Source organism: Actinocatenispora rupis (assembly GCF_016861975.1).
GTDB lineage: Bacteria > Actinomycetota > Actinomycetes > Mycobacteriales > Micromonosporaceae > Actinocatenispora > Actinocatenispora rupis.
The window spans coordinates 1-57,302 of record NZ_BOMB01000009.1 but is presented as its reverse complement, the minus strand read 5'-3'; the positions used below and the strand labels follow the sequence as shown (position 1 = coordinate 57,302).

49 protein-coding genes and 1 tRNA gene (1 of these 50 running past the window's edge) are annotated in these 57,302 nt (G+C 73.3%); 25 read left to right on the top strand and 25 right to left on the bottom strand.

All coding sequences use genetic code 11. The features are described 5' to 3' along the window. The 10 genes from Aru02nite_RS07975 to Aru02nite_RS07935 form a co-directional block, all read right to left on the bottom strand. Positions 1–626, bottom strand: partial view of an MFS transporter gene (locus tag Aru02nite_RS07975; protein ID WP_203656187.1) — the beginning only. 772 nt of this gene lie to the left of the window's left edge; the window shows 626 of its 1,398 coding nt (coding positions 1–626); its start codon is at positions 624–626; its stop codon lies beyond the left edge, outside the window. Further along, positions 623–1,321 carry a GntR family transcriptional regulator gene (locus tag Aru02nite_RS07970; RefSeq protein ID WP_203656185.1) on the bottom strand — a complete coding sequence of 233 codons (699 nt, stop codon included), beginning with the start codon at positions 1,319–1,321 and terminating at the stop codon, positions 623–625. The genes Aru02nite_RS07975 and Aru02nite_RS07970 overlap by 4 nt, the downstream gene beginning before the upstream one ends. An 88-nt stretch (positions 1,322–1,409) precedes the next feature. Continuing rightward, the gene (locus tag Aru02nite_RS07965) at positions 1,410–4,904 is read right to left on the bottom strand and encodes an alpha-N-acetylglucosaminidase TIM-barrel domain-containing protein (RefSeq protein WP_203656183.1); all 3,495 of its coding nucleotides are present in this window, start codon (positions 4,902–4,904) and stop codon (positions 1,410–1,412) included. Between the two features lie 141 nt (positions 4,905–5,045). Next, a complete protein-coding gene (locus tag Aru02nite_RS07960; protein ID WP_203656179.1) occupies positions 5,046–5,786 on the bottom strand; it encodes an ATP-grasp domain-containing protein in 741 nt (246 codons plus the stop codon). A gap of 73 nt (positions 5,787–5,859) precedes the next feature. After that, positions 5,860–6,168, bottom strand: a complete 309-nt coding sequence (locus Aru02nite_RS36530; RefSeq protein WP_239076507.1) for a respiratory nitrate reductase subunit gamma — start codon at positions 6,166–6,168, stop codon at positions 5,860–5,862. A 5-nt stretch (positions 6,169–6,173) separates the two neighbouring features. Next, a complete protein-coding gene (locus Aru02nite_RS36525) occupies positions 6,174–6,365 on the bottom strand; it encodes a hypothetical protein (protein WP_239076505.1) in 192 nt (63 codons plus the stop codon). A gap of 107 nt (positions 6,366–6,472) precedes the next feature. Next, positions 6,473–7,456 carry an extracellular catalytic domain type 1 short-chain-length polyhydroxyalkanoate depolymerase gene (locus tag Aru02nite_RS07950; protein WP_203656177.1) on the bottom strand — a complete coding sequence of 328 codons (984 nt, stop codon included), beginning with the start codon at positions 7,454–7,456 and terminating at the stop codon, positions 6,473–6,475. Positions 7,457–7,497: 41 nt separating this feature from the next. Then, positions 7,498–8,748: a tannase/feruloyl esterase family alpha/beta hydrolase gene (locus Aru02nite_RS07945; RefSeq protein WP_203656176.1), complete on the bottom strand. Its 1,251-nt coding sequence runs from the start codon at positions 8,746–8,748 to the stop codon at positions 7,498–7,500. 188 nt (positions 8,749–8,936) lie between these two features. Next, complete coding sequence (locus tag Aru02nite_RS07940) at positions 8,937–10,259, bottom strand: MFS transporter (protein ID WP_203656173.1); 1,323 nt, start codon at positions 10,257–10,259, stop codon at positions 8,937–8,939. Between the two features lie 15 nt (positions 10,260–10,274). Further along, positions 10,275–11,027 (bottom strand): 3-hydroxybutyrate dehydrogenase, encoded by a 753-nt coding sequence (locus tag Aru02nite_RS07935; protein ID WP_203656172.1) that lies wholly within the window; start codon positions 11,025–11,027, stop codon positions 10,275–10,277. A gap of 110 nt (positions 11,028–11,137) precedes the next feature. Between Aru02nite_RS07935 and Aru02nite_RS07930 the strand changes: the two genes are divergently transcribed. Continuing rightward, complete coding sequence (locus Aru02nite_RS07930) at positions 11,138–13,033, top strand: helix-turn-helix domain-containing protein (protein WP_203656170.1); 1,896 nt, start codon at positions 11,138–11,140, stop codon at positions 13,031–13,033. Positions 13,034–13,097: 64 nt separating this feature from the next. Further along, positions 13,098–13,919 (top strand): MOSC domain-containing protein, encoded by an 822-nt coding sequence (locus Aru02nite_RS07925; RefSeq protein ID WP_203656163.1) that lies wholly within the window; start codon positions 13,098–13,100, stop codon positions 13,917–13,919. A gap of 6 nt (positions 13,920–13,925) precedes the next feature. Here the strand turns inward: Aru02nite_RS07925 and Aru02nite_RS07920 are convergent, their stop codons facing one another. Next, positions 13,926–16,643, bottom strand: a complete 2,718-nt coding sequence (locus Aru02nite_RS07920; protein WP_203656153.1) for an AfsR/SARP family transcriptional regulator — start codon at positions 16,641–16,643, stop codon at positions 13,926–13,928. Positions 16,644–16,764: 121 nt separating this feature from the next. Here Aru02nite_RS07920 and Aru02nite_RS07915 point away from each other — a divergent pair, with 121 nt between their 5' ends. The 4 genes from Aru02nite_RS07915 to Aru02nite_RS07900 all read left to right on the top strand — a co-directional run bounded on the left by Aru02nite_RS07915 (position 16,765) and on the right by Aru02nite_RS07900 (position 19,893). Beyond that, on the top strand, positions 16,765–17,436 hold the full coding sequence (locus tag Aru02nite_RS07915) for a 4'-phosphopantetheinyl transferase family protein (protein ID WP_203656150.1): 672 nt from the start codon (positions 16,765–16,767) through the stop codon (positions 17,434–17,436). A 100-nt stretch (positions 17,437–17,536) separates the two neighbouring features. Further along, a complete protein-coding gene (locus Aru02nite_RS07910; RefSeq protein ID WP_203656146.1) occupies positions 17,537–17,932 on the top strand; it encodes a hypothetical protein in 396 nt (131 codons plus the stop codon). 155 nt (positions 17,933–18,087) lie between these two features. Next, the gene (locus tag Aru02nite_RS07905; RefSeq protein ID WP_203656145.1) at positions 18,088–18,546 is read left to right on the top strand and encodes a hypothetical protein; all 459 of its coding nucleotides are present in this window, start codon (positions 18,088–18,090) and stop codon (positions 18,544–18,546) included. 240 nt (positions 18,547–18,786) lie between these two features. Next, complete coding sequence (locus Aru02nite_RS07900) at positions 18,787–19,893, top strand: FAD-dependent monooxygenase (RefSeq protein ID WP_203656144.1); 1,107 nt, start codon at positions 18,787–18,789, stop codon at positions 19,891–19,893. Between the two features lie 159 nt (positions 19,894–20,052). On the opposite strand, the gene Aru02nite_RS07895 is transcribed toward Aru02nite_RS07900, so the two are convergent. Beyond that, positions 20,053–22,089: an amylo-alpha-1,6-glucosidase gene (locus tag Aru02nite_RS07895; RefSeq protein ID WP_203656143.1), complete on the bottom strand. Its 2,037-nt coding sequence runs from the start codon at positions 22,087–22,089 to the stop codon at positions 20,053–20,055. A 158-nt stretch (positions 22,090–22,247) separates the two neighbouring features. Here Aru02nite_RS07895 and Aru02nite_RS07890 point away from each other — a divergent pair, with 158 nt between their 5' ends. Genes Aru02nite_RS07890 through Aru02nite_RS07875 form a run of 4 tightly spaced genes read left to right on the top strand, consistent with a single transcriptional unit; the run spans position 22,248 to position 26,488 of the window. Further along, complete coding sequence (locus Aru02nite_RS07890) at positions 22,248–23,333, top strand: LacI family DNA-binding transcriptional regulator (protein ID WP_203656142.1); 1,086 nt, start codon at positions 22,248–22,250, stop codon at positions 23,331–23,333. Positions 23,334–23,343: 10 nt separating this feature from the next. Continuing rightward, positions 23,344–24,576 carry a sugar ABC transporter substrate-binding protein gene (locus tag Aru02nite_RS07885; protein ID WP_203656140.1) on the top strand — a complete coding sequence of 411 codons (1,233 nt, stop codon included), beginning with the start codon at positions 23,344–23,346 and terminating at the stop codon, positions 24,574–24,576. Beyond that, the gene (locus Aru02nite_RS07880; RefSeq protein ID WP_239076504.1) at positions 24,576–25,643 is read left to right on the top strand and encodes a carbohydrate ABC transporter permease; all 1,068 of its coding nucleotides are present in this window, start codon (positions 24,576–24,578) and stop codon (positions 25,641–25,643) included. Before Aru02nite_RS07885 ends, Aru02nite_RS07880 begins: the two co-directional genes overlap by 1 nt. Then, positions 25,640–26,488, top strand: coding sequence for a carbohydrate ABC transporter permease (locus Aru02nite_RS07875; RefSeq protein WP_203656138.1), 849 nt, complete (start codon positions 25,640–25,642; stop codon positions 26,486–26,488). The genes Aru02nite_RS07880 and Aru02nite_RS07875 overlap by 4 nt, the downstream gene beginning before the upstream one ends. A 46-nt stretch (positions 26,489–26,534) precedes the next feature. Here Aru02nite_RS07875 and Aru02nite_RS07870 read toward each other — a convergent pair whose 3' ends face one another. Further along, positions 26,535–27,188 carry a nucleoside/nucleotide kinase family protein gene (locus Aru02nite_RS07870; RefSeq protein ID WP_373324856.1) on the bottom strand — a complete coding sequence of 218 codons (654 nt, stop codon included), beginning with the start codon at positions 27,186–27,188 and terminating at the stop codon, positions 26,535–26,537. Positions 27,189–27,197: 9 nt separating this feature from the next. Beyond that, entirely contained in the window at positions 27,198–27,902 is a 705-nt protein-coding gene (locus tag Aru02nite_RS07865; protein ID WP_203656134.1) for a TetR/AcrR family transcriptional regulator, read from the bottom strand. Between the two features lie 83 nt (positions 27,903–27,985). Between Aru02nite_RS07865 and Aru02nite_RS07860 the strand changes: the two genes are divergently transcribed. Beyond that, positions 27,986–29,176 carry an FAD-dependent monooxygenase gene (locus Aru02nite_RS07860; RefSeq protein ID WP_203656132.1) on the top strand — a complete coding sequence of 397 codons (1,191 nt, stop codon included), beginning with the start codon at positions 27,986–27,988 and terminating at the stop codon, positions 29,174–29,176. 4 nt (positions 29,177–29,180) lie between these two features. Here Aru02nite_RS07860 and Aru02nite_RS07855 read toward each other — a convergent pair whose 3' ends face one another. The 4 genes from Aru02nite_RS07855 to Aru02nite_RS07840 form a co-directional block, all read right to left on the bottom strand. Continuing rightward, positions 29,181–29,633: a hypothetical protein gene (locus Aru02nite_RS07855; protein ID WP_203656130.1), complete on the bottom strand. Its 453-nt coding sequence runs from the start codon at positions 29,631–29,633 to the stop codon at positions 29,181–29,183. Between the two features lie 121 nt (positions 29,634–29,754). Further along, complete coding sequence (locus Aru02nite_RS07850; protein ID WP_203656128.1) at positions 29,755–31,020, bottom strand: hypothetical protein; 1,266 nt, start codon at positions 31,018–31,020, stop codon at positions 29,755–29,757. Between the two features lie 182 nt (positions 31,021–31,202). Beyond that, positions 31,203–33,005: a hypothetical protein gene (locus Aru02nite_RS07845; RefSeq protein ID WP_203656125.1), complete on the bottom strand. Its 1,803-nt coding sequence runs from the start codon at positions 33,003–33,005 to the stop codon at positions 31,203–31,205. A gap of 141 nt (positions 33,006–33,146) precedes the next feature. Then, positions 33,147–34,487, bottom strand: a complete 1,341-nt coding sequence (locus Aru02nite_RS07840) for an aminotransferase class I/II-fold pyridoxal phosphate-dependent enzyme (RefSeq protein ID WP_239076503.1) — start codon at positions 34,485–34,487, stop codon at positions 33,147–33,149. Positions 34,488–34,548: 61 nt separating this feature from the next. Between Aru02nite_RS07840 and Aru02nite_RS07835 the strand changes: the two genes are divergently transcribed. Next, complete coding sequence (locus tag Aru02nite_RS07835; protein WP_203656123.1) at positions 34,549–36,039, top strand: CoA-acylating methylmalonate-semialdehyde dehydrogenase; 1,491 nt, start codon at positions 34,549–34,551, stop codon at positions 36,037–36,039. Between the two features lie 11 nt (positions 36,040–36,050). After that, the gene (locus Aru02nite_RS07830) at positions 36,051–37,394 is read left to right on the top strand and encodes an aspartate aminotransferase family protein (protein ID WP_203656121.1); all 1,344 of its coding nucleotides are present in this window, start codon (positions 36,051–36,053) and stop codon (positions 37,392–37,394) included. Positions 37,395–37,521: 127 nt separating this feature from the next. On the opposite strand, the gene Aru02nite_RS07825 is transcribed toward Aru02nite_RS07830, so the two are convergent. The 3 genes from Aru02nite_RS07825 to Aru02nite_RS07815 form a co-directional block, all read right to left on the bottom strand. After that, entirely contained in the window at positions 37,522–38,079 is a 558-nt protein-coding gene (locus tag Aru02nite_RS07825; RefSeq protein WP_239076502.1) for a dihydrofolate reductase family protein, read from the bottom strand. After that, positions 38,076–38,645, bottom strand: a complete 570-nt coding sequence (locus tag Aru02nite_RS07820; RefSeq protein WP_203656119.1) for a TIGR03086 family metal-binding protein — start codon at positions 38,643–38,645, stop codon at positions 38,076–38,078. Before Aru02nite_RS07820 ends, Aru02nite_RS07825 begins: the two co-directional genes overlap by 4 nt. Before the next feature lie 83 nt (positions 38,646–38,728). Continuing rightward, positions 38,729–40,216: an MFS transporter gene (locus tag Aru02nite_RS07815; protein ID WP_203656118.1), complete on the bottom strand. Its 1,488-nt coding sequence runs from the start codon at positions 40,214–40,216 to the stop codon at positions 38,729–38,731. A gap of 182 nt (positions 40,217–40,398) precedes the next feature. On the opposite strand from Aru02nite_RS07815, the gene Aru02nite_RS07810 reads away from it, so the two are divergent. The 5 genes from Aru02nite_RS07810 to Aru02nite_RS07790 all read left to right on the top strand — a co-directional run bounded on the left by Aru02nite_RS07810 (position 40,399) and on the right by Aru02nite_RS07790 (position 44,917). Further along, complete coding sequence (locus tag Aru02nite_RS07810) at positions 40,399–40,770, top strand: YciI family protein (protein ID WP_203656117.1); 372 nt, start codon at positions 40,399–40,401, stop codon at positions 40,768–40,770. Further along, positions 40,767–41,984 (top strand): RNA polymerase sigma factor, encoded by a 1,218-nt coding sequence (locus Aru02nite_RS07805; RefSeq protein WP_203656116.1) that lies wholly within the window; start codon positions 40,767–40,769, stop codon positions 41,982–41,984. Before Aru02nite_RS07810 ends, Aru02nite_RS07805 begins: the two co-directional genes overlap by 4 nt. 255 nt (positions 41,985–42,239) lie before the next feature. Further along, positions 42,240–42,980 carry a 3-hydroxybutyrate dehydrogenase gene (locus Aru02nite_RS07800; RefSeq protein ID WP_203656115.1) on the top strand — a complete coding sequence of 247 codons (741 nt, stop codon included), beginning with the start codon at positions 42,240–42,242 and terminating at the stop codon, positions 42,978–42,980. Continuing rightward, positions 42,977–43,798 (top strand): alpha/beta fold hydrolase, encoded by an 822-nt coding sequence (locus tag Aru02nite_RS07795; protein ID WP_203656114.1) that lies wholly within the window; start codon positions 42,977–42,979, stop codon positions 43,796–43,798. The genes Aru02nite_RS07800 and Aru02nite_RS07795 overlap by 4 nt, the downstream gene beginning before the upstream one ends. 78 nt (positions 43,799–43,876) lie before the next feature. Further along, positions 43,877–44,917, top strand: a complete 1,041-nt coding sequence (locus Aru02nite_RS07790; RefSeq protein WP_203656113.1) for an alpha/beta fold hydrolase — start codon at positions 43,877–43,879, stop codon at positions 44,915–44,917. A gap of 55 nt (positions 44,918–44,972) precedes the next feature. Here the strand turns inward: Aru02nite_RS07790 and Aru02nite_RS07785 are convergent, their stop codons facing one another. After that, a complete protein-coding gene (locus Aru02nite_RS07785; RefSeq protein ID WP_203656111.1) occupies positions 44,973–46,196 on the bottom strand; it encodes an MFS transporter in 1,224 nt (407 codons plus the stop codon). A gap of 224 nt (positions 46,197–46,420) precedes the next feature. Here Aru02nite_RS07785 and Aru02nite_RS07780 point away from each other — a divergent pair, with 224 nt between their 5' ends. Next, the gene (locus Aru02nite_RS07780; protein WP_203656109.1) at positions 46,421–49,156 is read left to right on the top strand and encodes an AfsR/SARP family transcriptional regulator; all 2,736 of its coding nucleotides are present in this window, start codon (positions 46,421–46,423) and stop codon (positions 49,154–49,156) included. A gap of 853 nt (positions 49,157–50,009) precedes the next feature. On the opposite strand, the gene Aru02nite_RS07775 is transcribed toward Aru02nite_RS07780, so the two are convergent. Both Aru02nite_RS07775 and Aru02nite_RS07770 read right to left on the bottom strand, forming a co-directional pair. Continuing rightward, positions 50,010–50,082, bottom strand: a tRNA-Ala gene (locus Aru02nite_RS07775). 75 nt (positions 50,083–50,157) lie between these two features. After that, on the bottom strand, positions 50,158–50,721 hold the full coding sequence (locus Aru02nite_RS07770; protein ID WP_203656108.1) for a YqgE/AlgH family protein: 564 nt from the start codon (positions 50,719–50,721) through the stop codon (positions 50,158–50,160). Between the two features lie 500 nt (positions 50,722–51,221). Between Aru02nite_RS07770 and Aru02nite_RS07765 the strand changes: the two genes are divergently transcribed. The 4 genes from Aru02nite_RS07765 (at position 51,222) to Aru02nite_RS07750 (ending at position 54,785) form a co-directional block, all read left to right on the top strand. After that, positions 51,222–52,235: a methionine ABC transporter ATP-binding protein gene (locus tag Aru02nite_RS07765; RefSeq protein ID WP_203656107.1), complete on the top strand. Its 1,014-nt coding sequence runs from the start codon at positions 51,222–51,224 to the stop codon at positions 52,233–52,235. Continuing rightward, positions 52,232–52,873: a methionine ABC transporter permease gene (locus Aru02nite_RS07760; protein ID WP_275408604.1), complete on the top strand. Its 642-nt coding sequence runs from the start codon at positions 52,232–52,234 to the stop codon at positions 52,871–52,873. Before Aru02nite_RS07765 ends, Aru02nite_RS07760 begins: the two co-directional genes overlap by 4 nt. 47 nt (positions 52,874–52,920) lie before the next feature. Beyond that, entirely contained in the window at positions 52,921–53,745 is an 825-nt protein-coding gene (locus Aru02nite_RS07755) for a MetQ/NlpA family ABC transporter substrate-binding protein (protein ID WP_203656103.1), read from the top strand. 233 nt (positions 53,746–53,978) lie between these two features. Further along, entirely contained in the window at positions 53,979–54,785 is an 807-nt protein-coding gene (locus tag Aru02nite_RS07750; RefSeq protein ID WP_203656101.1) for an S-methyl-5'-thioadenosine phosphorylase, read from the top strand. 601 nt (positions 54,786–55,386) lie between these two features. Here Aru02nite_RS07750 and Aru02nite_RS37170 read toward each other — a convergent pair. Beyond that, the gene (locus Aru02nite_RS37170) at positions 55,387–56,031 is read right to left on the bottom strand and encodes a TetR/AcrR family transcriptional regulator (protein ID WP_203656098.1); all 645 of its coding nucleotides are present in this window, start codon (positions 56,029–56,031) and stop codon (positions 55,387–55,389) included. A gap of 42 nt (positions 56,032–56,073) precedes the next feature. Between Aru02nite_RS37170 and Aru02nite_RS07740 the strand changes: the two genes are divergently transcribed. Together Aru02nite_RS07740 and Aru02nite_RS07735 are read left to right on the top strand one after the other, a co-directional pair. Further along, positions 56,074–56,400: a rhodanese-like domain-containing protein gene (locus Aru02nite_RS07740; protein WP_203656096.1), complete on the top strand. Its 327-nt coding sequence runs from the start codon at positions 56,074–56,076 to the stop codon at positions 56,398–56,400. A gap of 185 nt (positions 56,401–56,585) precedes the next feature. After that, on the top strand, positions 56,586–57,272 hold the full coding sequence (locus tag Aru02nite_RS07735) for a DedA family protein (protein ID WP_203656095.1): 687 nt from the start codon (positions 56,586–56,588) through the stop codon (positions 57,270–57,272). Positions 57,273–57,302: the final 30 nt, after the last annotated feature.

Sequence of the window (57,302 nt, the reverse complement as noted above, 5' to 3'; positions counted from 1 at the left end):
GGCGCCGAGATCACCGCGTACAGCAGGGCGAGGACGGCGGCGGTGAGCAGCGCCGCGCCGGGCACGTCCACCGCACCGGGATGCCGCGGTACGACCGGGGCGACGGCGGCGACGAGGACGACGGCCAGCGCGGTCAGCGGTACGGCGGCGAGGAACGGGGCGCGCCAGGAGCCGGTCGACAGCGCCGCGCCGCCACCGACGTTGCCGAGTACGGCGGCGAGTCCGGTCATCGACGCCCACGCGGCGATGCGGCGCGGGCGCCGGTCCGGTGGCGCGCCGGCGAGCAGCAGCGCCAGCGTGGTCGGCAGGACCGCCGCCGCGCCGGCACCGGACAGCATCCGGCCGGCGACGAGCACCGGTACCGCCGGCGCCGCCGCGCACAGCGCCGAGCCGGCTCCGAACACGGCGAGCCCGCCGAGCAGGGTTCCCTTGCGCCCCAACCGGTCCGCGAGCGCACCGGCCGGTACGAGCAGGCACGCGAAGACCGCGACGTACCCGTCGATCACCCACAGCACCGCCTCCGCGGACGGCCGCAGGTCGCCACCGGACAGCACCGGTACGCCCAGATTCAGCGCGGAGACCATGCCGACGACGAGCGCCACGCACAGCCCCATCACCGCGGTCACCGGCGGTCCAGTACGGCGTGCAGCGTGAGCCGGTCCCCCCGCACCAGCAGGTACTCCAGGTCGACCGGGCGCCCGTCGGCGAGCCGGCTCAACCGTTCCACCGCGAACAACCCCGCCCCCTCCGGTACGCCGAGGAGGGTGGCGGTGTGCGCGTCGGCGGTGGTTACCCGCACGGTGACATCGGCGGTGCCGAGCGGCCTGCCGGTGGTCTCCTCGATCAGCGCGAACACGTCCCGGCCGGCCAGGTCCGCGGCCAGCAGCGGGCGCCCGACGTCACCCGCCAGGTACGTGCGGTCCAGCGACAGCGGCTCGTCGTCCAGGTACCGCAGGCGTTCCAGGTGGATCGTGTCGTCGGTACCGAGGCGGGCGGCGACGGCGGCGGGCGCGCGTTCCGGCCGCGCCAGGCGTACCTCGTTGCGGACGGTGCCGCCGAGGGTCTCGGCGAGACCGGCCAGCCGGGACAGCGGGTGCCGGTGCCGCTCCCCCACCACGACCGTGCCGACGCCGCGGCGCCGTTCGAGGAGGCCCTCGGCGACGAGGACGGCGAGGGCGTCGCGCACCGCGTTCCGGGAGGCGCCGAAGTCCGCGGCGAGCGCCCTCTCGTCCGGCAGCGTCTCGTACGCACCGGCGAGGATCTGCGGGCGCAGCACGTCGGCGATGCGCCGGGCCCGGTCGGCCCGCGGCGTGGTCTCCATGCCACCGACGCTAACCCGGCCGGCGTTTCCGGCGAGTTACGCCACCCCCGCTGACCTGCGCGTACGCCTGACCAGCGGGGGTGGGCGGTCAGCCGGCGGTTCCGCCACCCACCGGCGTGCCGGACACGGTGACCTCGGTGAGGTGGAAGGTGGCGTTCGCCGAGTTGCTGAGCCCGACGATCCGGACGTACCGCGCGGTCGCCTCGGTACGGAACGTCTCGCCCGCGTCGGTCACCGGGCTCGTCCCCATCCGCCCGCCGAGCGTGAACCAGTGCTCCCCGTCCGTACTCCCGAGCACCCGGTACGTGTACCAGCGGGTGCCGTCGACGTAGTTGCGGACGTTGATGCTCGACACGGCGGTGTCGGCGCCCAGGTCGACCTGCCACCAGGTGCCGTCCCCGGTCAGCGGCCCACCCCAGTACGGCGAGTTGGCGCGGCTGCCGTCGTTGGCGGCGGTGGCCGGGTGGCCGGCCTCCGCGTTCAGCGCGGTCACCGGCTGCCGCACGCTGCGTACGGTGTCGCCGGACGCGTCGCGCGGCGTCCAGCCCGCGACGCCGAAGCCGGTGAACAGCGCCAGCCCGTCGGTACCGGTGTGCGCGTTGACGGCGCTGAAGACCATGCCGACGTCCTCGGCCGCGGTGGCGCCGGGCAGCGCCGAACTGCCCACCGCCGTCCAGTTCTCGCCGTCCGACGAGCACTCACCGGTGAACGTGGATCCGTTGCGCCCCAAGCGAACCCACACCGGCCCGGCGAACCCGTCGACCTCCGAGTAGTGGTCCAGCCGGCCGTCGCCGTCCGAGTCGTACGTGAACATGCAGCCGTGCGCGGGCGTCACCGCGATCGTCGCGTACCCGCCGGTGGTGGCGGTGAGGTCGGCGCGGGCGACGAGCCCGGCCCGGGCGTACGGTCCGGTCGCGTCGACGCGCGTCACCCGTACCGTCGCCGCCTGCCCGTCCGGCAGCGCGCCCTTCCGGTACGCCGCGCCGAACTCGTCCGTGCCCTTGTACATGTCGGCGCCGCCGCCCGCGATCCCCACCGTGTCACCGTTCCCGGCGAACGACGCGTCGCTGCGGTTCACCGTCTCGTACCCGGTGAGGCCGCCGGAGACGAGCATGCTGGTGGCCGCCGACGCCTGGTCCGCCGTGCCGCCGGACGTCCACCGCGCGGACGCGGACAGCGCGGGCACCGTACCGGGGGCGGCGGAGTCCGGGACGGTGACCGTCCACGACGCGGTGAGCGTGCCGGCCGCCGCGACGGAGTCCGCCGTCGTCGGCGTCTCCGCGTGCACCTGGTACCCGTCGGGTGCGCGCAGGGTCAGGGTGATCGGGTCGGTGGCGTGGATCAGGTTGGCGTTGCGGAACGTCGCGTCGATCCGCACCGAGCCACCTGCCGGCGCCGCGTTGTGCGTACTGCCCACGGTCAGGTCACCGTCCGGCACCGCGGCCACCTCCGACGCCAGCGCGTACGCGTCGCCGTGCGCGGTGGCCGGGTAGTCGGTGCCGGCGTGCGCCCAGCGGTCCGCGAACGCCTGCCAGTCGATCGCCGCCGGCGGCTGCCCCGTCCTCAGTGCCGTCGCCAGCGACCCGAGGTACTCCCGCCAGCGGGCACCGTAGTAGTCGCCGACCAGGCCGTTGAACTCGCGACGCGCGTAGTCCTGGAGGGTGGTGCCGGGCGCCCACTGGGTGACCAGCACCCGCAGGTCGTACCGGAGGGTCGCGGCCTCGGCGGGCGTGGCGGCCTGCCGGTCCGCGTCCTGTTGCCAGGCACCGAGCAGGAAGTGGTCGTCGGTGCCGAGCAGCCTGTCCAGCAACGAGATCTGCCCCAGCCACCGCCCGGACAGCCGGTCGAACTCGGCCGCGTCCTTCGCGTCGTACGCGGCCTTGAGGTCGGGCAGCAGCGTACGGCTGTGGTTGGCGAGCACCTGCCGCGCCACGTCGACCAGGTCGTACCGGTAGGCGGTGGTGTCGCGCAGCGCCGGGGACACCGCGAGCAGGTCGGCGAGCGCCTGGTCGAACGCGGCCGGATCGTACGGCAGCGCGGACGACGACGTGGACAGGCTCGGCTGGTTCTCGTACAGGCTGGTGGGGTGGCGGCTGTCCACGTTCGCCGGCCAGGAGTACACGGTGTCGGCGAGGACGCGCCAGGCGGCGAGCGCGTGCGGGTCGGCCGCACCGTACCGCGCGGTGGCGTACTCGTCGAACCACTGGTGCAGGTCGACCGGGCCGGAGCGCCACGGCAGCTCGGTGAAGAACTCGACCGCGGCCGGGTTGTTGTCGATCGCCTCCGGCATCAGCGCGATGCCGTCCAGCGCGGAGCCCGACTTCCGTTGCCACGCAAAGAACTTCTGGTTCCACTCGGCGAGCTGCGCGCCCAGGTTCGTGTGCCCGCCGAAGTTCCAGATCGTACCGAACGCGTACGGCGTGCCCTGGAAGTCTCTGTCCCGGTCGGTGACGCTCGGCTGGTCGGAGATGCCGTCCAGCACCACCATCTTCGACCGGTCGACGGCCGACAGGGTCGCCGGCAGCGGGTTCTTCTCCCAGCCGAGGATCGCCCACAGCGCGTCCGGGTGCGCCGCTGCGAGCGCCTTCTGCACCGCCTTCGACGCGTCCGGCACGCTCACGTTCCCGGCCGTGCCGCCCTCGTGCAACAGATCCATCTTGTACATCGTGGACGCGCCGAACAGCTCGTCCTGCGCCTGGTAGAACGCCGCCGCGACCTTCGCGAAGTACGGGTCGGTCGGGTCCAGCCAGTCCGGCCGCGGCAGCCCGTCCCACGTACCCTGCGGGACCGTGTGCGCGCCGGCGTTGCGGTCCGCGAACCCGGGCGGCACGGTGCCGTAGTAGCCGGGGAGTACCGGGGTCATTCCCAGCTGCCGCAGGCGGTCCGCGATCTGCCGGCCGAGGCGCGCGTGCCGGTCGACGAGTTGCTGCGAGATCGGCGAGGCGGTGCAGCAGATGTTCTGCAGCAGCCACCACGACTGGTGCCCCGGCTGCGGGATCCAGCCGCGCATCTCCGCCGCGCTGTACCCGAACCGCTGGAACGCCTTCTCGTACACGGCCTCCTGGCCCTCGTACACGAGGACCTCGTTGATGCCGCGCAGCGCGAGCACGTCGATCCGGTGCTGCCACTCCGACCAGCTCAGGTACGGCCCGGCGTACCCCTCGTTGGTGTCGTTGAGGGCGAAGCGGTGGGTGACCGACGCGGTGTGCCCGATCGGCGCGGACGGCAGCGGCAGTTGCGCCGGCAGCCGCAGGTTCTCGCCCTCCAGCGCGATGTTCGCGTGCGCCACTTCCTTGAGGTACCAACCGAACCCGGTGAGCAGGACGGCGGGGCTGGTGCCCGACACGACCAGGTGCCCGCCCTCGGCGGCGACGGTGAACCGGTCCTTGCCGGCGCCCCTGTCGACCGCGCGCAGCACGACCTGGCCGGCCTTCCCGCCGATCAGCCGGCGCAGCGCGTCCGCCGCGGGCGTCGGGTCGAACGCCCCGCCGGACGCGGGTGGCGCCGCCGTCGCCGGCACCGCCGTACCCACGACGACCAGGGCGACGACGGCCGTCAGTACGGCACGCAGGGTCCGGAACACGGGCTCACCTCGTTCTCGTGCGGGGATCACGAACGCAGTGGCGATTCTCGACGTACACGACAGGTTGCCAAGAAGAATCTTGCCGAAGAATGGCCCGCCGGCACCGCGCCGTCAACCCTTTCCCACCGGTAGGTCCGGCGGTCAGAAGCAGCGCGCCAGCGCCGTCCGGTACGTGCCGGCGGCGAGCCGGTCGTGGTCCGGGCCGTACGCCGAGAACCGTTCGAGCGTGACCGCGCTGTTGACCTCCAGGACGAGCAGGTCGCCGCCGACGTCGACCAGGTCGACCGAGGCGAACCGCAACCCGAGCGCGCGCATCGCGTCCGCCGCCAGTACCGCGCGGTCCCCGGCGGCCGGCACCAGCCGCGGCCGCGCCCCGTGCGTCAGGTTGTGCTGCCAGCCGTCCCCCGCCCGGTCCTTCCGGTACGCCAGCAGCGCGTCACCGTCCAGCACCACCACCCGGTACTCCGCGGTGATGTCCAGCCACGGCGCGACGGCGACCGTCTCCGGATGGTCCGCGTACCCGGCGAGGGCGGCCGGTACGTCGGCGGCGCCGGCGACCCGGACCAGGCCGCGCCCGCCGTACCCCTGGCAGGGTTTGAGCACGGCCGGGAAGCCGTGGCGCAGCACGGTGTCCGGCGAGTCGACCACGTGGTGCGGCACGCTCGGCACGCCGGCGGCGTCGAGTACCGCGTGGGTCGCGGCCTTGTCGCGGGCGAGGTGCGCGGCGGCCGACGAGTTCAGCGGGAACGTGTAGCCGCAGACGTGCCGGGTCGCGTCGGCCGCGTCGAGCTGCGCGATCCAGTACCCGGAGAGCCAGCGCAGGCCGAGGCCTAGGTCCCGCGCCGCGTCCGTCACCTGCCGCACGAACCGCCGGCCCGCCATCTGTGCAACCATTCCGCTACGCACAGCAACATGATCGCAGCAGCGCGCGGGCCCACCCACCACCGGGTACGGCTCAGCGACGGTCCGGCGTACCGACCGGCGACCAGCCCCGCGCAGCGGTACGACGGACGTCCCGCGACCGGTACGCCAGGTACGGCCGGAAGAGGTACCCGGCCGGCGCCGTGAACGCGTGTACCAGGCGGGTGAACGGCCACGGCATGAACAGCAGCATCCCGATCACCGTGTGCACCTGGTAGTCGACCGGGGCGGCGGCCATCCGCGCGGTGTCCGGCTGGAACACGAACAGCGACCGGAACCACGGCCCGACCGTCGCGCGGTAGTCGTACCGGCCGACGCCCGCCCGCTCGATCGCGCTGAACACCGGCGTCACCCACAGCCCGGCCAGCGGTACCCGGTGGCCGTGGCGACCGTGGCCCCGAGTACGGCGAGGCCCTGGGTGGCGACGCAGATCAGGAACGACACGAGCGCGGCACCGATCGACAGGATCGCGGTGCCCATGACCGCGGCGCCCGCACCCGGCGGTACTGTCGAGACGACCTTGGCGAGGCCGCGATTCATTGCGGCCCAACGGAAAGCCGGCAGCCCGCGCCGCCGGCCCGCCGTCGCTCCCGGGTGCCCGCCATGCCTCCGGAGCCCAGGATCCGGCGGGCACCCGTGCACTGTTTTCAGCCGATCAGGCCCCAGAAGGCGGCGATGTGGTACGAGGAGCAGATCGCCGCCGGGTAGTACGTGCCGGTGGTGCCGCACTGGGTGGGGCCGCTGCCCGGATCGACCGGCGTACCGTGCCCGATGCCGGACACCCCGAACAGCGCGACGTCGTCGCCGAAGTACTGGGCGGTCGTGCCGCCCGGCAGGGTCTCGGTCCGCGTCGGGGTCTGCCCGACACCGTGCACGTCGGTCCACTGGTCCCGCGACTCGGTGGCGTTGACCGGGTTGACCGTGTAGTCGGCCGTGCCGTACCAGACCGCCACCCGCGGCCACGGGCCCGCGTACCCCGGGTCGGCGCCGCGCACCAGGTCGCCCCACTGCGCCGGCGTCTTCGACGTCGCCGTGTACATGCACGTGTACGCGCTCGACAGGTCACTCGCGCACCGGTACGGCAGGCCCGCCACGATCGCGCCGCCCGCGAACACGTCCGGGTACGTGGCCAGCAGCGCCGCGGTCATCGCACCGCCCGCCGACAGGCCCGTCACGTACACCCGGGAGGCGTCCGAACCGTAGGTCGCCACCGCGTAGTCGACCATCTGCTTCACCGAGGCCACCTCGCCCTGCCCGCGCGTGGTGTCCCCACTCTGGTACCAGTCGAAGCAGCTCTGCGCGTTGTTCGCGCTGGACTGCTGCGGATACACCACCGCGAAGCCGTACTCGTCCGCGAACTTCTGCCAGCCCGCGTGGTCGTGGTAGTCCTGCGCCGACTGGGTACAGCCGTGCAGCGCCACCACCAGCGGCGCGCCGGACGCCAACCCGGCCGGGCGGTAGACGTACATGCCGAGGGCGCCGGGATTCGAGCCGAACCCGGTGACCTGCGTCAGGCCGTCGGCGTACGCCGGGGCGGGCGCGACGAGCGCGGCCACCACGGCCACCAGCCCGGCGAGCACCGCGGCGGCGTACCGCCGGGATCGGCGAGGGACGGTCGGGACGGGACGCATGACCAACCTCCTCACGGGCCCGGCGGGACGCCGCCGGACCGCTACAGGGAACAGGAATTCACCACGTCGCTCCCGCGCGGGACGGTGCCGCCCGGCGGCGGCGTGGCAGAGCCGGACAGCCAGGCGCCCATCGCGGCCAGCGCCGCCCGGTAGCACGGCAGGATCGGACGCAACCGATCCGGGTACGTGTCGTACAGGCCGTCGGTGTGCGTGCCGCCGGCGATCCGGTAGTAGCGGAACGGTGCGCCGCGCACCATCCGGGCGTACACGTCGCCGTCCGTACGGATCGGCAGCAGCGTGTCCAGCGTGCCCTGCAACGAGATCAGCGGCTTCCCGATCCGCCCCGTCAAGGCGATCCGCGCCACCGCCCGGTGCACCGCCGCCGGCCGCGACGCGTAGTCGTAGTCGGCGTCGCAGTGCGGCGAACCCGACGCGCAGAACGGCGAACCGGCCGGATCACCCGGACTGAACCCCGGATCGAACTCGGCCCGGTAGATCCGCTGCGTCAGATCCCAGTACACCTGGTCGTGGTACGGCCACAGGAAGTCCGAACCCGGCGCGAACCCCGCCGCCAGCATCGCGTCGTGCGCCGCCGGATCACCCGCCGCCACCCGCGGGTACTCCCGCAACGCCGTCGGCAGGTACGTGAACATGTTCGCGTCGGCGCGCCACAGCGTGCCCTCCCAGTCCACACCCCCGTCGTACAGCTCCGGATGGTTCTCCAGCTGCCAGCGCGTCAGGTAGCCGCCGTTCGAGATGCCGGTGACCAGGGTGCGCCGCACGCGATGGCCGTAGTACCGGGCGGTCGCGGCCTTCGACGCCACCGTCAACTGCGTCAGGCGGCGGTTCCACTCCGCGATCGCGTCGCCCGGCCGGCGCCCGTCGGCGAAGAACGCCGCACCCGTGTTCCCCTTGTCCGTCGCCGCGAACGCGTACCCCTGCGCCAGCACCCAGTCCGAGATCGTGCTGTCCAGCGAGTACTGCCGGCGGTTCCCCGGCGCGCCCGTCACCACCAGGCCACCGTTCCAGCGGTCCGGCAGACGCAGGACGAACTGGGCGTCGTGGTTCCAGCCGTGCTCGGTGTTGCTCGTCGACCCGTCCGGGAAGTAGCCGTCCACCTGGAGACCGGGAACGTTCGACGGGTTCCTCGTACCGGCGGCGGCCAGCCCGGCGTAGTCGGCCGGGTCGGTGTGACCGGTACGGGCGGTGCCGGCGGTGGTCAGGTCGGACAGGCACGCGCTCATCTGGTACGCAGCGCCAGGAATCAGCGACGCGGGGTGATCTTGTTCCATTGTCGAACAGTTCAACTGTTGAACAATGGAACAATAATCGGTACGACCGCATGGCCCGTCGCCCGCGCCGGCACCCGCGCCGCCCGAGCCCACCGACCCCGCTGCCACGCCCGCTCCCGCGGCCGGCGACACGAGTACCGCCGCGGCCACCGCCACGACCCGGGCGTACCGCGGGAGTCGGGCGCGCATCAGGCCGCCTCGGCCGCGAGGTCGACGTGCCGGGTCTCGACGGACAGCAGTACGCCGATGGTCGACACGACGGCGGTGAACAGGACGTACACGGCGATGGCGTACCCCGTGCCGAAGTGGTCGAGGAGCGCGACGGCGATGATGGGTGCGAGGGAGCCGGCGATGATCGAGGTGACCTGGTAGCCGACGGAGGTGCCGGTGTACCGGACGCCGGTGTCGAACTGTTCGGCGAAGAACGCGGCCTGCGGTCCGTACATGGCGGCGTGTCCGATGAGGCCGACGACGACGGCGGCGCCGATCGCGAGCGTGGATTTGGTGTCCAGCAGCCCGAAGAACGCGAACGCCCACAGCCCGGTCAGTACGGTGCCGATGAGGTACACGGGGCGGCGCCCGATCTTGTCGGACAGTGCGCCGAACAGCGGGATGACGACGAGGTGGACGGCGTTGGCGACGAGCAGCGCGCCGAGGATGAGCGACTTCGCGAGGCCGAGGTGTTCGGTCGCGTAGACGAGGACGAACGCGGTGATCACGTAGTAGACGACGTTCTCGGCGAAGCGGGCCGCGACACACACCAGCAACTGCTTCGGGTACCTGGTCAGCACGCGCACGACGGGCATCCGGGTGTGCGTCTCGCGCTTCTTGGCGGCGAGGAACAGCGGCGCGTCCTCGACGGAGCTGCGCACCCAGTACCCGATGGCGATGAGCACGGCGGACAGCAGGAACGGGATCCGCCAACCCCAGGCGAGGAACTGCGCGTCGGGCAGTACGCCGGCGAGGATGGCGAGGACGGCGGTGGCGATGAGGTTGCCGGCGGGTGCGCCGGCCTGCGGCCAGCTGGCCCAGAATCCGCGCCGCTGCGGCGATCCGTGCTCGGCGACGAGCAGTACGGCGCCGCCCCACTCCCCGCCGATCGCGAAGCCCTGCACGAGCCGCAGCACCGTCAGCATCACCGGCGCCCAGATGTGCACCGTGCCGTACGTGGGGAGTACGCCGATCAGCAGTGTGCCGCCGCCCATCATGAGCAGGCTCAGCATGAGCAGCTTCTTGCGGCCGATCCGGTCGCCGAAGTGCCCGAACACGATGCCACCGAGCGGCCGCGCCACGAACCCCAGCGCGTACGTGACGAACGCCAGCATGGTGCCGACGAGCGGGTCGGTCGTCGGGAAGAACACCTTGTTGAACACCAGCGCGGCGGCCGAGCCGTACAGGAAGAAGTCGTACCACTCGACGGTGGTGCCGACCATGCTGGCCGCCAGGACCCGGGCGAGCGAACCGCCACCCGCCCGGGTCGCCGATCTGGTCTCGGGGGTCTCCGTTGTCATGGGGGTACTCCAGGGTTAGAGGGCGGTCCAGCCGCCGTCGAGGGTGAACGAGGCCCCGGTGACGAGGCCGGCGTGCGGCCCGCACAGGTACGCGACGAGTTCGGCGACCTCGGCCGGCTCGGCCAACCGCTTAGTCGGGGACCGCGCGAGCAGTACCCGGTCGACGACCTCGTCCTCGGGGATCCCGTACGCACGGGCCTGGTCGGCGATCTGCCGCTCGACCAGCGGGGTGCGCACGTAGCCGGGATTGACGCAGTTGCAGGTGACTCCGTGGCCGGCGGCCTCGACGGCGACGACCTTCGACAGGCCCTCCAGCCCGTGCTTCGCCGCCACGTACCCGGCCTTGTACGCGGAGGCGCGCAGGCCGTGCACCGACGACACGTTGACGATGCGGCCCCAGCCGCGGGCGTACATGTGCGGGAGGGCGGCGCGGACGATCCGGAACGGCGTCTCCAGCATCAGCCGCAGCAAGCCGCCGAACTCCTCCGGCGGGAACTCCGGCACCGGCGCCACGTGCTGCCGGCCGGCGTTGTTGACGACGATGTCGACGTCGCAGTCGAGGTCGGCGACGCGGTCCGGCTCGGCCAGATCCAGCGGTACGGCCCGGCCACCGACCTCGGCCGCCACCGCCGCCGCGCCGTCCGCGCTCACGTCGACGACGACCACGTACGCGCCCGCCGCCGCGAGCCGCCGCGCGCAGGCCGCGCCGATACCGCTGGCCGCACCGGTCACCAGCGCGGTACGGCCGGCGAGTTCCGCATTCACCATGTCGACACACGCTAGACACACTGTGACCTGGATCCCATGTGCCGAGCTCCCACAGCCGTACGCCTTCGGGTATGGCACCGGCACACCCCGGTACGCGAGAATCGGCCGCCATGGACGGCGACTTCCTCGACCTGCTGCTGCGCGACGCACCCGCCGCCGAGTACGACGGGCCGGCGGAACGGGCGCGGCGTGCGGGCGCGTCGACCGCCACGCTCGCCGAACTCGACCGGGCGAAGACCCTCGCGCTGCGGCTGCGCACCCGGCTGGACGCACACCGCCGGCGCGAGAACGAACTCACCGCGCTGTTCCAGACCGCCGGCGACCTCGCCGGACTCCGCGACCTCGACGCCGTACTCCACGCCATCGTCCGACGCGCCCGCCGCCTCCTCGGCACCGACGTCGCGTACCTGACGCTGGAAGACCCGGCGCGCGGCGACACGTACATGCGGGTCACCGACGGATCCGTCGCCGCGACGTTCCAGCACCTGCGGCTGCCGATGGGCGCCGGACTCGGCGGACTCGTCGCCCAGACCGCCTCCCCCTACCGCAGCCCCAACTACCTGTCCGACCCGCAGTTCGCGCACACCCGCGAGATCGACACCGGCGTCGGAGACGAAGGACTCGTCGCCATCCTCGGCGTACCGCTGCGGCTCGGGCCACGCGTCATCGGCGTACTCTTCGCCGCCGACCGGCGCGAACGGCAGTTCGGCCAGGACGAGGTCGCACTCCTCGGATCGCTCGCCGACCACGCCGCCATCGCCATCGACAACGCCCGCATGCTCACCGAAACCCGCGCCGCCCTCGCCGACCTCGACGAAGCCAACCGCCTCGGCCGCGCCCGCGCCGCCGCCACCGAACGCGCCGCGACCGCACACGACCGGCTCACCGCACTCGTACTCCGAGGTGGGGACCTGGACGATCTGGCCGCGGCGGTGGCGGAGGTGCTGTCGGGGGCGCTGGCGGTGCTGGATGCGGACGGGGCGCCGATCGCTGGCGCACCCTTATTGTTCAACAAGTCAACTGTTGAACAATTGAACAATGCACTTGTTGAACAATCCAACAAGTCAACAATTGAACAATCAGATCACTTCGCCAAGATCAACAACCTGGTCGCCCGGTCCCGCGAGACCGGTCGTTCCGTCCACAGTGGACAGTACTGGGTGGCGTCGGTGGCGGCCGGCCCCGAGCACCTCGGCGCCCTCGTACTCCGCGCTGATGCCCCGCTCGACGAGGCCGACCAGCGCACCCTGGAACGCGCGGCGCTGGTGACGGCGCTTCTGCTGCTGTTCCGCCGTTCCGCGGCCGACGCGCAGGCCCGGATCGGCGGCGACCTGTTGACGGACATCCTGCTGGCGCCGACGCGGGACCCGGCCGGCCTGCGGGACCGGGCCCGCCGCTTCGGCATCGACCTGGCCCGCCGGTACGTGGTGCTCGTGGTGGACCGGCCGGACAGTGCCCTGCCGACGCGCCGACCGGCCGCGCTGACCACCCGGTACGAGGGGGCGGACGTGCTGCTGGTGCCGGGTTCGGACCCGGGCGCCACGGCCCGTACGGTCGCGGCCGAGTTGCGGCATTCGTCGACGGTGGCGGGCGCGGGTCCGGCGGTGGGTCCGGCGGCGATCGCCGCGGCGTACCGGGAGGGGCGGCGGTGCCTGTCGGCGGCGTTGGCGTTGGGCCGGCGCGGCACCGGGGTGGCGATGGCCGATCTGGGTTTCCTGGGCGTGGTGCTGGGCGAGCACCGCGACCTCGACGGGTACGTCACGGCCACGCTGGGTCCGCTGCTGGAGTACGACGCGGCGCGCGGGGCCCGGCTGGTGGAGACGCTCCGCGCGTACTTCGCCGCGGGGAGGTCGCCGAGCCGGGCGCGGCATGCCTTGCACGTACACCCGAACACGGTGCATCAGCGCCTGGACCGGATCACCCAGCTGCTCGGTACGGACTGGCAGACCCCGGCCCGCGCGCTGGAACTGGAACTGGCCCTGACCCTGCACCAGTCCCGCACCTGAACGCCGGTTGCGGGTGTGAGCGGGGGCATGGCCGGGACGGTGGGGGCCCGGCTACGTTGCGGCCATGCAGGTGAGCGAGCTGTACGTCTATCCGGTGAAGTCGACGCGGGGTACGGCGGTCGCGGTGGCGGAGGTCGAGCCGTGGGGGTTGCGGGGTGACCGGCGCTGGCTGGTGGTGCTGCCGGGCGGCGAGTTCCTGACGGCGCGGGAGAACGACCGGATGTTGACGGTCACGGCGACGGAGACGCCGGACGGGCTCACGCTGGCGGCTCCGGGCCGTCCGACGGTTCGCGTGCCGTACCCGGTGGGTGGGGCGGCGGTGGCGGTGGCGGTGACCCGGCTGGACACGGTGCGTGCCGCGGGTCCGGTGGCGGACGACTGGCTCACCGCGGTCCTCGGCGAGCCGGTACGGCTGGGCTGGCTGGACGATCCGCGCCGGCGTACGGTCTCGGCGGAGCACGGTGGCGAGCCGGGCGATCCGCTGAACCTGTCCGATGCCGGCCCGCTGCTGCTGGCCACGACGGCGTCGCTGGATCGGCTCAACCACTGGGTTTCCGAGACGCGCGCGGAGCGCGGCGAGCCGGCCGGCGACCCGCTGGACATGCGCCGGTTCCGGCCGAACGTGGTGGTCGACGGGGTCGCCGAGCCGTTCGCCGAGGACACCTGGACCTCGGTACGCATCGGCGACGTCGACTTCCGCGTCAGCGAGCTGTGCGACCGGTGTGTCCTGACGACGATCGATCCGGACACCCGGGCGCACGGCCACGAACCGATCCGTACGTTGGCGCGGCACCGCCGGTGGGACCGGCACGTCTGGTTCGGCGTACGGCTGGTTCCGCGGTCGCCGGGGACGTTGCGCCGGGGCGCGCCGGTGGTCGTGGGCTGAGGGGCGTCAGGGCCGGGCGGGTTGCGGGGCGTCGAGGCCGGCGAGCAGCTCGGCGGCCTCCGCGACGCGCGGCTGGTCGGCCCGGTCCAGGATGTCGTGCGCGCGCCGGTACGCGGCCCGCGCGTCGTCGGTGCGGCCGACGGCGGCGAGCGCGCGGCCGTGCGCGATCAGCGCGTTCGGCACCGCGAACGTGTCGTCCACATCGGACAGTGCCCGCAGCGCGTCGGCGGCGTACGCCAGCGCCTCGTCGTACCGGGCGAGGGCGAGCATGTTCTCGGACAGGTTCGCCAGCACCAGACCCTCGTGGTACGTGGCGGACTCGGCGCGGTAGAGGGCGAGCGCCTCCCGGTTGTGGTCGGCCGAACGCGCGTGCGCGCCGCTGGCGTCCTCGGCGACCGCCAGGTTCAGCAGGGAATGCGCCAGCCGCAGCGGGCGACCGAGACCGCGCGCGATGCGTACCGAATGGGACTGGGACTCGATCGCGCCGGCCTGGTCGCCGGCGTCGAGCTGCGCCAGGCCCATCGCGGACCGGATCGACGAGGCGAGCCCCGGATCGTCCGGCAGTTCGGCGAGGGCGCGGCGGTGCCAGTCGATGGCCGTCTCGTTCGCGCCCAGCGAGTGCTGCGCGCACCCGGTCAGGAACCGCGCGCGGGCCCGGTCGACGGAGTCACCGGACCGGTCGGCCGCGCGTACGGCGGCGTCGGCGCAGCGCAGCTTGTCGGCGGCGTGGTGCCGCGCCGACTGGAGGTCCTGGAGCAGCCAGGCGAGCCGGACCACGGCCGCGTCGTACCCGGTGTCGAGGGCGTGCCGGAGTACGGCGAGCAGCGTCGGCCGGTTCCGCTCGTACCAGCGGACGGCCTCGGCGCCGTCGGTGAACGTCCCCCCGTCGCCGGGCGTCTCCACCGGCGCGGAGCCGAACGCGGCGATCCGCGCGTTGTCCACCGTCCGCCGGTACCAGTCGAGCAGCCGGGCGGTGGCGTCGGGGCCGGGCGGGTCGGCGTCGGCCCGTTCCGCGGCGAACAGGTGGACCAGGTCGTGCAGCCGGTACCGTCGCGGCCCGGACCGGCCCACCAGGTGCACGGACACCAGCCGGTCCAGCAGCCGCCGGGTCGGGCCGGTGTCCTGCCCGAGCAGCGCCGCCGCCGCGCCCAGCTCGACCTCCGGCGCCGGATGCGCGCCCAGGCAACGGAACGCGCGCGCCGCGTCCGGGTCGAGCGCGTCGTACGACCAGGAGAAGACGGTACGCGGGTCGGTCGCCGGGTCGGTCCCGTCGCCGAGCGCGTCGAGCCGGTCCCGCGCCGCCCGCAGTTCGGCCACCGACTCGGCCAGCGCCCAGTCCGGGTACCGGGCGGCCTGCTGCGCCGCGATCACGATGGCCAGCGGCAGGTTTCCGCACAGCGCAACGAGTTCCGCCACCGCCGCCGGCTCCCCCGCGGTACGCGCGGCGCCGAGTACCGAGCGGACGAGGGCGACCGACTCGGTGTCCGGCAGCTCGTGCAGGTGGTGCCGGACCGCACCGTCGCGTACGGCGAGGCCGCGCAGCTCGCTGCGGCTGGTCACCAGCACCAGGTTCGCGCCGCCGGGCAGCAGCGGGCGTACCTGGTCGGCGTCGCGGGCGTTGTCGAGCAGCAGCAGCACCCGCCGGTCCGCGAGCCGGGTACGCAGCAGCGCGGACCGTTCCGCCGTTCCCGCCGGCACCCGCTTCGGCGGTACGCCGAGCGCACGGAGCAGTACGTCGAGCGCGACGTCCGGCGCGACCGGGTCGTCCGGCCCGTACCCGCGCAGGTCGAGGTGGAGCTGGCCGTCGGGGAAGCGGTCGGCGACCCGGTGCGCCCACCGTACGGCCAGGGCCGTCTTGCCGACGCCACCGGCGCCGTGCACCGCCACCACCGCGCCGGCCCGACCGCCGGAACCGTTGTCCGGCAACGGAACCAGGCCACCCGACGCGGCCTCGTCGAGGGCGGCCAGGTCCGCGTCGCGGCCGGTGAACCCGGCCAGGTCCGGCGGAAGCTGCCGCGGCACCGGCAGCGGATCGCCGCGGCCGGACCGGGCCCCGGCCAGGTCCGCGTCGAGCAGTTCGCGGTGCAGCCGGCGCAGTTCCGGCGACGGGTCGGTGCCGAGCGAGTCGGCGAGCAGCCGGCGCACCCGGTCGTACCCGGCGAGCGCCTCGGCCTGCCGTCCGGTCCGCGCCAGCCCGGTGAGCAGGCCCAGCCACAGCGACTCGCGCAGCGGGTACCGGGCGGTCAGCTCGTGCAGGTCGGCGAGCGCCGTGACGGGGTCGCGCCGCTCCATCGCCGCCAGGTACGCCTCGGTCAGGCCGGGCACGTGGTCGCGGTGCAGCGCGTCGGACGGCACGCCGGTGAGCGGTTCGCCCCGCCACAGCGCCAGCGCCGCCTCCGGATCGTCGGCGAGGTCGACGAACCGCAGCGCGTCGACGCACGCCCGGTCCAGATCCAGCCGGTACCCGCCGGGCACGGTGCGGACCCGGTCCGGGCCGAGCAGCCGCCGCAGCCGGAACACCGCCACCTGTACCGCGTTGCGCGGGTCGTGCGGCTGGTCGGCGCCCCACAGCGCCTCGGCCAGCGCGTCGACCGACACGACTCGGCCGGCGGACAGGGCGAGAGCGGCGAGCAGCACCCGCTGCCGCCCGGCCGGTACGGGCACCGCGCGCCCGTCGACCCGGACCTCGAACGGCCCGAGCAGCCCGACCGCCACCTCCACCACGCCGGCACCGTAACAAGCCTGGTCACGTACGGATCGGCGATCCGCCGGTACGGCGGGCCCCGCCACACGTCGGAGCGACGCTCCGTACCCGGGCCCGGGCGCTGTCGGTACCGTGGCGCGCGTGGCGGCGGTGGAGGTGTGGACGGCGGACGTGTCCGCGGCGGAGCGGGCGGAGCGGCTGCTGTCCGACGCGGAGGTCGAGCGGGCCGGGCGGTTCCGTTCGGAGCCGGCGCGGCGGCTGTTCGTGGTGTCGCGCGCGGTGCAGCGGGTCGTCGGCGCCGCACGCCTGGGCGTACCGGTCGGGGACGTCGTGATCGACCGTACCTGCCGGTTGTGTGCCGACACCGGGCACGGCAAGCCGTCCTACGCGGGCCGCCCCGAGCTGGACTTCTCCGTCTCGCACAGCGGCACGCTGGTCGCGCTGGCACTGTCCGCGGAGTGCCGGGTCGGGCTCGACGTGGAGGAGGCCGACCGCCGGGCGACCACCGCCAACCTGACCGACCGGGTACTCACCGCGGACGAGCGGGCGAGCGGGCTGCCGTTCCTGACGTTGTGGACGCGCAAGGAGGCGACGGTCAAGTTGACCGGGCACGGGCTGACCGTGCCGTTCGAGGCGCTGTCCTGCGAGGGTAAGGCGGTGCGCGTGCTCTCGCCGCCGGACGGCTGGCCGTCGGCGCCGATCCACCTGACCGCGGTGCCGGTACCGGTCGGGTACCACGCGACGCTGGCCACGCTGGCGCATCCGCCGACGGTCACGCTGCACCGGGCGGAACCGCTGCTCGCCGCCGCCTGACCGCGGCAGGCCTCTCGCCCCGCGAGCAAATCTAGCCATTGACAAGATGAGGTCCGTGGCGCAATCTGGTCAGCGACAAGATTGCATCGGAGGGACGGTCATGGACCCGATCACCCTGTTCACCGTCATCGCGCTGGTCGCCGTGCCGACCGTCATGTTCGGTGGCTACTCGCTGCTCCGGCTGCTGCCGACCGGCAAGCTGACCGACCACCAGACCAACGCGTTCCGGGCCGGGCACGCACACGCCGGCGTGCTGCTCGTCCTGACCCTCGTCGTACTCGACCTGTCCCGGCACGGTGGCCTCGGCGTGACCGCACGCTGGATCCTGTGCCTGCTGCTGCTCGTCGGCGTACTGGCGCAGTCCGGCGGGTTCTTCGTACACCTGGCGATCGGGCGGCGCGGCGGCTGGTCGCACGGCAACACGCTGACCGTCGGCGGTGCCGTACTGCTCGCCGCGGCCATGATCATGACCGCGGTCGGCGTCGCCACCGCCTGACACCGGACCGCGGCGCGACCGTGGCGGAACGTGGTGAGGGCGGGGCGAATCCGATGATCATCCCGCAGCACCGCCGGTCCGAAGTACGGTGGTCGGTACCAGGTAGCGGAGGCGAGCGCGGGCGACCGCGCGGACACCCGGGTAGCGGTGATCGCATGATCGGTATCGATCTGCTCGTACGGACGGCGCTCTGGGAGGACGCGTCCGGCGGCGACCACGGCGTCGTCCTGCTGGAGGACACCGCACATTCGGTCGTGGGCTCGTTGGGCGGCGAGGACGTCAGCGCGTTCATGACGGCGCTGCTGGAGCGCGGCATGGACCTGGTGCTCGACCTGGGCGTACCGGTGCTGCCGGTGTTGCACGGCTGGTCGGTGTCGCTGGGCGCGGGCGACGAGCTGACGATCGCGTGGCCGTCGGCGAGTCCGCTGGCGGCCGGTCCGGTCGAACTGCCGGCCGGGTGGGCGGCGCTGGCGCGCGGCGAGCGGCGGGTGCTGATCCTCGCCGGGCTCGACCTGGGGCTGGCCGCGTTGCCGGCCGGCGGCGCCCTCATCCGCCCGGAACTCGCCTGCCGCAACGGCACGCTCGCCGGCGGCGTGGCCCGCTTCGTACCGTAGCGGTCCTGACAGAAAGGCGTGGGCTGGCGAGACTCAGGGCGGGGCTGCCAAGGCGGAGGTGCAGTCGCATACCGGCAGCGTCGTCCTGAGTCCGCCAGGCGCCGACAGTCCTTTCTGTCAGGACCTCTGAGGCGCACCCGGGTCCGGCCGGTGTTCCGTACGCCACGGGACGGTTCCGTACCGGTCGGCCGGGCGTAGCGTGACCGTGTCGGACCGGACGTACGGGGACGGGGGCGGCGGATGCGGGCGGTCGTGGTCGGGGGCGGGATCGGCGGGTTGTGCGCGGCGATCGGCCTGCACCGGGTCGGTGTCGAACCCCTCGTCCTGGAACGGGCGGACGTGCTCGGCGAGGTCGGCGCCGGCCTCTCCCTCTGGCCGAACGCGCTGTCCGCGCTCGACGCGATCGGGGTCGGTGCCGCCGTGCGCGCGGTCGGCGTGACCGCGCTGTCCCGCGCCGGCATCCGGCTGCCGGACGGGAAGTGGTTGCGGCACAAGCATTCCGGTGACGTACCGGTGCTCATGGTGCATCGCGCGGACCTGCACCGGGTGCTGTGCGACGCGCTGCCGGCCGACGCGTTGCGGGCGGGCGCCACGGTCACCGGCGTCGAGGACGGCACCGTCACGTACCGGACGGGTGGTGGCGAACGGACGGTCGACGCGGACCTGGTCGTCGCCGCGGACGGGGTGCATTCCGTGCTGCGCCAGCGGTTCTGGCCGGACGCGCGGGTCCGCTTCGAGGGCCGTACGGTGTGGCGCGCGGTCGTCGGCCCCGGCGCGCCCGCGATCGAGGACGGCCTGACCATGGACCGCGACCTGCAGTTCGGTCTGTTGCCGTTGAGCAACGACCGGGTGTACTGGTTCCTCACCGCCGCCGCCGAGCGCCCCGACGTCCGGTACTCCGACGAGCTGGCCGAGGTGCGCCGCCGGGTGTCCGGCTGGCACGCGCCGATCGCCGACGTGCTCGACGCGACGAAGCCGGATGCCGTGCTGCACCACGACATCACCGTCCTCGACCCCCTCCCCGGGTACGTGCACGGCCGGGTCGCGCTGCTCGGCGACGCGGCCCACGCGCAGACCCCGGACCTCGGTCAGGGCGCCTGCCAGGCGATCGAGGACGCCGCCGTACTGTCCGCCGCGGTCGCCGGCGGCGACGTACCGGTCGGGCTCACCGAGTACGAGCGGCTGCGCCGGCCCCGTACGCAGGCGATGGCGCGGGCCGGGCTTCAGCAGGCGGACCTGATGGCGAAGCACTTCGGGCTGGTGACGGCGCTGACCCGGCACATGCCGGCGGCCCTGTGGCGCCGGCAGACGGCCCGCTGGACGGACTGGACCGCCCCGATCCTCTGACGCGCCCCGCACCGACCTGTACACGCATCCCGGCCCGGCGCCGGTGCCGCGCGCATGGTCGCATGCGGCGACCGCGCCACTGGAACGTGGCATGCGGCGACCGCGCCACTGGGACACGGTGCCGCGCGGCGCCCGTTCGTACGACGGGCGCCGGGCGGGTCAGACGACGGTGAGCGGGGCGGTGGTGTCGACCCGTACGGTGCCGGCGGCGTCGACGGTCACCGTGAGCGGGTGCCCGGCGACGCGCAGATCCGTTGCGGTGAGCGGGAACCAGCTCGCGAACGCCGGATCCGGCCGTACCGTGAGGGTGCCGTTGGGGACGTCGGGGCGGAGGCCGAGGGCGGCGGTCAGCAGCGCGACGGGCGCGGTGGCGGCCCACGCCTGCGGCCGGCACGACGCCGGGTACGCGAGCACGGGCTCGCCGCGGCCGGTCCCGCCGAACAGTTCCGGCAGCCGGTACGCGAAGTGCGGTGCGGCGGCGAGCAGCCCGTCGGCGAGCCGGAACGCGACCGCCCCGTGCCCTTCCGCGGCGAGGCCCTGGACGGCGATCGCGGTGTCGTGCGGCCAGACGGTACCGGTGTGGTAGCCGAGCGGGTTGGCGCCGGCGACGCGGTTGGACAGCGTGCGCAGCCCGTACGCGTCGCTAAGGTCGTCGGCGGCGATCCGCGTCGCGACCCGCGCGGCCTCGTCGGCGTCGAGCAGCCCGGTGCCGAGCAGGTGCCCGAGGTTGGAACTGGCGACGTCGACGGGCCGCTTCGCACCGTCCAGCGCCAGCGCCGGGAACGCCCCGACCTCGTCTCGTACCCAGAACGCGGCGCGGAACCGGTCGCGCATCGCCGTCGCGTACTCCCCCAGTGCCGCAACGGTTTCCGCGTCGTCGTCGGTGCCGAGCGCGGCGAGCAGTTCGGCGCCGGCCACCGCCGCCTCGTACGCGTACGCCTGCGCCTCGCAGAGGGCGATCGGCGCGTCGGCGATCCGCCCGTCGGGCCACTGGATCGCGTCGCCGGAGTCCTTCCAGCCCTGGTTGGCGAGCCCGGACCCGGTCGCGTCCACGTACTCCAGGAAGCCGTCGCCGTCGGCGTCGGCCGGGCCGGTGAGCCAGCCGAGCGCGGCGCGCAGCGGCCCGAGCAGGTCGGTGACCTCGGCGGGCGGCATGCCCCAGCGCCAGGCGTCGCGCAGCGTCGTGATCCACAGCGGGGTGGCGTCGACGGTGCCGTAGTAGCGCGGCGGCAGGCCGACCCCGGCGTCCTCCCCCCGGATCTCGTGGATGATCTTGCCTGGCGCCTCGCCGGTCCGCTCGTCGAACGCCCGCCCCTGCGTACGGGCGAGCACGCGCAGCGTGCCGGCGGCCAGTTCGGTACCGAGCGGCAGCAGCATTCTGGCCGCCCACAAGGAATCCCGGCCGAACAGCGTGAAGAACCACGGGCTGCCGGCGGCGACGAACGTGTCCGCCGGGACGTCCCGGTCGGACATCGGCAGCCCGGCCAGGTCGGCCAGCCCCCGCTCGACCACCCGCCCCAGGTCGCCGACCGCGGACGACACCGACGCCGCCGACCACGGCGTACCGGGGGCGGCGCGGAACGGTCCACCCGAACCCTCGGCGGTCACCGTCAGGACGAGTTCCCAGGACCCGCCCGGCGGTACGGTCACGTCCCAGGACAGGTCGGCGGCGCCCGGGGTGAGCGTCGCGTCGGCCGGCGCCGGCTCGGTACGCAGCGCCGAGCCCGCGTCGCCGAGCGTCCAGCGCAGCACGTCGCCGTGGCGCCTGGGCGACACGGGCGGCACCGTACGGCCGGACTTGATGTCGACGAGGCCGGCCAGGTCGGCCCCCACCCGTACGGCGAGGCGGGTGCGGACCTCGCCGTGCGCGCGGCTGGTCAGCGTGATCCGTTCGGTCACCCCGTCGACCCGCGCGGTACGTGCCCGGCGCAGCAGTACGGTCGGGTCGGCGCCGTCGTCGCCGAGCCGGCGGCCGACCGCGGTGAACGTCGCGTCCGACCCGGCGCCCAGCGAGTACCCGACGGGGTCGGGTTCGGCGCCGTCGAGGGTGACGGCGAGCTCGGCGAGCACCCGACGGTCCGCGCACAGTACGCCCTGGGTGCCGCCGGGGCGCATCTGGCCGTCCGGACCGGACAGCGCCACGGTCGGTGCGGCGAGAACGGTCACGAGGTCGTGCAGGAACGGCTGTGGCCGCACGGGTACTCCCTTCGGCACGCCGGCCGAGGTTTCTTCCGGGTTACCTCTTGACACCAGGCGCGAGTCGTCATTGACTCAGCATCCAATCCTCGTTTGATCGATCACACAACCCCTGGTAGCGAATTTGATCGATCACATCACAGGTAGGCAGGAGGCCGATGAGCGAGCCGAGCGGGCCGACCATGGCCAGCATCGGGCGGGTGGCGGGCGTGTCCCGGCAGACCGTGTGGAACGTCCTGCACGCGCCCGACAAGGTCCGCCCCGAGACCCGGGCACGCGTCGAACGCGCCATCCGCGACGAGCGGTACCGCCCGAACCGGGTGGCCCGGTCCCTGCGCACGCGCTCCGCCCGGCTCCTCGGGTACTGCATGGAGCCGCGCGGCGGGCCCGACCTCAACCCGGTACAGGACCGGTTCTTGCACGCGGTGACCGAGGCCGCCGAGGCCCGCGGGTACCACGTGCTGCTGTTCACCACGCAGCGCGGCGACCCCGGCCGACGTGCTTCCTCCCGCGGAGGCCGCGAGGACGACCGCCTCGACGGGTACGCGGAGCTGCTGGCCGAGGCGGCGGTGGACGGGTTCGTGCTGTCCGACACGACGGTGGACGACCCGCGGCAGGCGTGGCTGCACGAGCGCGGCGTGCCGTACGCGGCGTTCGGGCGGTCGTGGTCGGACGGCGAGGACCCCGGCCCGTGGGTGGACATCGACGGCGCCGCGGGCGTCGAGTCCGCCGTCACCCACCTGTACGAGCAGGGTCACCGGCGGATCGGCTTCGTCGGCTGGCCCACCGGGTCCGGGGTCGGCGAGGACCGGGTGTCCGGCTGGCGGCGCGGCTGCGAACGGCTCGGCCTGGCACCGGGCCCGCTCGCCCGCGGCGACAACACGTCCGACACCGGCCAGGCGCTCGCCGCCGAACTGTTGGACGGGCCCGACGCGCCGACCGCGCTCGTCTGCGTGTCGGACGTACTGGCCCTGGGCTGCCTGGCGGAACTGCGCCGGCGTGGCCTCCGGCCGGGCGCGGACATCGGGGTCACCGGCTTCGACGACGCACCGTTCGCGGCGCTGCCCGGTGTCGAACTGTCCAGTGTGGAGCAACCGATCGAGCGGGTCGGGGCCGACGTGGTCCGCCTGCTGATCGACCAACTGACGGGCGAACCGCCCGCCGAGAGTCACATCGTGCTGGCACCGTCGCTCCGGGTCCGGGCCAGCTCGATCCATCCCACCACCGACCCGGTCACCCCCTGAGGACCCCCGAATGAAGGCACTCATCGCCGCCGGCGCGGCGGCAGTACTGCTGCTGGCCGGTTGTGGCAGCGGCTACGACTCGGCCAAGAGCGACGGCGGGTCGGACAAGCCGATCACGATCATGTTCGGTTCGTCCGGCGAGGCGGAGACGGGCGCGGTCAAGGCGGCCGCCGCGGCGTGGCAGAAGCGGACCGGCCACCAGGTGCGGGTCGTACCGGCGCAGAACCTGACGCAGCAGCTCACCCAGGGCTTCGCGGGCGGTACTCCGCCGGACATCTTCTACACCGACCCGACGATGCTCCAGCAGTACGCGGACGGGGGTTCGCTCTACCCGTACGGGGACCAGCTGCCGAAGTCCACTGTGGACGACTTCTACCCGGCGCTGCGCCAGGCGTACACGTACCAGGGGAAGCTCTACTGCGCGCCGAAGGACCTGAACACGCACGCGCTGGTCATCAACACGGACATGTGGAAGGCCGCCGGGCTGACCGAGAAGGACTACCCGAAGACGTGGGCGGACCTGACGAAGGTCGCCACCAGGCTGACGACCAAGGACCACGTGGGGCTGACCGTCGGCGGTGACCACAACACGGTCGGGTCGTTCATGCTCGCCGCCGGCGGCTGGTTCGTGAACGAGGACAACACCAAGGTCACCGCGAACTCGCCGGCCAACCTCGCCGCGCTGAAGTACTTGCAGGGCAACGTGCAGAGGAAGGTCTTCGCGACGCCGAAGAGCCTGGACGCGCAGAACCCGGGCGAGGCGTTCGGCAAGGGCAAGGCCGCGATGGACGTGGACGGCGGCTGGGTCGAGGGTCAGCTCAAGTCCGACTACCCGAACGTGCACTGGACCGCGGTCGAGCTGCCCGCCGGGCCGAAGGGCCGTGGTACCACGGTGTTCAGCAACTGCTGGGGCATCGCCGCCAAGAGCCCGAACAAGAAGCTCGCCGTCGACCTGGTGAAGTCGCTGGTCGCGCCGGGGCAGCAGAAGGCGTTCATGAACGCGTTCGGCGTGATCCCGTCGCGGCAGAGCCTCGGGACGTGGGCGAAGCAGACCGACCCGAAGCTGACCGCGGTCGTCGACGGCGTCGAGTACGCCCGCGGCACCGTGTCGATCCCCGGCTTCACGTCCGTACTGGCGGACTTCGACACCCAGCTGGAGAAGCTGTTCACCGGCGGTACCTCGCCGCAGGCGGCGCTGGACACGTTGCAGCGCAACGGTGACGACGCGGTGAAGCAGAAGTAGTGGTCGCCCTCCAGACGCGACGGGCCGCGCCGCCGGTGCACCGGCGGCGCCGCTCGCCCGACACCGTACGGCAGCGTCGGGCCGGGGTGCTGTTCAGCGCGCCGGCCGTACTGGTGATCCTGCTGTTCCTGGTGGCGCCGATGCTGATGGCGTTGTGGGTCAGCCTGCTGCACTGGGACGGGCAGTCGAACCCGTTCAGCGGCAGCGCCCGCTTCGTCGGCGGCGCCAACTACTCCGAACTGCTCGGCCACGACGGCCTGCTCCGCCGCGACTTCGCCACCAGCGTCCGCAACACGCTCTACTACGTGCTCCTGGACGTACCGCTGGTGACGGTGCTGTCGTTCGGCCTGGCGCTGGTGGTGAACCAGCGGATCCTGCGCGGCCGCGGCTTCTTCCGTACCGTGTTCTACTTCCCGTCGATCACCTCGTCGGTGGCCATCGGCGTGACGTTCCTGTTCCTGTTCCAGGGCGGCGGCGCGGTGAACGCGATCCTGTCCCTGGTGGGCGTCCAGGGCCCGTCCTGGTTCACCGACTCGCGCGGGCTGGTGCAGATCGTGCTGGCCGGCACCGGCCTCGTCGACCCGGGGCACCTGCCCGGATGGCTTGCGGCGCAAGGGATGGGGCTCAGCGTGTGGGACTGGCTGGCCGGTCCGTCCGTCGCGATGTGCGCCATCATCGCGCTGACCGTGTGGTCGTCGTCCGGCACGTTCATGCTGTTCTTCCTGTCCGGGCTGCAGAACATCCCGGTACAGGTGGAGGAGGCGGCGCTGGTCGACGGAGCGTCCACGTGGCAACGGTTCCGCGGGGTCACGCTGCCGCTGATGCGCCGCAGTACGGTCCTCGTGGTGACGCTCGCGCTGATCGGCAGCTGGCAGGTCTTCGACCAGGTGTACGTGATGTCGCAGGGCTCGCCCGGCAAGACGACGCTGACGCCGGCGTACCTGTCGTACACGACGAGTTTCGGGGACGGGAACTTCGGCGGCGGCGCGGCGATCGCGTTCGTGCTGTTCGCCATCATCGTGCTGTTCACCGCGGTGCAGCGCTGGTTCGGGCGGGAGCGCTCATGACCGGACGCAAACGGTACGCCCGGCTCGTCGGGTACGCGCTGCTCGCCGTTGGCACGGTGCTCTACCTGGGGCCGTTCCTGATCCAGGTGGCGAACTCGCTCAAGACCGACCCGGACGCGGCGTCGCACCCGCTGTCGCTGATCCCGGACCCGCTGTCGCTCGTCGCGTGGGGCAAGGCGTTCGGCTTCGACACGGCGCTCGACGTACCGCTGGTGCGGTGGATCGTCAACTCGTTCGTGGTGACGCTGTCGGTGACGGTCGGCCGCCTGGTCATCGACTCGATGGCCGGGTACGCCCTGGCCCGGTTGCGCTTCCCCGGCCGCCGCGCCGTCACCGCCGGCGTGCTGGCCGTGATGGCCGTGCCGGGCGTGGTACTGCTCATCCCGAAGTTCCTGGTACTCAAGCAACTCGGCATGTTCGACTCGTACTCCGGGATGATCCTGCCGCTGTTGTGCGACGCGGTCGGCATCATGCTGATGAAGACCGCGTTCGAGCAGGTACCGGCGGAGCTGGAGGACGCGGCGCGGATCGACGGCGCCGGCGTGCTGCGCACGTTCGCGGAGGTGATGGTGCCGCTGGCGCGGCCGTCGCTGATCACCGTGGGCATCCTGTCGTTCCAGGGTTCGTGGAACGAGCTGACCCACTTCCTCGTCGCCACAAGCGATCCGAAGTACCAGACGCTGACGCTCGGGATCGCGCAGCTGACCGCCGGACCGTTGCAGGGCGCGCAGCAGTTCCCGCTGAAGCTCGCCCTGGCGACGCTGTCCACGATCCCCGTCGCCGTCGTGTACGTGGTGTTCCAGCGGCACTTCGTCCGCAACCAGGTCTCGTCCGGGATCAAGTGAGCACCGCCGCGGCCGTCGCACCCGCGGCGGCCGCGGCCCCCGGCCGCTACTCCTGACCGGACCCGGAATCCAGTCGTACCACCAGATCCGCCAGGCCGCGCGTGGTCGCGACCAGCTCCGCGTTGACCTGGTCGGTACCGCAGGCCCAGGCGCGCGCCGCCGCCGGCTCCCGGCCGTACGCGACGTGCCGGTCGACGAGGCGCCGCAGCCGTACCTCGTCGGCCAGCTCCACGTACCAGGACTCGTCGAGGAGGCCGGCGACCGGCGACCACGGTCCGGTCGGCAGCAGCAGGTAGTTCCCCTCCGTGACGACGAGCCGGGTCCGCGCCCGCTCGACCGCGATCTCCCCCGCGTACGACTCCTCGACCTCGCGGTGGAACCGCGGCGCGTACACCACCGGGTCGGTGCCGTACCGGATGCGGCGCAGGACCGCCACGTACCCGGCGGCGTCGAACGTGTCGGGCGCGCCCTTGCGGTCCCGCCGGCCGAGCCGGTCCAGTTCGGCGTTCGCCAGGTGGAACCCGTCCATCGGCACGAGTACGGCCCCGTCGACGGCGGCGACCACGGCCGCGGCGAGCGTACTCTTGCCGGCCGCGGGCGCACCGGTGATGCCGAGCAGCGCCGGCCCGGGTCGTACCGCCAGCCGCCGCGCCCGGTCCACCAGCGCGGGCAGGTCCGCCACCTCGTCCACGCCGGACACCGTAGGCGATCAGCCGCGGGTACCGACGAGGTGGGCGATGCCGTCGAGGATCCGGTCCAGCCCGAACTCGAACGCCCGGCCCTGCTTTCCGCTGCGGCTGGCCGATTCCAGCGCGGCGGTCAGGGCCGGGAAGTCGGCCTCGTGGCCGCGCAGCAGCTCGACCATCGCGGCGTCCATCGCCTGCTCCGCGTTGTCGGCCGGGGACGCGACGCCCTGCTGCGCCACCATCCGGATGTGCCCGACGATGGTCACCGCGGCGTCCATGGCGTCGGCGCCGTCGAGCCCGGTGCCGTCGAGCGCGGCGATCGCCGCGTCCAGCCAGGACAGTTCGTTGGGGCCCATCACGCGGGGGCCGATGGTGGTCTCCAGCGCCCACGGGTGCCGCCAGAACTCGGCGAACATCCGCCGCGCCCACTCGGCCAGCCGGGGCCGCCAGCCGTCGCCGGTCAGCTCGGGCGGTTCGCCGATCGCGGCGTCGGTCATCAGCGCGACCAGCTCGGACTTGCCCGGAACGTACCGGTAGAGGGCCATCTTGGTGACGCCGAGGGATTCGGCGACCCGTTGCATCGTCACGGCGGCGACGCCCTCCGCGTCCGCGACGGCGATCCCGGCGGCGGAGATGTCGGCCAGCGTCAGCGTCGGCTTCGGCCCGCGCCGCGGCGCACCGCGCCCACCCCACAGCAGCGCGACCGCCTTGCCGTCGGCGTACCCCATCGTGACTCCCTTGCGTCCGGAGAAAATCTGCGTCTATAGTAATCTGTATCCAAGGGACACAGTTCTTGATCTGGGGAGCCGACATGGCACGTCCGTTGCAGGGCAAGCGAATCCTGATTTCCGGCGCCGGCGTGGCCGGACCCGCCTGCGCGTACTGGATGGGGCGGCACGGGGCGAGCGTCACCGTGGTCGAGGCCGCGCCGGCGTTGCGCACCAGCGGCTTCGCGGTCGACTTCCGCGGGCCCACCCACCTGTCCGTCCTCGACCGCATGGGCGTACTCGACGAGCTGCGCGCGCTCCAGACCCACGGCGGCGCCATGACCACCGTCGACGAGCACGACCGGGTGATCTACACGCTGCCCGCCGAGTGGGCCGGCGGCGACATCGAGGTGCACCGGCGCGACCTGTCCCGCGTCTTCGTCGAGCGCAGCGCCGAGACCACCGAGTACGTGTTCGGCGACCGGATCACCGCGCTGACCGAGGCCGCCGACGGCGTACACGTCGACTTCCGGCACGGCCCGTCGCGCACCGTGGACCTGGTCGTCGGCGCCGACGGGCTGCACTCCGGCGTCCGCGCCCTCGCGTACGGGCCGGAGGAGGGGTTCGTCAAGCACCTCGGCTACTGCATCGCCGGCTGGGACATGCCGAACACGCTGGGCGCCGACGCCACGCCGCGGCAGTACAACGTGCCGGGGCGGATGGCGTCCGTCGCCGCCGACCTCCGCGACCCCGGTACGGCCGGCGCCATGGCGGTGTTCACCGCGCCACGCCGCCAGTACGACTGGCAGGACGTGGAGGCGCAGAAGCGGGTCGTCGCCGCGGCGCTCGACGGGATGGGGTGGCACGTGCCGGACCTGCTCGCCGGCCTGCGCGACGCGCCCGAGCTGTACTTCGACGCGATCAGCCGCGCGCACGTGCCGCACTGGACCGCCGGCCGTACGGCGCTGCTCGGCGACGCGGCGTGGGGCGTGACGCTCGGCGGGATGGGCGTCGGCACCGGCGTGGTCGGCGCGTACGTCCTCGCCGGCGAGCTGGCCGCGGCCGGCGGCGACCACCGCGTCGCGCTCCCGGCGTACGAGCAGCGGCTCCGGTCGTACGCGGCGCGGTGGCAGAAGGGCGCCAACCCGGGGCACTTCCTCGCCCCGAGCAGCGGACTCGGCCTGCGCTTCCGCAACGCCCTGCTGAGCCGGCGAGCCGCGCAGCGGATGCTGATCCGCAGCACCGCGTCGCTGGCCACCGCGCCGGACCTGCCGGACTATCCCGCGGCGGCCTGACGTGTCAGCGGCGCGGGGCGAGCCAGCGCTCGATCGCACCGCGCCGGTGCCAGGTCCGCTCGTCCAGGCACGGCATCCGGCCGTCGTCCGGCACCCCCAGCCGGGACCGGATCCCCGCGATCGTCGCCTCGGCGCGGTCCCGCCCGGTCATCCCCGCCCCGGCCCGCCGCGCCACCTGGTACGTCAGCACGTTCGCCAGCGGCTCGTCCGCGTACTTGCGCCAGGTGGCCGGACGCCGCCGCGCAGTGCGGATCTCGACCTCCTCGGCGAGGTCGACGTCCGGCCGCTCGCCGACCGCGTCGAGGCCCGCGTGCACGTGCCGCCGGTCCGACCGGTGCCGGGCAGCCTTGCGGAACCGCACGGCGCGCCGGGAGCACTTGTCGTTCTCCCCGTACCAGTTGCGGCGGTCGCGCAGGTAGTCGAGTCGCTTGCGCTCGGCCGGATCACGTCTGCCCATGCCGTCCAGCCTAGGCACGCTGTCCACCGCATTACCGTTGCGCGGCATGCGGTCCGCGGTGGACGGCGCGGACATCTGTCCACTGTGGATAATGCGAACCCCCGTCCGCTGTGGAGGATGGTCAGGCGTTGGGGTAGATCTTGAACACGACGCGGGCGCCCGCGGTGGTGTTGATGCGCTCGTTGATGCCCCACAGTTCACCGGTCTGCGGCCAGTACGAGAGGTTCTGGGTGAGGGGTGGGCCCTGGGTGAGGACGTGCGGCGCCTGGTCGGGCAGCGCCTTGTGGATGCACACCCAGTCGTTCGGGTCGGTGCCGGACGGCGGCGTACCGGGGCAGTCGCCGGTCAGGTAGAACGCGGTGCCGTCGGTCGCGGCGCCCTGCATGTGCCAGATCGGCGAGACGTACGCCTCGGTCGCGTGCACGACGCCGGTCTCCGGCAGTCCGGTGGTCGTGTCGACGAGCGGCCAGCGGATCACCCGACCGCCGGCGGCCGCGGCGCTGTAGTACTCGGCTGTGACGAACGACCTGCGGTCCGGGGCGAGGCTGATCGAGTTCAGGCACGGTGTCGTACCGGAGGCGGAGGCGCAGGACACCCAGCCGCCGTTCGGCCCCCACACCGTCCGGTACTCGGCGATCATCGGCAGCGCCCACGCGTGCCACCGGGCGTACGCGCCGTCGGGGTACAGGCCGACGTTGCCGGCGTTCGTGCCGCTGGTGCCGGTCTGCCAGACGTGGTCGAGGCTGAACACCTGCAACCGGGTACCGGTGGCGAGGAACAGCCGGTTCCCGTACCACATCAGGCCGTCGGCGTGCACGTTCTGCACCGAGCGGAAGTTGGGCTGCCCGGACGCGTCGACGTACGGCTCGACGAGCAGCAGGTGGTGGTAGGGCACGCCCGCGGACGGCTTCGTGAAGTCCGCGATGCTGACCCGGGCGAACGCGTCCGACGGCGCGTGCCAGCTCGCCGCCACCAGCCGCTTGCCGTCCACGTACCCGGTGGACGACGCGTCGCCGGACCCCGTGACGCCCTGCGGTACCCAGTAGTCGGTGGTGTCGTCGTCGTGGTCCCAGCAGAACCCGGACGGCGTGTACGTCGTGGACAGGTGCGTGGTGTGGCACAGCGGCCAGGTCCCGGTGCGGACCACACCGGAGCCGAGCACCGCGTCGAGCGTGGTGGTGCGGATGCGGGAGTCCTGCTCCAACCGCCCCACCAGCCCCTGGTACGAGGCGGCGGTGGACTCCGGGTCGAGCGTGAAGCCCGACGCGTCGATGTGCGCGAACGCCGCCGCGTTCGGGGTGATCACCGCACCCGCGGCGGCCTGCCCCGCACCGAGGGCGGCGAGTACGGCGGCGGCAACGGCGAGTACGGCCCGGATCCTGCGCATGGCGTCCCCTTTCGACCGACCTGACCGGACCGTACTGGCGGGTCGGGTCGCGGGTCCATGCACGGACCGGTCGCGCCCTTGCCCGCGACGGTCACGCCGAGCGTCACGCCCGCTGCGTCGGGCTCGCGGCGTCACGCCCGCGTCGCGCTGGCGGCGTCGGGCTCGCGGCGTGGGGCTCGGCGTCAGGCGAGGCCGGTGCGCCAGACCCAGACGCCGCCGACGTACCGGCCGGGATGGCCGAGTACGGCGTCGATGGTGGCGCGGACCGCGGCGGTGTGCCCGGTGTGCGGGTCGAGCACCACCACGTCGGTACGGGCGGCGACGAGGTCGCGCCGGGAGTTCGCCCGGGCGGCGGCGGTGATAGGCGGCTTCCGCCCGGTCGTACTGACCCGGGCGAGCATCCGCGTCAGGTCGCTGCGCGGGACGCCCCAGTTCGCCTGGCCGCCGTCGACCGGGATCATGATCGCGCCGCCGGGCATGGCGATCTCGTCCCCGGTACCGGACGACCAGCGCTGGCCGCGCCGGTCCACCGACCGCAGCATCGGTACGGGCAGCATCGTGTGCCCGGGCCGCACGTACGCCCGCCAGGTGCCGGCGGTGAAGAACGTCGGGATCGGATCCCGGTACTGCGTCGGCAGCGGCACCGGCAGGATCGGCACCAGCGCGAGCGCGAGCACCCCGTACCGGACCGGGCGGCGCACGCCGGTGCGCCGCGCGTGGTCGACGCCGAGCGCGAGCAGCGCGCCGAACGCGGTCACCGCGACCAGCGCCACCCGGTCCGGCAGCGCCTGCTCCAGCAGCGGCACCTTCGCCAGCAGCGCCCACGGCGCCGGAATCCCGGTCCGCACCCCGAACACGACGATCTCCGTACCGAAGCTGAGGACGACGAACACCAGGCCGGTCAGGACGAGGGCGCGGGCGGTACGGTCGCGCCACAACCGTACGGCGAGCACGAGCAGCAGCGCGGCCAGCCCGATCCCGAGGAAACCGGTCTCCTCGATCGGATTCACCGCGTACGCCAGCGACGCCCGTTCCGGGCCGCCCGCCAGCGCGAACGACCCGTACCACAGCCAGGAGCCGACGTCGGTGCCCGAGGCGCTGATCACCCACGGCGTCCCGGTCGTGTGGCCGGGGCCGGCGACCATCATCCACAGCGGGTACCCGAGCAGCACGACGGACACCACCAGCCCGGTGCCGGCGCGTACCAGGAAGGTGCGGGCGAGGCGGCGGGCGCGGGGCACGTCGAGCAGCGCGTACACCAGGACGAAGGTGCCGGTGCCGAGCGCGATCGACAGCAGGGACTCCATGCCGGTGAGGCCCTGGAGCGTCAGCAGGACGCCGAGCAGCGCGCCGCGACCCACCGACCGCCGCCAGCCCTCCACGTCGCCCGGCAGTACGAGCGACACGATGAAAGGAGCCAGGAACAGCGCGGTGATGTGCACGTGCGTGTTCGACAGCGCCACCATGCCGGGCGCGAACCCGCACAACCCGGCTCCGAGCGCCGCCGCGCCCCACGACACGCCCAACCGCCGCCGGAACACCAGGTACCAGGCGGCGGCGGTGCCGGCCAGCGCCAGCGTCTCCAGGAGTACGAAGGAGACGGCGGGGCCGAACAGCAGCGTCACCGGTGCCAGGACGACGCCGGGGAACAGCATCGAGGTGTTGGCCATCATGTTCGCGCCGACCGGGGCGTTGACCAGGGTCGTGTAGAACGGGTCGCCCAGGTGCCGCACCACGTGCACCCCGTACGCCAGCGCCCACTCCATGAACGACTGGTCCACCGGGTCGACGGTCAACGCCCGGGTGTCCGGCGACGCCCACAGGCCGCTCGTCACCCACACCGCGAGCGCCAGGTAGCAGCCGAGGACGAGCACGTGCCGGCCGACCCGCCACAGCCGGCCGGTACCGGTCGGCGCGCGCTCGGCCGCGGGGTCGGGCGGCGGCGCCACCAGTTCGCGTACCCCGTCACCACCCGCTACGGCCACGCCCGCCCCCTCGCCCGTCGGCCACTGCGCTCAAACGGTACGACGACCGCGGCGCACCGCACCGGCGCCTCACCGTACTGCGGTGCACCGTCCCGTCCGGTACGCCACGGGCGACATGTCCACGCCGGGTACCGGAACCGGTCAGCGCGGGCTGGCCCAGGCGCCGACGGCGGCCGCCTCCGCGACCCGGTCCGCGACGTCCGCGAAGCCGGTACGCAGCAGCCCGGTGGTCAGCCGCAGGTGCGGCGCCGCGCCCTCCCGTACGTGGAACGGGCCGCCGGCCGCCGCACCGATCCCCACGCTCGCCAGCCGGATCACCGCCGCGGCCTCGTCCCGCACCGGTACCCAGATGTTGAGGCCCTCGCTCCCCCCGACCTCGACGCCGCGGTCGGCCAACCGCCGCACGACCGCTTCCCGGCGACGGGCGTACTCCCGGCGGGCGCGGGCGACCTCGGTGATCGAGGCGCGCCGGGTGAGCAGGTCGAGCAGCAGGTGCTGGAGCAGCCGGCTGGTCCAGCCCTGGCCGAGGAACCGCCGCTCCACGATCGGGTCGATCAGCCGCGCCGGGCCGCCGACCGCGGCGAGCCGCAGGTCCGGGCCGTGCGACTTGGAGTAGCTGCGGACGTGGATGGTGCGGTCCGGCAGCCGGCTGCCGAGGCTGACCGCCGGGTGCGCGGCGATGCCGCCGGCCGAGTCGTCCTCCACCACCACCGCGGCCGACCCGTCGAGTACGGCGGCGAGCTGGCGGGCGCGCTCGGCGGTGAGGGTGGCGCCGGTCGGGTTCTGCGCCCGCGGCTGGAGGAAGAACGCGGCCACGTCGCCGGCCGCGGCGAGCTCGGTGACCACCGGCCCGTCGTCGTCCACCGCCACCCCGACCGGGCGTACGCCGACCGCGTCGAGCAGGTCCAGCAGCGGCGGGAAGCACGGGTGCTCGACCGCGACCCGGTCCCCGAACCGCAGCACCGACGTGGCGATCTCGTCCAGCGCGTCCATCGCGCCGTCCACCACCGTCATCCGCTCCGCCCGGTACGGCCAGTCGTCGCGCAGCGCGTCGAGCAGGTCCGGGAGTACGGGATCGTCGAGGTAGCTGCCGGGGGACGCGGTGACGTGCAGGCGTTGCAGCGCCGGGCCGAGCCCCGGCAACAGGTCCGGATCCGGTACGCCGGTGGACAGGTCCAGCGCGAACGACGTGGACCGCTCCAACGCCCGCCGGTACCGGGTGGGGCCGGGCGCGTGGCGCGGCGCGATCGTGGTGCCGCGGCGCCCGTCGGTACGGATGGTGCCGGCGCGGGCGAGCAGTGCCCAGGCGGAACTGACCGTGGTGGGCGAGAGTTTCAGCTCGGTCGCCACCGTACGGATCGGGGGCAGGCGGTCGCCCTCGCCGAGTACGCCGTCGCGCAGGGCGGCGCTCACCGCGGTCGCCAGGGCGCGGGCGGTGGGCTCGTCGAGCCGCTGTTCGAGGTCGGTCAGGAGCTGCCGCACATTATGTAACATAACATTCAGGCCTTTGTCCGCCCTCCGACCATGACGTACGGTCGGGCTCATGACGACGCGCATTCCGCACTGGATCCACGGCGCGCCCGCGGCGGGCCGCTCCGGCCGTACCAGCCCGGTCTTCGATCCGGCCACCGGCGAGCGGACCGCCGAGGTGGACCTGGCGGACGCCGACGAGGTCGCCGCCGCCGTCGCGGACGCGAAGGCCGCCGCGCGCGCCTGGCGGTCGGCGTCGCTGTCGAAACGTTCGGCCGTACTGTTCGCGTTCCGCGAGCTGTTGCACGCCAACGCCGACGAGCTGGCCCGCACCATCACCGCCGAGCACGGCAAGGTGCTGTCCGACGCGCACGGCGAGGTCGCCCGCGGTCTGGAGAACGTCGAGTTCGCCTGCGGCGTACCGGAACTGGTGAAGGGCGGGTTCAGCGAGCAGGCCGCCACCGACGTCGACGTGTACTCGATCCGCCAGCCGCTCGGCGTCGTCGCCGGCATCACGCCGTTCAACTTCCCGGCGATGGTGCCGCTGTGGATGGCGGCGAACGCGATCGCCTGCGGCAACGCGTTCGTGTTGAAGCCGAGCGAGAAGGACCCGTCGGCGTCGCTGCTGCTGGCCGACCTGTGGCGCCGGGCGGGCCTGCCGGACGGCGTGTTCACCGTGCTGCAGGGCGACAAGGTGGCCGTCGACGCGCTGCTCGCCCACCCGGACGTGGCCGCGGTCAGCTTCGTCGGCTCCACCCCCGTCGCGCGGTCCATCTACGAGACCGGCACCCGGCACGGCAAGCGCGTGCAGGCGTTGGGCGGCGCCAAGAACCACATGGTCGTACTCCCCGACGCGGACGTGGACCTGGCCGCCGACGCCGCCGTGTCCGCCGGGTACGGCGCGGCCGGTGAACGCTGCATGGCGGTGTCCGTGGTCGTCGCGGTCGGCGACATCGGCGACCGGCTGGTCGAGGCGATCGCGGCCCGGCTGCCGAAGCTGCGCATCGGCGCCGGCGCCGACCCGGACAGCGAGATGGGCCCGCTGATCAGCGCCGAGCACCGGGACCGCGTCGCCTCGTACGTGGGGGCGGGCGCGGACGCGGGCGCGCGCGTGGTGGTCGACGGGCGTACCGCGGAGGTGCCGGCGGGCGGGTTCTTCCTCGGCGCCACGCTGCTCGACCGGGTCACGCCCGACATGACCGTGTACACCGACGAGATCTTCGGACCGGTGCTCTGCGTCGTCCGCACCGACACGTACGACGGGGCGCTGGATCTGGTCAACGCCAACCGGTACGCGAACGGCACGGCGATCTTCACCCGGGACGGCGGTGCCGCGCGGCGCTTCCAGTTCGACGTGGAGGTGGGGATGGTCGGCGTGAACGTGCCGATCCCGGTGCCCGTGGCGTACTACTCGTTCGGCGGGTGGAAGGCGTCGCTGTTCGGCGACACCCACATGTACGGGCCGGAGGGCGTCACGTTCTACACCCGCGGCAAGGTCGTCACGTCGCGCTGGCCGGACCCGGCCACCTCGACCGTCGACCTCGGCTTCCCGACGACGCGTTAGGGGTGACGGTGGTGACGTTCGACGGCGAACGGGCCCGCGACCTGGACCGCAGGCACGTCTTCCACTCCTGGTCGGCGCAGGCGCTGGTGGATCCGCTGCCGATCGCGAGCGCCGAGGGCGCCACGTTCACCGACCACGAGGGCCGGCGGTACCTGGACTTCGCCAGCCAGCTCGTCAACGTCAACATCGGGTACCAGCATCCGAAGCTGGTCGCGGCGATCCAGGAGCAGGCGGCCACGCTGTGCACGGTCGGGCCGGGCTTCGCGAACGACGCGCGCAGCGAGGCGGCGCGGCTGATCGCCGAGCTGGCGCCGGGCGACCTGAACCGGGTGTTCTTCACCAACGGCGGCGCCGAGGCCACCGAGAACGCGCTCCGCATGGCGCGGCTCGCGACCGGCCGGCACAAGGTCCTCGCCGCGTACCGCAGCTACCACGGGGCGACGGCGGGCGCGATCACCGCCACCGGCGACCCGCGGCGCTGGGCGAACGAGCCCGGCGTACCGGGGGTCGTGCACTACTGGGGGCCGTACCTCTACCGCTCGGCGTTCCACGCGACGACACCCGAGGAGGAGACCGAGCGGGCGCTCCAGCACCTGCGCGACCTCATCATGGTCGAGGGCGCGGGCACGGTCGCCGCGATCATCCTGGAGACCGTCGTCGGCACCAACGGCGTACTCGTCCCGCCGCCCGGCTACCTCGCCGGCGTCCGCGCCATCTGCGACGAGTACGGGATCGTCATGATCGCGGACGAGGTGATGGCCGGCTTCGGCCGCGCGGGCGAGTGGTTCGCGGTCGACCACTGGGGTGTCACGCCGGACCTGATCACGTTCGCCAAGGGCGTCAACTCCGGGTACGTGCCGCTCGGCGGCGTGATCATCAACGACGCGATCGCGGTGGCGTTCCAGCGGCGCGCGTACCCGGGCGGCCTGACGTACTCGGGGCACCCGCTGGCGTGTGCGAGCGCCGTCGCGTCCATCGGGATCTTCCGCGAGGAGGGCGTGATCGAGCACGCCCGCGCCCTCGGTACCGACGTGATCGGGCCGGAGCTGGCGAAGATCGCCGAGCGACACCCGTCCGTCGGTGAGGTACGCGGGCTCGGCGTGTTCTGGGCGGTGGAGCTGGTCCGCGACCGCGCCACCCGCGAACCGCTCGTACCGTTCAACGCGACGGGCGCGGACGCGGCGCCGATGGCCGCGTTCACCGCCGCCTGCCGGGAACGCGGGCTGTGGCCGTTCACCCACTTCAACCGGACCCACGTGGTACCGCCGTGCACGATCGGCGAACGGGACCTGCGGGACGGCCTCGCCATCCTCGACGAGGCGCTCACCGTCGCCGACCGGTACTGCACCGGCTGACCCGTCAGGTGGTCGTGCGGCGGCGGGTCGTCGCCACGGACCCGGGGAGCAGGCACGCGGCGAGGAACGCGACGATCGGCACCAGCGCGTCGGGCGGCGACGCCGGCGTCGTGACGCAGCGCGGCGCTCAGCCGGCCGGCGGCGCCGGGCGGAACCGGACGTCGACGGCGGCCGCCGGATCGTCGGATCCCAGGCGCCGCAAGCAAACCGGCGTGCCGCCGGGGTTGTCGTACAGCCGGATGCCGTCGCCGAGCAGTACCGGCACCACATGCAGGTCGATCTCGTCGACGAGCCCCAGCGCGAGCAGCTGCCGGCCGATCGTCGGCGACAGCACCTCGACGTTCCGGCCACCGGCCGCGTCCAGCGCGATCCGTACCGCCTCGGCGGGGTCGCAGTCCAGGAACGTGACGCGGTCGGCCGGCGCCGCGTCCTCCGGGTGGTGCGTCAGGACGAACACCGGACCGCGGAACGCGCCGCCGTACACGGACTCGGCGTCGGGGAAGGCGTCCCAGCCGTCCCGGCCACCGAGTACGGCACCGGTCGTCGCCACGTACTCGTCGACCAGGCCGGGGCGGAACGTCGCGCCCGCCATCCAGTCCATGCCGTGCCCCGGGCCGGCGACGAAGCCGTCCAGCGACATCGTGAAGTGCCACAGCACCTTGCCGTCCGCCGTCTGCGGTGTCACGCCGCACCGCCGACCGTGCCGCGGGGGCGCCGCCCGGTCACCGCGACCACCTGGTCGATCAGCGGGCTGCCGGCGGGTACCGCGACCGGCGGACCCCACAGTTCCGGTACGGGCGCCTGCGGGACGAACGCGGTCACGTGCGCCAGGCAGTCCCGCAGCGTCGCGTCGGGCAGCGCGAACGGCTGGCCGGTCGCCTCCGCCAGATCCCACCCGTGTACGACCATCTCGGTGAACGCGATCCGGCCCCACAGCTCGTTGCTGAGGTCCGGACCGTCCGCCGGTGCCGTACTCCCCTGCCACGCGGCCGGATCCCGCCACGCCGCGGCCAGCGCCACGACGTGTGCGGCGACGCGCTCGCGCCAGTCCCCGACCAGGTCCGTCACCGGCCCGTCCGCCCCCGGCGACCCGCCCGCGAGCGCCGCGAAGCCGTGCGCCACCCCGTCCACGTGCCGGACCAGATCCGACACCGAGTACTCGGTGCACGGGGTCGGCGCGCCGAGGTCGGCGTCGGACACCCCCGCGACCAGCGCGGTCATCTGCCGGCAGGCCGGCTCGACATCGATCACGGTTCCTCCTCGTCGCGACGTGGCGCCCGGCCGGCGCCCACACCACGGAACGACCGGCGGGCGACCGGAAACTCATCGCGACGCTACGAACCGACGGCCGCGGCCTCCGGTACGGCGGCGTCCCGCGGCGCGCGCCCCAGTACGAGGACGAGGACGGCCAGGCCGACGAACAGGGCGGCCGCGACCATTCCGGTGACGTGCACGCTCACCGTGAACGCGGCCCGCGCGGCGTGCAGCAGCGCCGCGCCCCGGCCGGCGGGCAGGTCGTGGCTCGCGGCGAGCGCGGCGGCCAGCGAGTCGGACGTACCGCCCATCCGGGACCGGTACACCACGGCGGCCAGTACGCCGAGCAGCGCGAAGCCGAGCGAGCCGCCGAGGTAGTTCCCGGTCTCGGACATCGACGCCGCGGATCCGGCCCGATCCGGCGGCACCGACCCCACCACCAGCCCGGTACCCAGGGCGAACAGTGGGCCGGCGCCCAGCGCGAGGACCGTGATGCCGGCGAGTACCAGGGGGAGGGTGGCGGGGCCGCCGGCGGTGCCGAGCAGGAGCGCGCCGCACGCCGAGACCAGCAGGCCGCCGCCGATCGCGACCGGCGGCGTCATCCACCGGGTCAGTACGGGCGCGGCGAGGGTGCCGGCGGCGCTGCCCAGCCCCATCGGCGCGAACAGCACCGCCGACGCGAACGGCGAGTACCCCAGCACCCCCTGGAGGTACTGCGTGACGAGCAGGCCGGTGCCGGCCATCGACACGCCGGCGAACACCAGCCCGACGAGTACGGCGGTGAAGGAGCGGTTACGGAGCAGCCGCAGGTCCAGCAGCGGCGTACGCGACCGCAGCTGGCGGCGTACGAAGGCCGCTCCGGCGGCGGCGCCGACCGCCAGCGCCCCCACCGGTACGACACCGGGGCCGGCCACGGCGAGCTGCTTGATCCCGTACACGAGGGGCAGCATCGCGGCGAGCGACAGCGCGACGCTCGCCGGGTCGAGCCGGCGCGTCCGCCCGGCCCGGAACTCCGGCAGCAGCACCGGCCCGGCCGCCACCACCAGGGCCATCACCGGTACGGCGGCGAGGAACACCGAACCCCACCAGAAGTGCGCGAGCAGGAAACCGGCGAGTACGGGGCCGAGCGCGCCGCCGGTGAACTGGCCGGTCGCCCAGATCGCGACGGCCCGGCCGCGCGCCCGCCCGGCCGGGAACATGGTCGTGATCAGCGCCAACGTGCACGGCGCGAGGGTCGCGCCGGCGGCGCCCAGCAGCGCGCGGACCACGATCAGCGTCAGCGGGTCCGGCGCGAACGCCGCCACCACCGACAGCACCCCGAACGCCGCGGCGCCGGCCGTCAGCAGCCGACGGCGGCCGATCCGGTCGCCGAGCGTACCCATGGTGATGACGAGGCCGGCGACGACGAAGCCGTAGCTGTCGCTGATCCACAGCTGCTCGACGCCGCTCGCGCCGAGGTCCGCGGCGAGCCGCGGCAGCGCCAGCAGCAGTGCCGTCAGGTCCATCGCGACGACCAGCGTCGGCAGCATCAGCAACGCCAGTCCCAGCCATGCCCGGTTGTACCGCATGAGCAGAATCTCCCTGTACTCGCGTACGTTCCACCCGGTGGTCGGAGCGGCGGCCGCGGTCTTGACACGGCCCGGCGACAACTCGTGCGAGAGTTCGTGGTGGCGATGTCAAGACGGCGGGACCGGCTCCGACCACTCGGCGTACGGGCCCGGCCGGGCCCCGCGTACCCGAGGAGTCCGCGATGCAGTTCCTGATCAGCATGCACATCAACCCCGCCGTACTGGACGCGTTGACCGACGAGGAGAAGGCGGCGATCGGCACCGGGCACGGCGCGTTCATCGAGGACCTGAAGGCGTCCGGTGAGCTGATCACCACGCAGGCGCTGGTCGACCCGTCCCAGGCCGCCGTCGTCTCCGTACGCGACGGGCAGCCCGTCGTCACCGACGGCCCGTACCTGGAGGCGAAGGAGTACCTGGGCGGTTTCTACCTGGTCGACTGCGAGAACCGGGAACGCGCGATCGAGCTCGCCGCGCGCATCCCGGACGCCGCGATCGACGGCCTGGGCGTGGAGGTCCGGCAGGTGATGTTCGCCGACGGACTCCTCGACGCATGACCGCACCACCCGTCGAGGACCTGCTGCGCACGCTCGCGCCGCAGGTCCTCGGCACCCTCGTCCGCCGGTACGGGCGCTTCGAGGGCTGCGAGGACGCCGTGCAGGAGGCCGTACTCGCCGCGGTCGTGCAGTGGCCGGCCGAGGGCGTACCGGACAATCCGCGCGGATGGCTGGCGACCGTGGCCTCCCGCCGCCTCATCGACCAGGTACGCAGCGACCACGCCCGGCGGGAACGCGAGTCGGCGACGGCCGCCGAGACCGTGCCGGCGGACGTACCGGACGCCGACGACACGCTGGTGCTGCTGTACCTGTGCTGCCACCCGACGCTCACCCCGGCGTCGCAGACCGCGCTCACGCTGCGCGCCGTCGGCGGGCTCACGACCGCCGAGATCGCCCGCGCCTTCCTCGTACCGGAGGCGACGATGGCGGCGCGGATCAGCCGGGCCAAGCAGCGCATCCGGGCCGCCGGCAGCACGTTCCGGCTGCCCGACGAGGTCGAACGCGCCGAGCGGCTGCGGGTCGTCCTGCACGTGCTCTACCTGATCTTCAACGAGGGGTACACGGTGTCGGCCGGCGCCGGGCTGCACCGTACGGACCTTGCCCGGGAGGCGATCCGGCTGACCCGGATGGTGCGCGCGCAGCTCCCGGACGACGACGAGGTGACCGGACTGCTCGCGCTGATGCTGCTCACCCACGCCCGCCGCGCCGCCCGTACCACCGCGACCGGTGACCTCGTCCCGCTCGCCGACCAGGACCGTACGGTGTGGGACCGCGCGCTGATCGACGAGGGCACCGCGCTGGTCAAGGAGGCGCTCGCCGGACCCGACCTCGGGCCGTACCAGTTGCAGGCCGCGATCGCCGCCACGCACGCCGACGCGGCCACCGCCGCCGAGACGAACTGGGCGCAGGTGCACGCGCTCTACCTGATCCTCGAACGCATCGCGCCCAACCCGGTCGTCACCCTCAACCGCGCGGTCGCCCTCGCCGAGACGGACGGCCCGGCCGCCGGACTCGCCTTGTTGTCCACATTGGACGGTGATGCGCGGATGGCCGGGCACCACCGGCTCCTGTCCGTCCGCGCCCACCTCCGCGAACGTGCCGGCGACCGGGCCGGCGCGTACGACGACTACCGGGCTGCCGCCAAGGCCACCGCCAGCCTCGCCGAACAGCGCCACCTGGAGTCCCGCGCCCGCCGGCTGCGCCGTCCACAGTAGACACGTCCGGTGGTGCGGAGGGAGTCGTGGCGCGGACATCGGTCGCTGAGCCCGGCTGGCCCGGCCCCGGCGAAGACGACGACCGACGGGCCCAGCGGCTGCGGGTCCGTGCCGCTCCCCGCGGCGCCGGGCGAACGGCACCCCGGACACCTGCCGCACCGCCGTACCCCGGGCGGTGCGGTGGATTGACGGGGTGCGGGGCGGGCGTGACCATGGGGTGATGCGGGTGCCGGGGGCGGCGGTTCGGGGTGCGGGATGGGGCTGAGCGGGCGTACGGCGGTGGTGACCGGTGCGGCGTCGGGGATCGGCGCGGCGTGCGCGGCGCGGCTGGCGGCGGACGGTGCCGCGGTGGTGCTGGTCGACCGGGACGACCGGGTCCGGGCTGCCGCGGAGCGGTTGGGGGGACAGGCGCTCGTCACGGACCTGACCGACACCGCAACGCTGTCCACAGTGGACCTTGACGCGGACGTCCTGGTGAACTGCGCGGGCATCCAGTACGTGGCGCCGGTGGAGGAGTTCCCGCCGGACCGGTTCCGCGAGATCATGACGCTGATGGTGGAGGCGCCGTTCCTGCTCGCCCGCGCACTGCTGCCGGGCATGTACGCGCGCTCGTGGGGTCGCGTCGTGCACGTGTCGTCGGTGCACGGGCTGCGCGCCTCGGCGTACAAGAGTGCGTACGTGGCGGCGAAGCACGCGACCGAGGGGCTGTCGAAGGTGATCGCGCTGGAGGGCGGGCCGCGCGGCGTCACGTCGAACACCGTCTGCCCGGCGTACGTGCGGACTCCGTTGGTGGAGGGGCAGATCGCCGCGCAGGCCGCCGCGCACGGCATCCCGGAGTCGCGGGTGGTCGAGGAGGTCATGCTGACCGAGCCGGCCATCAAGCGCTTGATCGAGCCGGACGAGGTGGCCGCGGCGGTCGCGTACCTGTGCTCGCCGGAGGCGTCGTTCGTCAACGGTACGTCCCTGGTCATCGACGGTGGATGGAGTGCGCGGTGAGGATTCCGGTCGCGGGCGGCGAGCTGACCGTACGGGTGTGGGGCGACGGGCCGCGTACGGTGCTGGCCCTGCACGGCATCACCGCGAACCATCTCGCCTGGCGCGCGGTGGCGGACCGGATCCCGCCCGGGATCCGTGTGGTGGCACCGGATCTGCGTGGCCGCGGCGACTCGACCGCGCCCGGACCGTACGGGATGGCCGCGCACGCCGCCGACGGGATCGCCGTGCTCGACGCGCTCGGGGTGGACACCGCGGTGGTGGCGGGGCACTCGATGGGCGGCTTCGTCGCGCTCGTACTCGCGGACCTGTTTCCGGCGCGGGTGTCCCGGCTGGTCCTGGTGGACGGCGGCCCGCCGCTGCCGATGCCGCCGGGCGACACCGACGACGAACGGATCGAGGCGGTGATCGGCCCGGCCGCGACACGGCTCGCGATGCGGTTCGCGAGCGTCGAGGCACACCGCGACTTCTGGCGCCGGCATCCCGCGCTCGGCGACTGGACGCCGGACATCGAGTCCTATGTGGACTACGACCTCACCGGTACGCCACCGGAACTGGCGAGCAAGGTGTCCGCCGACGCGGTGCGCGCCGACTCGGTCGACACGTTCGCCGGTACCGCGTTGCGCGGGGCGTGGGAACGGCTGCGGCACGACGCCGTACTGCTGCGCGCGGAGTACGGGATGCTCGGGGCGAAACCCGCGCTGTACCCGGATCCGGAGGTGCTCGCCGACCGGCTGCCGGTCCGGACGGTCGACGGCACGAACCACTACACGATCCTGCTCGGCGGGGCCGGCGCGACCGCCGTCGCCGCGCATCTCTGACCCGACGGAGGCACCGATGTGTCGCATGTGGACTGTCGTGGAAGCGCTGCGCCACAAGGAATCCAAGGGGAGCGCGCGATGATCCCGCTGCTGCCCGGCGTCACCGCGCGCCGGGTCGACACGACACGGCTGGGCGTCAACGTACTCACCGTCCCGGGTCGTACCGGTGCGCCGGTGCTGTTCGTGCACGGCAACGTGTCGTCGGCCGCGTTCTGGCAGGAGACGATGCTGGCGCTGCCGGACGGGTACCGGCCGATGGCGGTGGACCTGCGGGGTTTCGGTGACACCGACCCGGCGCCGGTCGACGCGACCCGCGGGCTCGACGACTACGCCGACGACCTCGCCGCGCTGGTGTCCACACTGGACCTCGCCCCGGTGCACCTGGTCGGCTGGAGCCTGGGCGGCGGCGTACTGCTGCGGTACCTGCTCCGCGCGCCGGCCGCGATCGCGTCGCTGACGCTGGTGAATCCGGTGTCCCCGTTCGGTTTCGGCGGGACGCGCGGCGTCGACGGCGTGCCGTACGACCCGTCCGGCGCGGGATCCGGTGCGGGCACGGCGAACCCGGAGTTCGTCCGGCGGCTGGCGGACGGCGACACGGGCGACGACTCGCCGCTGTCGCCCCGGCAGGTACTGCTCGCGCACTACGTGAAGCCGCCGCACGTACCGGCACACCTGGACATGCTCGTCGCGTCGATGCTGTCCACCCGGACCGGCGACGACCACTACCCGGGCGACAGCGTACCGACCGAGGTGTGGCCGGGCATCGCGCCGGGCAGCCGCGGCGTGCTCAACACCATGTCCCCCAACCACTTCCGGATCGCCGATCTGTCCACAGTGGACCCCAAGCCCCCGGTACTCTGGCTGCGCGGCGCGGACGACGTGATCGTCTCCGACACCTCGCTGTACGACCTGGCGTACCTGGGGCAGCTCGGCGCGGTCCCGGGCTGGCCGGGCGCCGAGGCGTACCCGCCGCAGCCGATGGTGGCGCAGACCCGGGCGGTGCTCGACACGTACGGTGCGTACCGGGAGGTCGTGGTGGCGGACTCCGGGCACGGGCCGCACCTCGACCAGCCGGCCGCGTTCCGCGCCGCGCTGCTCGACCACCTCGCCGCGACCTGACACTGCCGGCGGAACCGCGGCGCCGCGCCGGCCGACTTCCGTTGCGCCACAAGGGTCAGCGGGGCCGGGCGCGGTGCCAGGCCCAGGCGAGCGCGGCGCCGAGGACCACGCCGGCCACCCCGAACGTACCGATGGTGGCGGCGGAGCCGAGGCGGTCGGCGAGGACCCCGCCGAGCAGCGGCGCGAGGCCCATCACGGTGGTGAGGCCCGTGTTGGACACGCCGAGCACCTGCCCGCGCACGTCGTCCGGTACTGCCACGGTCAGCGACGCGGTCGCCTGCAGCAGCGCCACCGTGCCGAGCCCGCCGGCCAGGACGAACAGCACCACCGACACCACGATCCCGGGATGCAGGAAGCAGACCAGCAAGGGTACGGGCGCCAGCAGAGTGAGCGGCGCGGTCAGCCGGGGCCGTACCGACTCGGGCACCCAGCGGGCGTAGCAGAACGCGCCGATTACGCTGCCGAGCGGATCGCTCGCGAGGATCAGGCCCACCGTGAGCGAGCCGCCGCCCAGCACAGCGGCGTACGGCGCGGCGAGCCCCTCGTACACGGGGACGAAGCCGGCCGCCCAGGTGAACAGGACCAGCGCGCGCAGTGTCGCGGTACCGAACGCGATCCGGGCGCCGACCCCGATCGCGGCCAGTGGCGAGCGCCGCGGGCCACCCGACGCGGCGGCCGGCCGCGCCGCGACCCCGTGCCGTACGAGCAGGGCGGACAGCAGGAACGTCAGCGCGTCGACCAGCAGCGCGACGTGCGGATCCACCGCCACCATCAGCGCGCCGCCGCCGGCGAACCCGGCGAGCTGCGCGGACTGCGACGTGATGTTGCGCAGCGCCAGCCCGACCGGGAACCGTTCGCCGGTCAGTACCTGCGGGAGGAGGGCGAGCTGCGCGGCCTTGAACGGCGGGTTCAGCAGGGAGAGGCACGCGACCAGCGCGACCATCACCCCGAGCGGCAGCTGCGGCACCGCGGCCAGCCCCACCAGCGCGAAGCGCGCGACATCCGTCCCGACCATGACCGTACGCCGCGGGAAACGGTCGGCCAGCCCGGTCAGCACCATCCCGCCGAGCAGCGACGGCACGAACGTCATCGCGTACGCCAGGCCGCTGAGCAGCGCGGACCGGGTCTGCCCGTACACGAGGACGGACAGCGCGACCCGGGCGAGCTGGTCGCCGAAGATCGACAGGATCTCCGCAAACCACATCGACCGGAACTCCGCGACCCGGAGTACCGTCCCGAACCCGACCCGGCGCGCCGTCCCCGCCTGCGCGACGTCCATGTCTCCCCCTCCCCGACCCCCGCGTACCAGCCGGCACGGTACGACGGAGGCCTCGCCGGGCCCTGTCACCGCCCTGTCACCGCGACGCACGGGCAGGTCGGATCGGCCCGGACCGGCGCGTCGATATCATCGGGGGCCAGCCCTCCGTCGGAACCGGTCGCCGACCGCCCGTGGCGCCGGGTCGACCGCCGACCCGCGAGCGTGGGCACGGCGAAGGTGGGTGCATGGTCGAGGTGCGGATCGCGCTGCTCGGCGAGTTCGAGCTCCGCGTCGACGGCCACCTCCGGCCCGTCCCGAGCACCCGGCAGCGCGCCCTGCTGGCGACGCTCGCCCTGTCCGCCGGGCGCGTCGTCCCCACCGGGACACTGAGCGAACTGGTCTGGGGCGACGCGCCGCCCGAGCACCCGCGCGCCAACGTGCACACCCTCATCAACCGGGTACGTGCCCGGATCGGCGTGGACACCGTCGGCACCACACCGGGCGGGTACCGGCTGGACCTGCCGGCCGACGCGGTCGACGCACTGCGCTTCCAGCGGCTCGCCGCCGCCGCGGCCGGTCGGCCCGCGGACGAGGCGCGGGCGACGCTCACCACCGCGATCCGGCTCTGGCGCGGCGATCCGCTCGTCGACGCCGGCTCCGACACCCTGCTCCGGGAACGCGCACCGGCCCTGGTCGAGCAGTACCTCGGGGTGGTGGAGCGGCTGGCCGGGCTGCGGCTCGACGCCGGGGACCACGGCCGCGACCTGGTCGCCGAGCTCACCGACCTCACCCGCCGGTACCCGCTGCGCGAGTCGCTGTGGACCTGCCTGGTGACCGCGCTGGCCGCCGCGGGAAGGCCGGCCGACGCGCTGGCCGCGTACCACGAGATCCGGCAACGGTTGGCGGACGAGTTCGGGTCGGACCCGTCGCCGGCGCTGCGCCGGGCGTACGCGGATGTGCTGGCCGAGGACTCCCCCGCGCCGGCCCAGGTCCGGGCGGTACCGCGGCAGCTGCCGCCGGAGACGCACCGGTTCGTCGGCCGGGACGACGACCTCGCGGCCCTGGACGCGGCGCTCGACCGTACGGGCGGGCTGATCGTGCTGCACGGGCCGGGCGGCGTCGGCAAGACCTCGCTGGCGCTGCGGTGGGCGCACCGGATCGCCGACCGGTTCCCGGACGGCCAGCTGCACCTGGACCTCGGCGGGTTCGGCCCCGCCGAACCGCTCGACCCGGCCGCCGCGCTGGACACCGTGCTGCGCGGGCTGGGCGTACCGGCCGCCGAGGTGCCGCGCGAGGCCGCCGAACGGTCCGCGCTGCTGCGTACGCTGCTCGCCGGTCGGCGCGTGCTGCTCGTCCTCGACAACGCCCGGGACGCCGGCCAGGTCCGTCCACTTCTGGCCGGCGGTACCAGCCTCGTCCTCGTCACCAGCCGGAACCAGCTCCGCGGCCTCGCCGTACGCGACGGCGCCCGGCACCGGCCCGTACGCGGGATGTCCGCCGCCGAGTCGGCGACGCTGGTGGCGACGGTCGTCGGCGCCGACCGCGCGCGGGCCGAGCCGGCCGCCGTCGCCGACCTGGCCGAACTGTGCGGCCGGCTGCCGCTCGCGCTCGTCGTCGCCGCCGAGCAGGCCGTCCGGTTCCCCGACACGCCGCTCGCCGGGCTCGTCGCGATGCTGCGTACCGGATCGACGCGGCTCGACCACCTCGCCGAGCCGTACGACGAGGACATCGACCCGCGCACCGTCTTCTCCTGGTCGTACCGGCGGCTCGCGGCGCCCGCGGCACGCGCGTTCCGGCTGCTCAGCCTGCACCCCGGCGGGGACGTCACGACGGCCGTCGCCGCCGCCCTGCTCGGTACCGGACCGGGGCCCGCCCGCGCGCTGCTGGACGTCCTCGTGTCGATGAGCCTCGTCGACAACGACCGGCCCGACCGCTACCACACCCACGACCTGCTCGCCGCGTACGCCGCGGAACTGTGCGCGGCCGAGGAACCGGCCGCCGACCGGCACGCCGCCGAACGCCGGATGCACGACTGGTACCTGCACACGCTGTGGCACGCGCGCGCCGCCGTGTTCTCCGCACCGCCGGCCGCGCCCGACCCGCCCGCCGAAGCGATCCGGCCCGGCACCTTCGACGGCGTCGACGACGCCACCTCCTGGTACCGGGAGACCCGGCGGACGCTCGTCGCGGTCGTCGAGTCCACCGCCGGCGGCGGGTACGACCGGCACTGCTGGCAGCTCGCGTACCTGCTGCGACCGTTCCAGGGGATGGCGCACGACATCGACGACCAGCTGCGTACCACCGAGCTGGCCGTGACCGCGGTCGAACGGTCCGGCGACGACCGGGCCCGCGCCTCGATCTGGCACGAACGCGGCAACGCCCTCAACCACGCCACCCCCGCGCTGGGCGACGACTGGCTGCGCCGGGCCCTCGCCCTCGCCGAACACAACGGCGACCACCACGCCGTCTCCTCCGTGCTGTCCTCCATCGGCGTCCAGCTCACGAACCGGGGCCGGGCCGACTCCGCCATCCCGTACCTGGAGCGGTCGGTGGCCGCCGCCCGCCGCAGCCCTCGACCCCTGCGCCTCGCCCACTCGCTGCTCAACCTCGCCAACGCCGAAGGCACCGCCGGACCGCTCGACTCCGCCGCCGAACACAACACCGAGGCGCTCGCCATCTACCGCCGGCACGGCGCCCCGTACCAGCAGTCGCTCGCCCTCGCCAACCTCGCCGAGAACGCCGTCGACCGCGCCGACCCACACACCGCCATCCGGTACGCGGACGAGTCCCTCGCGCTGCTCGGCGACATCGACGACGCCACCGGGGTCGCCGGAGCGCTCATCGCCAAGGGCCGGGCGCTGCTCATGACCGGCGACCACGCCCCGGCCCGGCACGTACTCCGCCGCGCGCTCACCATCCTCGAACGGTCCGACGACCCCCGCGTCACCCAGGTACGCGAGCTGCTCGACACCATCCGCTGACCGGCGCGAGCGCCCGGCGACAGGTCCGTGACAGGCGCCGCCACTACCTTTCGCGTACGCCGAGCCGAAACGGGTACGCCATGACGGCGGACCGCGGACAGCACGGCGTGCCACCGGGCGTACGCGAGCAGAGAGGGGTACGGCATGAGCAAGGAGCAGTGAGGGCGGACAGTACGGCGACGCGGCGTGCCACCGCGCACCCCGCGTCGCCCCACCGAGACACCTACCGGAGGAGCCGCCCGCGTTCGTGAACCGGTCGCGGCGACAGCTCTTGTCGTCTGCGGTGCACATACGAGGGCGTCACCCGAACTCCTTTCGTTGCTTGTACATGCGGAAAGGAACAGCACGCCGAGAAGAGCGGCACACGGCACCGCCAGTGCGTGACGAATTGCGGGTGATCGTGCGCCCGACACCCATTCCTCGGATCAGGATTCAGGCCGGTACCACCGCGCCGACGTTCGCGAGCCCCACGGTTCCCACCTGCGGAGACGCACCGGGTGTCGCGAGCGCACCACTGTGATCACCAGCCGTTCAGGCCACTGAACCGCGGCACCCGGAGAAGCCACCCTCGTTGACCCGAGACGTACTGCCAGGGAACGGATCCACGTAGCACCGGGCACCGTCCACGCGGCTCGCCGACACCCGCGCGCCAGCATTTTCGACGCTGGACCAGACCGATCGCGGGGTGGTGAAAGATCCGGCGACGGGAGCTTTCCCGGGTTTACCGTCCCGCCGAGTAAGCGGCGCCCGACAATTCCCCGGAGATGAAGGAAACGGCTCGCCGGGGTTCGGTCCGGGCAGGAAAAAGGCCCGCCATCGGAAGGATCCATCCGGTGGCGGGCCTTTGCTGGGGTGGAGCTGAGGGGACTCGAACCCCTGACCCCCACACTGCCAGTGTGGTGCGCTACCAGCTGCGCCACAGCCCCGTACGCGTTGCCCGTGGGCGACGTGCTCCGCAAGTGTACACAGTGGGTCGGGGGGTGGATCGGGGGTGGTCGGGGTCAGTTGAGGGAGGGGTCGGAGGGGAAGAACGCGACGGCGGCGAGCAGTCCGCCCTGGCGTCGCAGCACCATCGGCCACAGGTCGTCCGGACGCGGGAAGAACGCGTCGCCGGGGAGCCCGTCGAAGACCAGCCAGGAGCCGGTGTCGATCTCCGTTTCGAGTTGCCCGGCCTCCCAGCCGGCGTACCCGGAGAAGACGCGGACGCCCTCGATGGCGTCGTTGACCTGCTCGGGGTCGGCGGGCAGGTTGACGGAGCAGACGGGGCCGGCGACGCGGGTGATGCCGCGTACTTCACCGCCGGGGCGTACCCGGGCGAGGCAGATGGCGGCTTCGGGCTGGACGGGCCCGCCTTCGAACACGACGCCGGGTTCGCTGGCCTTGGCGGCCCATGGGCCGAGTGCGTCGATGTCGGTGACGGGAAGTTCGGTGGCGCGGTTGAGGACGACGCCGAGCGCCCCGCCGCGTTCGTGCGCGAGGAGCAGCACGACCGTACGTTCGAAGTTCGGGTCCTTGAGCGACGGGGTGGCCACCAGGAGCCGTCCGGTCAGCGACTCCACCGCCATGTCCCCGACCCTTCCTGCTTCGTGCCGCACGGCGCCTCCCCAAGGTCACGGGCGGGCTACGACCCGCCCCGTGTGCGAACGCTATCGACGCCGACCCCTGCAGGGGAAGCCAACGCAGAGAACCTCAGCTAACAAGATTGTTGAGATCACGGTCACGATCAGTGTCGGAAACTTGTCGTACGTTCCGGTGCGCTGTTTGAATTCGCGGCGTGACAGCCTTCGACGCGATGCGAATGCCCGGCCGATCCGCCGGGTGTTGTTGCCGTGTCCGCTGTTCGATGCGCAGCTCCTGACCCCGGCCGATCGCCGCTGACCCTGCGGTACCGACTCGCGAGAAGACCAGGACTGCCCGTGATCCGCTCGTTCGCCGCGTGTGGCGCGCTGTTGATGCGCTGCCGGCTCGCCCATCTCCGGTACGCGCCGTCCGGTCGCTGACCGCGACCGGCTGCCCGAGTACGTACCCCTCTGCCGCGGTTCGCGGCCCGACCCTATCCGGGATCATGATCGAAACCATTGCTCTGCGTAAGGAGTACTCCGCCGACGGTCGACAGACGACCGCTCTGGACGGGGTCGACCTGTCGGTCGCGGCCGGCGAGGTGTACGGCGTGCTCGGTGCGAGCGGCGCCGGCAAGAGCACCCTGCTGCGCTGCGTGAACCTGCTGGAACGGCCGACCAGCGGCACGGTACGGGTCGCCGGCGAGGAGCTGACCGCCCTCGGCCCGGCCGACCTGCGCGCCGCCCGCCGCCGGATCGGCATGATCTTCCAGCACTTCAACCTGCTCAGCTCGCGTACGGTCGCCGGCAACGTCGCGCTGCCGCTGGAGATCTCCGGCACCGGTACGCGGCGGGAACGGTCCGCGCGCGTCGCCGAGCTGCTGGAGTACGTGGGGCTGGGTGACAAGGCGGAGGCGTACCCGGCGACGTTGTCGGGCGGGCAGCGGCAGCGGGTGGCGATCGCCCGCGCCCTCGCCGACCATCCGCGCGTACTGCTGTCGGACGAGGCGACGAGCGCGCTGGACGCCGACACGACCCGTTCCATCCTGGCGCTGCTGCGCCGGCTCGCCGGCGAACTCGGCCTCACGATCCTGCTGATCACGCACGAACTGGACGTCGTACGCGAGGTGTGCGACTCGGCCGCGGTTCTCGCCGCCGGCCGGCTCGTCGAGTCCGGCACCGTGGCCGACCTGCTCGCCCGCCCCGACTCGGTACTCGCCGCGCAGGCGTTCGCGCCGGTCGCGGCCGACCCGGCGGCGGCGTACGGCGGGCGGGTCGTGCGGGTCGCGTTCACCGGGCAGGCCGACGGCCAGGCCGCGGTCGGCGAGCTGGCCCGACGGTACGAGCTGGACGTGCGGCTGCTGGCCGGGACCGTGCAGACGATCGCCGGGCAGCCGGTGGGCCGGCTCGACCTCGCCCTCGACGGACCCGCCGACCGCATCGACGCCGGGCTCGCCTGGCTCGCCGACCACGGCCTAGCCGTACTCCCGGACGACGCGTGGGCGGAGGTGGCGGTGTGACCGCCGAACTGATCCAGGCGACGCTCGAAACGCTCCAGATGGTCGTGGCGTCGACCGTACTGTCCGCGATCGTCGGCCTGCCCGTCGGCGTACTGCTGGTGCTGTCGGCGCGGGGCGGGCTGCGACCGGCGCCCGTCCTCAACCGGATCCTCGGGCTGATCGTCAACCTCGGCCGGTCCCTGCCGTTCATCATCCTGATGATCGCGGTCATCCCGTTCACCCGACTCCTCGTCGGTACGACGATCGGCTCGGCCGCGGCCATCGTGCCGCTCACCATCGGCGCGATCCCTTTCCTGGCAAGGCTCGTCGAGTCGGCAGTGTCCGATGTGGACCCCGGACTCGTCGAAGCCGCGCAGGCCATGGGCGCGCGTACCGGCCAGATCGTCGGCAAGGTACTGCTGCCCGAGTCGCGGCCCGCGCTCGTCCGCGCCCTGACCGTCACGTTCGTGACCCTCATCGGGTACTCGGCGATGGCCGGCGCGGTGGGCGGCGGCGGCCTCGGCGACCTCGCCATCCGGTACGGCTACCAGCTGTTCCAGACCAACGTCATGGTCGTCACCGTCGTCCTGCTCGTCGTCGTCGTGCAGGTCTTCCAACTCCTCGGCGACCGCATCGCCCGCCGGCTCGACCGGCGCTGACACCCGCACACCCCAGCGAAACCCCTTGGTACGTAAGGAGAAGCAACATGCGTAGACGAGTCCTCGCCACCGGACTGGCCGCGGTCGCCCTCACCGCCGGACTCAGCGCCTGCGGCATCGGCGGCGCCAGCGGCAGCGGTACCGACAGCGACACCATCCTCGTCGGCGCCAGCCCCACCCCGCACGCCGAGATCCTCAACTACGTCGCGAAGAACCTCGCGCCCAAGCAGCACCTCACCGTCAAGGTCAAGGTCTTCAACGACTACGTCCAACCCAACGTCGCGCTCCAGGACGGCAGCCTCGACGCCAACTACTTCCAGCACAAGCCGTACCTCGACGAGTACACCAAGGCGCACGGCGGGGACTTCGTGTCCGTCGCCGCCGTACACATCGAGCCGCTCGGCCTGTACTCGAAGAAGGTCACCAAACTCGCCGACCTCAAGTCCGGCGCCACCATCGCCATCCCCAACGACCCGTCCAACGGCGGACGCGCCCTCAAACTCCTCGCCGACCAGGGGCTGCTCAAGCTCAAGTCCGGGGCCGGCGTCACCGCCACCGAGAAGGACATCGTCGCCAACCCCAAGAAGCTGACCTTCAAGCCGCTCGAAGCCGCACAGACCGCGCGGGCGCTCGACGACGTCGACGCGTCCGTCGTCAACGGCAACTACGCGCTCGCCGTCAAGCTCGACCCCGCCAAGGACGCGCTCGCGCTCGAATCCGCCAAGAACAACCCGTACGCGAACCTGCTCGTCGTCAAGAAGGGCCACGAGAACGACGCCAAGGTCAAGAAGCTCGCGGCGCTGCTGACCTCGCCCGAGGTCAAGAAGTACATCGAGGACAAGTACCACGGGTCGGTGCTGGCGGCGGAGTGAGCGTGCGCTGATCGGTGCGTAACTGGACATACCGCACTTTGTTCAATTGTTCAACTGTCTCATTGTTCAACAGTTGAACAATTGAACAATGACACAATTGGACAATCTGCGGTAACAAGATCCACTTCGGGCTCGGCGCCACCCCGCGCCGGGCCCGACCCATCCACACCCCCGCGCCCTCCCGTACGACCAGTAGGGTTCGGCGCTGAGGCTGGCGCGACGGAGGGACGGGCATGGTCGAGCAGGTCGCCGAGGTCGGTGTGATCGGCGGTTCGGGGCTGTACGCGCTGCTCGACGACGTGGTCGAGCACCGGGTCGAGACGCCGTACGGGCCGCCGAGCGATCCGGTGATGGTCGGCGAGGTCGGTGGCCGTCGGGTGGCGTTCCTGCCGCGGCACGGACGCGATCACCGTTTCCCACCGCACCTCATTCCGTACCGGGCGAATCTGTGGGCGTTGCGTTCGCTGGGTGTCCGGCAGGTGTTGGCGCCGTGCGCGGTGGGTGGGCTGCGCCCGGAGCTGGGTCCGGGCACGTTCGTGTTGCCGGACCAGTTGGTGGATCGCACGAGTGGCCGCACGCAGACGTACTACGACGAGGGCGCGGTGCACGTCTCGTTCGCGGACCCGTACTGCCCGGTGGGGCGGGCGACGGTGCGCGCGACGGCGGCTGAGTCCACTGTGGACATCGTGGACGGCGGCACGATGGTGGTGGTGGAGGGCCCGCGCTTCTCGACCCGGGCCGAGTCGCAGTGGTACGCGGGGCTCGGCTGGTCGGTGGTGAACATGACCGGCCACCCCGAAGCGGTACTCGCGCGCGAGTTGGCGCTCTGCTACACGCCGATCGCCCTGGTCACGGACCTGGACGCGGGGATCGAGAGCGGCGCCGGGGTGAGCCAGGAGGAGGTGTTCCGCGTGTTCGGCGAGAACACCGAGCGCCTGCGTACGCTGCTGCTCCGGGTAGCGGCGGCCCTCCCGACCGAGCGCACGTGCGACTGTGCGCACGCCCTCGACGGCATCGACACCGGCCTGCCCCTCCCGTAACGGCCGTCGCCGGGCCGGCCGAACAGCGCACCCGCTGGCGAACCGCAGTGCGGATGCGTCGGCCCGGCCAGCAGCGCCCCGACGTCCCCCGGCCGCCAGCCCAGTCGGCCGGAGCAACGACACCGCGACCGAACCGGCACACGTTGCGGACACGGGCACACCCGCAACCCCGACGCCCGCCCTGACCAACCGCGGCCGCCAGGCAATCCGAGTACCCACGGCGCCGGCGTAGAACCTGCGAGGCGGCCGGGCCAGCTCCAGCTGTTCCGGCCTGGCCGGTGACACGGGGTGGTCCACAGCGTCGGTGGCGAGGAGACGCTGCGCCGCGGTTCCCCAGGCGACGTCTCTCGACGGAGAGACCGCCGCAGAGTCCGTCGACGGCATCACGACCAGCTCGCCTGCCACAACCGTCCACCGCCACCAGGCAGCCACGCCACGCCACGCCACGCCACGCCACGCCACGCCACGCCACGCCACGCCACGCCACGCCACGCCGAAGCGCATACCCGAAGACGCGCACACGCTCGACAGCAGCGACACCTCCACGTTGGGCCTGGACGACCCCGGCCGCCAAGCCAGCCGAAAGCCGACGCCACCGCCGTCAGCCGAGCAGGGCGGTGACGAGGCTGTCGAGTGCGTCGACGGTGCGCCGCCAGGGGTACTCGTCTCGCAGCGCGGCGCGCAGGTCGCCGCCGAGCGGCGCGAGCAGCGCGTGTGCCAGGTACTCGTGGTCGAGGTCGGGTCGGGCGGCGCGGATCTGGATGGCGACGTGCCGGTGCCAGAAGCGGTAGGCGCCGATGCGGTACCGGGCGCCGGCGCTGGCGGTTTCGGAGACGCGTACGAGGTCGAGGTGGGTGTCGAGGAACTCGGCGTACGCGGCGAGGAAGGCGCGGAGCCGGTCGGCGGGTGGCGCGCCGGGGCCGAGTGGGGGTGGGCCGCCGAGGATCGCGGCCTGGAGGACGCTCTCGCGGGCGTCGAGTACGGCGACGGCGAGCCCGGACCGGTCGCCGAACCGCCGGAACAGGGTGCCTTTGCCGACGCCGGCGGCGGTGGCGACGGCGTCCATGGAGACGGCGCCGACGCCGTGTTCGGCGAAGAGCCGTTCGGCGGCGTCGAGGATCTTGGCGCGGTTGCGTGCGGCGTCGGCGCGGGTGGCGGTGGGTGGCGCGGGCGCGGCGAGGCGCAGCAGTTCGTCGTGGTCGTTGTCACTTGCAGAACCGGACTGTGGTCCGTTAACGTCGTCCATCGTAACTGGACTGTAGTCCGATTAACCGGAGGTACGCCAGCCATGACCGCACTCATCACCCGCGACGAGCTCCGCGCCGAGATCGACGCCGGCACCGTCACCGTCGTCGACGCCCTCGGCGGGGAGTACTGGGCGAAGCAGCACCTGCCCGGCGCCGTACCCCTGGTCGAGGCGGACGTCGCCGCGCGCGCCGCCGACCTGCTGCCCGACCGGAACGCCCGGATCGCCGTCTACTGCACCAACCCGTCCTGCCCGAACAGCCAGGCCGTCGCGACCGCGCTGACCGGGCTCGGCTACACCGACGTCCGCAAGTACCGGGAGGGCATCGAGGACTGGACCGGCGCCGGACTGCCGACCGAGTCCGCCTGACGACGGGTCCGCCGCGGCGACCGGGTCACTCCCCGCCGCGGCGGAACCCGCCCGGTACGTCCCGCCCGCGGCGCGGACATCCGGAGAAACCCGGGTCGGTTCAGGGTGAATCCCCACCCGTGGCTGGATGACACGGCGCGACGCTCCGCATAGCTTGGGTGCCAACCAATTCCCGGAGGTACGCGGTGCACAGCGTGGAAGCCTGGCTCGGCTCGATCCCGCCGATCGCCGTGTACGGCCTGCTCCTGCTGATCATCGGCATCGAGAGCATGGGCATCCCGCTGCCCGGCGAGATCGCGCTGGTCAGCGCGTCGCTACTGGCGTCGACCGGCGCGGTCAGCCCGTGGGGCGTGGCCGGCGCCGCCGCGGCCGGCGCGATCATCGGCGACTCGATCGGCTACCTGATCGGCCGGCGCGGCGGGCAGGCCCTGTTCGCCCGGCTCGGCCGCCGCTTCCCGAAACATCTCGGTCCGGACAAGATCGCCCGTGCCGAACTCGCGTTCCACCGCCACGGCGTCTGGGCCGTGTTCTTCGGCCGCTTCGTCGCCCTGCTCCGCATCCTCGCCGGCCCCATCGCCGGTTCGCTGCGCATGCCGTACTGGAAGTTCCTCATCGCGAACGCCACCGGCGGCATCTTCTGGGCCTCCGCCACCACCGCGGTCATCTACTTCCTCGGCCGCGCCGCCGAGCGCTGGCTCAGCGACTTCTCCTGGGCCCTCCTCGCCCTCGTACTCCTGGGCGGAGCCGTCACCGCCCTCGTCGTACGCCGCCGCGCCCAGCGCCTCGCCGAATCCGAACCCCCAGAAGCCGACCCCGACCCCACCCCCGTCCACGCCACCACCACCCACAACGACACACCCCCCACCCCCTGACCCCCAAGTACCGCCACCGCAGCAAGGCAG

Bases quoted from the DNA above. Each gene is read 5' to 3' on its own strand.
- Aru02nite_RS07890 (WP_203656142.1), top strand. From the start codon at position 22,248: ATGAGCGAGCCGAGCGGGCCGACCATGGCCAGCATCGGGCGGGTGGCG.
- Aru02nite_RS07800 (WP_203656115.1), top strand. From the start codon at position 42,240: ATGGGGCTGAGCGGGCGTACGGCGGTGGTGACCGGTGCGGCGTCGGGG.
- Aru02nite_RS07785 (WP_203656111.1), bottom strand. From the start codon at position 46,196: ATGGACGTCGCGCAGGCGGGGACGGCGCGCCGGGTCGGGTTCGGGACG.
- Aru02nite_RS07930 (WP_203656170.1), top strand. From the start codon at position 11,138: ATGGACGGCGACTTCCTCGACCTGCTGCTGCGCGACGCACCCGCCGCC.
- Aru02nite_RS07750 (WP_203656101.1), top strand. From the start codon at position 53,979: ATGGTCGAGCAGGTCGCCGAGGTCGGTGTGATCGGCGGTTCGGGGCTG.
- Aru02nite_RS07765 (WP_203656107.1), top strand. From the start codon at position 51,222: ATGATCGAAACCATTGCTCTGCGTAAGGAGTACTCCGCCGACGGTCGA.
- Aru02nite_RS07865 (WP_203656134.1), bottom strand. From the start codon at position 27,902: ATGGGGTACGCCGACGGCAAGGCGGTCGCGCTGCTGTGGGGTGGGCGC.
- Aru02nite_RS07805 (WP_203656116.1), top strand. From the start codon at position 40,767: ATGACCGCACCACCCGTCGAGGACCTGCTGCGCACGCTCGCGCCGCAG.
- Aru02nite_RS07875 (WP_203656138.1), top strand. From the start codon at position 25,640: ATGACCGGACGCAAACGGTACGCCCGGCTCGTCGGGTACGCGCTGCTC.
- Aru02nite_RS07905 (WP_203656145.1), top strand. From the start codon at position 18,088: ATGATCGGTATCGATCTGCTCGTACGGACGGCGCTCTGGGAGGACGCG.
- Aru02nite_RS07950 (WP_203656177.1), bottom strand. From the start codon at position 7,456: ATGCGTCCCGTCCCGACCGTCCCTCGCCGATCCCGGCGGTACGCCGCC.
- Aru02nite_RS07780 (WP_203656109.1), top strand. From the start codon at position 46,421: ATGGTCGAGGTGCGGATCGCGCTGCTCGGCGAGTTCGAGCTCCGCGTC.
- Aru02nite_RS07935 (WP_203656172.1), bottom strand. From the start codon at position 11,027: ATGGTGAATGCGGAACTCGCCGGCCGTACCGCGCTGGTGACCGGTGCG.
- Aru02nite_RS07835 (WP_203656123.1), top strand. From the start codon at position 34,549: ATGACGACGCGCATTCCGCACTGGATCCACGGCGCGCCCGCGGCGGGC.
- Aru02nite_RS07885 (WP_203656140.1), top strand. From the start codon at position 23,344: ATGAAGGCACTCATCGCCGCCGGCGCGGCGGCAGTACTGCTGCTGGCC.
- Aru02nite_RS07850 (WP_203656128.1), bottom strand. From the start codon at position 31,020: ATGCGCAGGATCCGGGCCGTACTCGCCGTTGCCGCCGCCGTACTCGCC.
- Aru02nite_RS07790 (WP_203656113.1), top strand. From the start codon at position 43,877: ATGATCCCGCTGCTGCCCGGCGTCACCGCGCGCCGGGTCGACACGACA.
- Aru02nite_RS07910 (WP_203656146.1), top strand. From the start codon at position 17,537: ATGGACCCGATCACCCTGTTCACCGTCATCGCGCTGGTCGCCGTGCCG.
- Aru02nite_RS07900 (WP_203656144.1), top strand. From the start codon at position 18,787: ATGCGGGCGGTCGTGGTCGGGGGCGGGATCGGCGGGTTGTGCGCGGCG.
- Aru02nite_RS07940 (WP_203656173.1), bottom strand. From the start codon at position 10,259: ATGACAACGGAGACCCCCGAGACCAGATCGGCGACCCGGGCGGGTGGC.
- Aru02nite_RS07755 (WP_203656103.1), top strand. From the start codon at position 52,921: ATGCGTAGACGAGTCCTCGCCACCGGACTGGCCGCGGTCGCCCTCACC.
- Aru02nite_RS07945 (WP_203656176.1), bottom strand. From the start codon at position 8,748: ATGGAACAAGATCACCCCGCGTCGCTGATTCCTGGCGCTGCGTACCAG.
- Aru02nite_RS07970 (WP_203656185.1), bottom strand. From the start codon at position 1,321: ATGGAGACCACGCCGCGGGCCGACCGGGCCCGGCGCATCGCCGACGTG.
- Aru02nite_RS36525 (WP_239076505.1), bottom strand. From the start codon at position 6,365: ATGAATCGCGGCCTCGCCAAGGTCGTCTCGACAGTACCGCCGGGTGCG.
- Aru02nite_RS07860 (WP_203656132.1), top strand. From the start codon at position 27,986: ATGGCACGTCCGTTGCAGGGCAAGCGAATCCTGATTTCCGGCGCCGGC.
- Aru02nite_RS07740 (WP_203656096.1), top strand. From the start codon at position 56,074: ATGACCGCACTCATCACCCGCGACGAGCTCCGCGCCGAGATCGACGCC.
- Aru02nite_RS07810 (WP_203656117.1), top strand. From the start codon at position 40,399: ATGCAGTTCCTGATCAGCATGCACATCAACCCCGCCGTACTGGACGCG.
- Aru02nite_RS07960 (WP_203656179.1), bottom strand. From the start codon at position 5,786: ATGGCGGGCCGGCGGTTCGTGCGGCAGGTGACGGACGCGGCGCGGGAC.
- Aru02nite_RS07925 (WP_203656163.1), top strand. From the start codon at position 13,098: ATGCAGGTGAGCGAGCTGTACGTCTATCCGGTGAAGTCGACGCGGGGT.
- Aru02nite_RS37170 (WP_203656098.1), bottom strand. From the start codon at position 56,031: ATGGACGACGTTAACGGACCACAGTCCGGTTCTGCAAGTGACAACGAC.
- Aru02nite_RS07770 (WP_203656108.1), bottom strand. From the start codon at position 50,721: ATGGCGGTGGAGTCGCTGACCGGACGGCTCCTGGTGGCCACCCCGTCG.
- Aru02nite_RS07815 (WP_203656118.1), bottom strand. From the start codon at position 40,216: ATGCGGTACAACCGGGCATGGCTGGGACTGGCGTTGCTGATGCTGCCG.
- Aru02nite_RS07855 (WP_203656130.1), bottom strand. From the start codon at position 29,633: ATGGGCAGACGTGATCCGGCCGAGCGCAAGCGACTCGACTACCTGCGC.